54 protein-coding genes and 1 riboswitch (2 of these 55 cut by a window edge) are annotated in these 54,763 nt (G+C 72.8%); of the genes, 32 read left to right on the top strand and 22 right to left on the bottom strand.

Annotated elements, in window-relative coordinates:
* The 3 genes in view from ACFVS9_RS08405 to ACFVS9_RS08415 are tightly spaced (each overlapping or abutting the next) and all read right to left on the bottom strand, a layout consistent with a single transcriptional unit that may run on beyond the window.
* On the bottom strand, window positions 1-89 hold the beginning of the coding sequence (locus ACFVS9_RS08405) for a PLP-dependent cysteine synthase family protein (protein ID WP_389931010.1). 997 nt of this gene lie to the left of the window's left edge; 89 of the gene's 1,086 nt are visible here — the first part of the coding sequence; the start codon lies at window positions 87-89; the stop codon falls past the left edge of the window.
* Window positions 86-925, bottom strand: coding sequence for a Rossmann-like domain-containing protein (locus tag ACFVS9_RS08410; protein WP_389931012.1), 840 nt, complete (start codon window positions 923-925; stop codon window positions 86-88). Before ACFVS9_RS08410 ends, ACFVS9_RS08405 begins: the two co-directional genes overlap by 4 nt.
* Window positions 922-2,178 carry an ATP-grasp domain-containing protein gene (locus tag ACFVS9_RS08415; RefSeq protein WP_389931013.1) on the bottom strand — a complete coding sequence of 419 codons (1,257 nt, stop codon included), beginning with the start codon at window positions 2,176-2,178 and terminating at the stop codon, window positions 922-924. The genes ACFVS9_RS08410 and ACFVS9_RS08415 overlap by 4 nt, the downstream gene beginning before the upstream one ends.
* A gap of 213 nt (window positions 2,179-2,391) precedes the next feature.
* On the opposite strand from ACFVS9_RS08415, the gene ACFVS9_RS08420 reads away from it, so the two are divergent.
* From ACFVS9_RS08420 to ACFVS9_RS08450, 7 genes are all read left to right on the top strand, one after another.
* Window positions 2,392-2,868, top strand: a complete 477-nt coding sequence (locus ACFVS9_RS08420; RefSeq protein ID WP_383113751.1) for a DUF5709 domain-containing protein — start codon at window positions 2,392-2,394, stop codon at window positions 2,866-2,868.
* A gap of 429 nt (window positions 2,869-3,297) precedes the next feature.
* Window positions 3,298-5,127 (top strand): ABC transporter ATP-binding protein, encoded by a 1,830-nt coding sequence (locus ACFVS9_RS08425; RefSeq protein WP_389931015.1) that lies wholly within the window; start codon window positions 3,298-3,300, stop codon window positions 5,125-5,127.
* 508 nt (window positions 5,128-5,635) lie between these two features.
* Entirely contained in the window at window positions 5,636-6,706 is a 1,071-nt protein-coding gene (locus tag ACFVS9_RS08430; RefSeq protein WP_389931016.1) for an LLM class flavin-dependent oxidoreductase, read from the top strand.
* 319 nt (window positions 6,707-7,025) lie between these two features.
* Complete coding sequence (gene gndA, locus ACFVS9_RS08435) at window positions 7,026-8,465, top strand: NADP-dependent phosphogluconate dehydrogenase (protein WP_389931018.1); 1,440 nt, start codon at window positions 7,026-7,028, stop codon at window positions 8,463-8,465.
* A 186-nt stretch (window positions 8,466-8,651) separates the two neighbouring features.
* On the top strand, window positions 8,652-9,719 hold the full coding sequence (locus tag ACFVS9_RS08440; protein WP_389931019.1) for a Dyp-type peroxidase: 1,068 nt from the start codon (window positions 8,652-8,654) through the stop codon (window positions 9,717-9,719).
* Window positions 9,719-10,516: a family 1 encapsulin nanocompartment shell protein gene (locus ACFVS9_RS08445; protein WP_389931021.1), complete on the top strand. Its 798-nt coding sequence runs from the start codon at window positions 9,719-9,721 to the stop codon at window positions 10,514-10,516. The genes ACFVS9_RS08440 and ACFVS9_RS08445 overlap by 1 nt, the downstream gene beginning before the upstream one ends.
* Before the next feature lie 124 nt (window positions 10,517-10,640).
* Complete coding sequence (locus ACFVS9_RS08450) at window positions 10,641-11,927, top strand: diaminopimelate decarboxylase (RefSeq protein WP_389931022.1); 1,287 nt, start codon at window positions 10,641-10,643, stop codon at window positions 11,925-11,927.
* A gap of 375 nt (window positions 11,928-12,302) precedes the next feature.
* Here the strand turns inward: ACFVS9_RS08450 and panD are convergent, their stop codons facing one another.
* The 5 genes from panD to ACFVS9_RS08475 all read right to left on the bottom strand — a co-directional run bounded on the left by panD (window position 12,303) and on the right by ACFVS9_RS08475 (window position 15,803).
* Window positions 12,303-12,728: an aspartate 1-decarboxylase gene (gene panD / locus ACFVS9_RS08455; protein ID WP_383115085.1), complete on the bottom strand. Its 426-nt coding sequence runs from the start codon at window positions 12,726-12,728 to the stop codon at window positions 12,303-12,305.
* A 135-nt stretch (window positions 12,729-12,863) separates the two neighbouring features.
* The gene (locus ACFVS9_RS08460) at window positions 12,864-13,274 is read right to left on the bottom strand and encodes a hypothetical protein (protein WP_383115086.1); all 411 of its coding nucleotides are present in this window, start codon (window positions 13,272-13,274) and stop codon (window positions 12,864-12,866) included.
* Between the two features lie 46 nt (window positions 13,275-13,320).
* Window positions 13,321-13,794, bottom strand: coding sequence for a protease inhibitor I42 family protein (locus tag ACFVS9_RS08465; RefSeq protein ID WP_389931024.1), 474 nt, complete (start codon window positions 13,792-13,794; stop codon window positions 13,321-13,323).
* A gap of 13 nt (window positions 13,795-13,807) precedes the next feature.
* Window positions 13,808-15,391 carry a peptidoglycan-binding protein gene (locus ACFVS9_RS08470; protein ID WP_383115088.1) on the bottom strand — a complete coding sequence of 528 codons (1,584 nt, stop codon included), beginning with the start codon at window positions 15,389-15,391 and terminating at the stop codon, window positions 13,808-13,810.
* 10 nt (window positions 15,392-15,401) lie between these two features.
* A complete protein-coding gene (locus ACFVS9_RS08475) occupies window positions 15,402-15,803 on the bottom strand; it encodes a hypothetical protein (RefSeq protein WP_383115089.1) in 402 nt (133 codons plus the stop codon).
* 329 nt (window positions 15,804-16,132) lie between these two features.
* On the opposite strand from ACFVS9_RS08475, the gene ACFVS9_RS08480 reads away from it, so the two are divergent.
* The 7 genes from ACFVS9_RS08480 to ACFVS9_RS08510 all read left to right on the top strand — a co-directional run bounded on the left by ACFVS9_RS08480 (window position 16,133) and on the right by ACFVS9_RS08510 (window position 22,676).
* The gene (locus tag ACFVS9_RS08480) at window positions 16,133-17,062 is read left to right on the top strand and encodes a universal stress protein (protein ID WP_389931026.1); all 930 of its coding nucleotides are present in this window, start codon (window positions 16,133-16,135) and stop codon (window positions 17,060-17,062) included.
* Between the two features lie 66 nt (window positions 17,063-17,128).
* Window positions 17,129-17,313: riboswitch (cobalamin riboswitch) on the top strand.
* A gap of 29 nt (window positions 17,314-17,342) precedes the next feature.
* The gene (locus ACFVS9_RS08485; protein ID WP_383115091.1) at window positions 17,343-18,059 is read left to right on the top strand and encodes an energy-coupling factor ABC transporter permease; all 717 of its coding nucleotides are present in this window, start codon (window positions 17,343-17,345) and stop codon (window positions 18,057-18,059) included.
* A gap of 8 nt (window positions 18,060-18,067) precedes the next feature.
* Complete coding sequence (locus ACFVS9_RS08490) at window positions 18,068-18,436, top strand: energy-coupling factor ABC transporter substrate-binding protein (protein ID WP_383115092.1); 369 nt, start codon at window positions 18,068-18,070, stop codon at window positions 18,434-18,436.
* A 6-nt stretch (window positions 18,437-18,442) separates the two neighbouring features.
* A complete protein-coding gene (cbiQ, locus tag ACFVS9_RS08495; protein WP_389931028.1) occupies window positions 18,443-19,192 on the top strand; it encodes a cobalt ECF transporter T component CbiQ in 750 nt (249 codons plus the stop codon).
* Window positions 19,189-20,055 carry an energy-coupling factor ABC transporter ATP-binding protein gene (locus ACFVS9_RS08500; RefSeq protein ID WP_389931029.1) on the top strand — a complete coding sequence of 289 codons (867 nt, stop codon included), beginning with the start codon at window positions 19,189-19,191 and terminating at the stop codon, window positions 20,053-20,055. Before cbiQ ends, ACFVS9_RS08500 begins: the two co-directional genes overlap by 4 nt.
* Before the next feature lie 475 nt (window positions 20,056-20,530).
* A complete protein-coding gene (locus tag ACFVS9_RS08505) occupies window positions 20,531-20,926 on the top strand; it encodes a hypothetical protein (RefSeq protein WP_389931030.1) in 396 nt (131 codons plus the stop codon).
* 268 nt (window positions 20,927-21,194) lie between these two features.
* Window positions 21,195-22,676 carry a SulP family inorganic anion transporter gene (locus ACFVS9_RS08510; protein ID WP_389931032.1) on the top strand — a complete coding sequence of 494 codons (1,482 nt, stop codon included), beginning with the start codon at window positions 21,195-21,197 and terminating at the stop codon, window positions 22,674-22,676.
* A gap of 190 nt (window positions 22,677-22,866) precedes the next feature.
* On the opposite strand, the gene ACFVS9_RS08515 is transcribed toward ACFVS9_RS08510, so the two are convergent.
* From ACFVS9_RS08515 to ACFVS9_RS08535, 5 genes are all read right to left on the bottom strand, one after another.
* Window positions 22,867-23,907: an NAD(P)-dependent alcohol dehydrogenase gene (locus tag ACFVS9_RS08515; RefSeq protein ID WP_389931033.1), complete on the bottom strand. Its 1,041-nt coding sequence runs from the start codon at window positions 23,905-23,907 to the stop codon at window positions 22,867-22,869.
* A gap of 63 nt (window positions 23,908-23,970) precedes the next feature.
* Complete coding sequence (locus tag ACFVS9_RS08520; RefSeq protein ID WP_383115098.1) at window positions 23,971-24,747, bottom strand: SDR family NAD(P)-dependent oxidoreductase; 777 nt, start codon at window positions 24,745-24,747, stop codon at window positions 23,971-23,973.
* Window positions 24,744-25,412, bottom strand: coding sequence for a TetR family transcriptional regulator (locus tag ACFVS9_RS08525; protein WP_389931035.1), 669 nt, complete (start codon window positions 25,410-25,412; stop codon window positions 24,744-24,746). The genes ACFVS9_RS08520 and ACFVS9_RS08525 overlap by 4 nt, the downstream gene beginning before the upstream one ends.
* 209 nt (window positions 25,413-25,621) lie before the next feature.
* Window positions 25,622-27,751 (bottom strand): MMPL family transporter, encoded by a 2,130-nt coding sequence (locus ACFVS9_RS08530; RefSeq protein WP_383115100.1) that lies wholly within the window; start codon window positions 27,749-27,751, stop codon window positions 25,622-25,624.
* 94 nt (window positions 27,752-27,845) lie between these two features.
* Window positions 27,846-28,343, bottom strand: a complete 498-nt coding sequence (locus ACFVS9_RS08535) for a MarR family winged helix-turn-helix transcriptional regulator (RefSeq protein ID WP_383115101.1) — start codon at window positions 28,341-28,343, stop codon at window positions 27,846-27,848.
* 160 nt (window positions 28,344-28,503) lie between these two features.
* Here ACFVS9_RS08535 and ACFVS9_RS08540 point away from each other — a divergent pair, with 160 nt between their 5' ends.
* From ACFVS9_RS08540 to ACFVS9_RS08555, 4 genes are all read left to right on the top strand, one after another.
* Window positions 28,504-29,502, top strand: a complete 999-nt coding sequence (locus ACFVS9_RS08540; RefSeq protein ID WP_383115133.1) for a sporulation protein — start codon at window positions 28,504-28,506, stop codon at window positions 29,500-29,502.
* A gap of 127 nt (window positions 29,503-29,629) precedes the next feature.
* Window positions 29,630-29,860 (top strand): twin-arginine translocase TatA/TatE family subunit, encoded by a 231-nt coding sequence (locus tag ACFVS9_RS08545; protein ID WP_389931038.1) that lies wholly within the window; start codon window positions 29,630-29,632, stop codon window positions 29,858-29,860.
* Window positions 29,861-29,991: 131 nt separating this feature from the next.
* Complete coding sequence (locus ACFVS9_RS08550) at window positions 29,992-31,503, top strand: SDR family oxidoreductase (protein WP_383115103.1); 1,512 nt, start codon at window positions 29,992-29,994, stop codon at window positions 31,501-31,503.
* Complete coding sequence (locus ACFVS9_RS08555; protein WP_389931041.1) at window positions 31,500-32,879, top strand: cryptochrome/photolyase family protein; 1,380 nt, start codon at window positions 31,500-31,502, stop codon at window positions 32,877-32,879. The genes ACFVS9_RS08550 and ACFVS9_RS08555 overlap by 4 nt, the downstream gene beginning before the upstream one ends.
* A 20-nt stretch (window positions 32,880-32,899) precedes the next feature.
* Here ACFVS9_RS08555 and ACFVS9_RS08560 read toward each other — a convergent pair whose 3' ends face one another.
* Both ACFVS9_RS08560 and ACFVS9_RS08565 read right to left on the bottom strand, forming a co-directional pair.
* Window positions 32,900-33,742, bottom strand: coding sequence for a DUF1206 domain-containing protein (locus ACFVS9_RS08560; protein ID WP_389931043.1), 843 nt, complete (start codon window positions 33,740-33,742; stop codon window positions 32,900-32,902).
* A 183-nt stretch (window positions 33,743-33,925) separates the two neighbouring features.
* Complete coding sequence (locus ACFVS9_RS08565; RefSeq protein WP_383115106.1) at window positions 33,926-34,474, bottom strand: DoxX family protein; 549 nt, start codon at window positions 34,472-34,474, stop codon at window positions 33,926-33,928.
* A gap of 206 nt (window positions 34,475-34,680) precedes the next feature.
* Between ACFVS9_RS08565 and ACFVS9_RS08570 the strand changes: the two genes are divergently transcribed.
* The gene (locus tag ACFVS9_RS08570) at window positions 34,681-36,696 is read left to right on the top strand and encodes an FAD-dependent oxidoreductase (RefSeq protein WP_389931078.1); all 2,016 of its coding nucleotides are present in this window, start codon (window positions 34,681-34,683) and stop codon (window positions 36,694-36,696) included.
* Between the two features lie 33 nt (window positions 36,697-36,729).
* The gene (locus ACFVS9_RS08575) at window positions 36,730-37,374 is read left to right on the top strand and encodes a PadR family transcriptional regulator (protein WP_389931045.1); all 645 of its coding nucleotides are present in this window, start codon (window positions 36,730-36,732) and stop codon (window positions 37,372-37,374) included.
* Here the strand turns inward: ACFVS9_RS08575 and ACFVS9_RS08580 are convergent.
* Entirely contained in the window at window positions 37,371-38,375 is a 1,005-nt protein-coding gene (locus ACFVS9_RS08580; RefSeq protein ID WP_383115107.1) for a DMT family transporter, read from the bottom strand. The two genes, ACFVS9_RS08575 and ACFVS9_RS08580, sit on opposite strands and share 4 nt — an antisense overlap.
* On the bottom strand, window positions 38,372-39,181 hold the full coding sequence (locus ACFVS9_RS08585; RefSeq protein WP_389931048.1) for a phosphatase PAP2 family protein: 810 nt from the start codon (window positions 39,179-39,181) through the stop codon (window positions 38,372-38,374). The genes ACFVS9_RS08580 and ACFVS9_RS08585 overlap by 4 nt, the downstream gene beginning before the upstream one ends.
* A gap of 166 nt (window positions 39,182-39,347) precedes the next feature.
* Between ACFVS9_RS08585 and ACFVS9_RS08590 the strand changes: the two genes are divergently transcribed.
* The 6 genes from ACFVS9_RS08590 (at window position 39,348) to ACFVS9_RS08615 (ending at window position 43,699) form a co-directional block, all read left to right on the top strand.
* Window positions 39,348-39,995, top strand: coding sequence for a TetR/AcrR family transcriptional regulator (locus ACFVS9_RS08590; protein ID WP_389931050.1), 648 nt, complete (start codon window positions 39,348-39,350; stop codon window positions 39,993-39,995).
* A gap of 203 nt (window positions 39,996-40,198) precedes the next feature.
* Window positions 40,199-41,212: an SPFH domain-containing protein gene (locus tag ACFVS9_RS08595; RefSeq protein WP_389931052.1), complete on the top strand. Its 1,014-nt coding sequence runs from the start codon at window positions 40,199-40,201 to the stop codon at window positions 41,210-41,212.
* Complete coding sequence (locus ACFVS9_RS08600; protein ID WP_383115111.1) at window positions 41,209-42,108, top strand: hypothetical protein; 900 nt, start codon at window positions 41,209-41,211, stop codon at window positions 42,106-42,108. The genes ACFVS9_RS08595 and ACFVS9_RS08600 overlap by 4 nt, the downstream gene beginning before the upstream one ends.
* A gap of 66 nt (window positions 42,109-42,174) precedes the next feature.
* Entirely contained in the window at window positions 42,175-42,675 is a 501-nt protein-coding gene (locus ACFVS9_RS08605) for an NUDIX hydrolase (RefSeq protein ID WP_389931054.1), read from the top strand.
* A gap of 50 nt (window positions 42,676-42,725) precedes the next feature.
* Window positions 42,726-43,220, top strand: coding sequence for an FBP domain-containing protein (locus ACFVS9_RS08610; RefSeq protein WP_383115113.1), 495 nt, complete (start codon window positions 42,726-42,728; stop codon window positions 43,218-43,220).
* Between the two features lie 71 nt (window positions 43,221-43,291).
* On the top strand, window positions 43,292-43,699 hold the full coding sequence (locus ACFVS9_RS08615; protein WP_383115114.1) for an SHOCT domain-containing protein: 408 nt from the start codon (window positions 43,292-43,294) through the stop codon (window positions 43,697-43,699).
* A gap of 134 nt (window positions 43,700-43,833) precedes the next feature.
* Here the strand turns inward: ACFVS9_RS08615 and ACFVS9_RS08620 are convergent, their stop codons facing one another.
* Complete coding sequence (locus tag ACFVS9_RS08620; RefSeq protein ID WP_389931056.1) at window positions 43,834-44,532, bottom strand: GntR family transcriptional regulator; 699 nt, start codon at window positions 44,530-44,532, stop codon at window positions 43,834-43,836.
* A gap of 189 nt (window positions 44,533-44,721) precedes the next feature.
* Here ACFVS9_RS08620 and ACFVS9_RS08625 point away from each other — a divergent pair, with 189 nt between their 5' ends.
* The 4 genes from ACFVS9_RS08625 to ACFVS9_RS08640 all read left to right on the top strand — a co-directional run bounded on the left by ACFVS9_RS08625 (window position 44,722) and on the right by ACFVS9_RS08640 (window position 48,916).
* A complete protein-coding gene (locus tag ACFVS9_RS08625; RefSeq protein WP_383115116.1) occupies window positions 44,722-45,747 on the top strand; it encodes an amidohydrolase family protein in 1,026 nt (341 codons plus the stop codon).
* Between the two features lie 29 nt (window positions 45,748-45,776).
* Window positions 45,777-46,460, top strand: a complete 684-nt coding sequence (ligK, locus tag ACFVS9_RS08630; protein ID WP_383115117.1) for a 4-carboxy-4-hydroxy-2-oxoadipate aldolase/oxaloacetate decarboxylase — start codon at window positions 45,777-45,779, stop codon at window positions 46,458-46,460.
* A 127-nt stretch (window positions 46,461-46,587) separates the two neighbouring features.
* Window positions 46,588-47,508 carry an amidohydrolase family protein gene (locus tag ACFVS9_RS08635; RefSeq protein ID WP_383115118.1) on the top strand — a complete coding sequence of 307 codons (921 nt, stop codon included), beginning with the start codon at window positions 46,588-46,590 and terminating at the stop codon, window positions 47,506-47,508.
* Between the two features lie 49 nt (window positions 47,509-47,557).
* A complete protein-coding gene (locus ACFVS9_RS08640; RefSeq protein ID WP_383115119.1) occupies window positions 47,558-48,916 on the top strand; it encodes an MFS transporter in 1,359 nt (452 codons plus the stop codon).
* Between the two features lie 389 nt (window positions 48,917-49,305).
* On the opposite strand, the gene ACFVS9_RS08645 is transcribed toward ACFVS9_RS08640, so the two are convergent.
* The 4 genes from ACFVS9_RS08645 to ACFVS9_RS08660 are packed head-to-tail and all read right to left on the bottom strand — an operon-like array spanning window position 49,306 to window position 53,287.
* Window positions 49,306-49,932: an alpha-ketoglutarate-dependent dioxygenase AlkB gene (locus ACFVS9_RS08645; protein WP_389931059.1), complete on the bottom strand. Its 627-nt coding sequence runs from the start codon at window positions 49,930-49,932 to the stop codon at window positions 49,306-49,308.
* Window positions 49,933-49,971: 39 nt separating this feature from the next.
* Window positions 49,972-50,754 (bottom strand): phosphatase PAP2 family protein, encoded by a 783-nt coding sequence (locus ACFVS9_RS08650; protein WP_389931061.1) that lies wholly within the window; start codon window positions 50,752-50,754, stop codon window positions 49,972-49,974.
* On the bottom strand, window positions 50,755-51,708 hold the full coding sequence (locus ACFVS9_RS08655) for a YihY/virulence factor BrkB family protein (RefSeq protein ID WP_389931063.1): 954 nt from the start codon (window positions 51,706-51,708) through the stop codon (window positions 50,755-50,757).
* 1 nt (window position 51,709) lies between these two features.
* Window positions 51,710-53,287 (bottom strand): diacylglycerol kinase family protein, encoded by a 1,578-nt coding sequence (locus ACFVS9_RS08660; RefSeq protein ID WP_389931081.1) that lies wholly within the window; start codon window positions 53,285-53,287, stop codon window positions 51,710-51,712.
* Window positions 53,288-54,012: 725 nt separating this feature from the next.
* On the opposite strand from ACFVS9_RS08660, the gene ACFVS9_RS08665 reads away from it, so the two are divergent.
* Together ACFVS9_RS08665 and ACFVS9_RS08670 are read left to right on the top strand one after the other, a co-directional pair.
* On the top strand, window positions 54,013-54,474 hold the full coding sequence (locus ACFVS9_RS08665) for a DUF5709 domain-containing protein (RefSeq protein WP_383115124.1): 462 nt from the start codon (window positions 54,013-54,015) through the stop codon (window positions 54,472-54,474).
* 92 nt (window positions 54,475-54,566) lie between these two features.
* On the top strand, window positions 54,567-54,763 hold the 5' portion of the coding sequence (locus tag ACFVS9_RS08670; protein ID WP_383115125.1) for a type 1 glutamine amidotransferase domain-containing protein. Its footprint extends 370 nt past the window's final position; 197 of the gene's 567 nt are visible here — the first part of the coding sequence; its start codon is at window positions 54,567-54,569; its stop codon lies off the right edge, out of view.

Below are 54,763 nucleotides of genomic sequence, written 5' to 3' on the forward strand. Positions count from 1 at the left end.
GGGGTGGTGATCCTGGCCAGCGGGGTGCGGCCGAGGAGGGCGAGGAGTTCCCGGTTGGGTGCCAGCGCGGGCAGGGATGCCGTGGTCACGAGGTGCCTCCGTCGTCCGCGCGGTAGCGGTGGATGGTGCCGGGTCCGCCGTCGAGCCAGAAGAAGGGGTAGGGCTCGGCGCACACCGCGCTCACCCCTGCGCCCAGGAAGCGGGGCAGGACCGCGCTCCCGGTCTGGGCGAACATGACCAGTGGTGTGCCGTGCTCCTGGGCGCTGCGGCGCAGCGGGTCGAAGGTGCCGTTGCCGAGCGTCATGCCGGACGCCAGCACCGCGTCGCAGCGGCCGGTCTCGGCGAGGGCGTCCGTGAGGATGGGCTCGCCCCACTCGGTGGTGCCGCCCTTCAGGTCGCAGGGGATCGCGCTGAGCCCGCGTGAACGCAGCTCGGCCAGGAGGGAGTTGACGACGCCGACGACCAGGACGGTGCCGCCGCGCGGCACGTCCAGCAGCTCGACGACGGCGGCGGCCCGCGCCTTCGACCGCACCAGCGAGCTTCCGGCGGGGAGGGCGACCGGCCGCGCGCCGTGCGACGGGGTGTGCGGCGTGACGTCCATCAGGTACGCGTCGAGCGCCGCGACCCGGACCGGCAGCAGCGGGTGGGCGAGGAGTGAGGCCACGTCCGCTCCGGCGCACTCCTCGACCGTTCCTTCGGGGAGCGCGCCGGGCTCCACCGCGCACGAGCCGACGGCGCGGCCGAGACGGAGGCTGAGGACCTCGTTGCGGTAGCCACCGCGCCGCCCGTCGTGCCGCACGGCCTGGGACGTGGTGAACGCGACGGCGATGCGGCGCGCCACGGGGTCCGGGCCGAGTTCACCGCGTAAGGCCTGGTCGAGCAGGGCGTCGAGACAGGGTGCGAGCGCACCCCGGGTCGCCGTCATGAGCGCACCAGCACGGGACGCACTCCCGCGAGCAGGCCCTCGACGCGTTCCCGGGCGCCGAGCCCGGCGGCGTCGCCCGCCATGATGTGGCCGAGGTAGGCGTTGTTGCTGTCCGCGGCCTCGACGGTGCGGCCCGCCTCGGCGATCCGGACCTCCAGTACGCCGTCGGCGTCCCGCACGGCGTCGGCGCCCTCCACGGACGCGAGCGTTCCCGCGCCTGCGGGGAGGAGGAATCCGATGGCCGCGCTGCGCAGTCCGGTGTCGCGTCGGCGCAGGTCGGGCTCCCGTCCCAGCGCCACGTCGACGCAGGCGGCGGCGAGGTCGATCCCGGTGACGTGGCGGACCAGCTCGGTGATGCGGTTGCCCGCGGGGCGGGGGTTGACCTCGACGACGCGGGGGCCGTCGTCCGTGAGCTTGATCTCGGTGTGCGCCACGACGTCGTCGAGGCCCAGCGCGGCGCCGGCGCGCAGCGCGGTTCCGGTGGCGGCGGTGAGGTCGCCGGGGGTGAGGGCGGCCGGGAACATGTGGCCGGTCTCGACGAACGCGGGGGCTCCGCCGACGCTCTTGTCCGTCACGCCGACGACGTGCGCGACACCGCCCCGGGTCACGGTCTCGACGCTCACCTCATGGCCCCGGAGGAACTCCTCGACCAGGATGTGCGGCGCGCGCCGCTGCCCCCTGGCGTTGCGCGGGAAGGCGGCCAGGGCGGCGCAGGCGGCGGTCAGCTGTTCCTCGTCGTCGACGCGGCGCACGAGCATGCCCGCGCAGAGGTCCACCGGCTTGACCACCAGCGGATATCCGATGTCCCGGGCGGCGGCTGCGGCCTCCGACCCGTCCGCGCACACCGCGAAGCGGGGGCCGGGGACACCGGCGGCGGCCAGGACGCGCCGGGTGGCGTCCTTGCGGCAGGCGTTCTCCATGGCCTCGGCCGAGGGGCCGGGCAGGCCCAGGAGCGCGGCGATCCGTGCGGCGGTCGGCAGGTAGTAGTCACAGGAGGTGACGACTCCGTCGAAGTGGAGGGCCCGGTGCAGCCGCTCGACCTGCGGAAGCAGCTCTTCGACGTCGTTGGTGGGCGCCGTGACGACGTTACGGGCGGTGAGCAGCGGATGTTCCGTCCCCTCCGGCGCCGCCCGGAGGTAGTGGTGCAGGTCCCGGGTGAGGAAGGTGAAGTGGTGCCCTCCCTCGCGCAGGGCCCGCGGCAGCAGTCTGCTCATCGATCCGACCCAGCTCTCGACCACCAGTAGATGAGCCACGAGCTCCCCCTTCTCACAGTGCCGTTGGGATTGCGGACAGGCGGAGGTCACCCCCGTACGGAGGCTCCCGGCCCGACCGCACACACGCTATCGACAATCGTTTTCATTGTCATCTGAATGGCCGTCACTGCTTCCGGGGGCCGTCTTCCGTTGCGTCCCTCGCCGGACCGGAGTGGAATTGCAGACAGGGGGACCCGGAGGAAGGGGCACGCCATGACCGACAGCGACCGGGGGGACGACGTCTACCAGCCCCAGGAACCTGAGGCCTCGGACCCCGATGACCTGCTGGATCTGGAGGACACCCTGGACACGTCCGGGATCGCCGACGTCCTGGACGAGGGCTACTCGCCGCCCGACCGGCCCTGGGCGGTCGCGGACGAGGGGACGACCGCCTCGGAGCAGCACACGGGCGAATCCCTCGACAGCCGCCTGAACAGGGAGGTTCCGGAGGACACCGACTCCTCCCCCGACGGGATCGGCGACCTGGCGGACGGTGACGGAGAGCTCTACGACACGGAGGTGGGGACGGACCGCGCGGGCAGGCTCACGCAGGAGGGCGACGGCCATGTGCCCTCCGCCCTCACCGCCCAGGACGTCGGCATCGACGGCGCGGCGGCGTCCGCCGAGGAGGCCGCGATGCATCTGATCCCCGAGGAGCAGTACGTGTTCGGGGAGGAGCCGGCCCGCTGACGGACCGCGCCCGCGCCCGCACCCCCTTCCGTCGGCCGTCCGCGCACGCCCGCGCCCGAGGACGCACGTGATCCCGCCGCGGATCCGCCCGGCCGCCCGCGTGCGCACGCGCGTGAGCCCGCGCACCCATGGTCCGGACGAGCCCCCCGCGTACGTACACGTGCCTGGGCTCCCGCGTCGGTACACACGTGTGCGCCCGTACTGCGGGACCACGCGGACGGAGCGGCCGAAACGCGCCGCCGTGCTGCCCGCGCCCCCCGAAAACGCTTGGACGCCGACGGCCCGGCCACGGGAGACTCTTGCCTCCCGGATCTCTCGCCGCCGACGCGCGGCGCGCACTTCTGCCCGGCACGGTGCCATCCCCTCGGGGGAGAACACCCGCCACGGCGAGGTCCGGAGCAACTGCCCGCGAAACGACATGAGGTCGGCATGGGATCGCAGCAGTCCCCCGGCACCGGGCCCGACAAGGGCCCGGTCCGGCTAGCACTCCGCCACTACCTGCGGGAACTCTCCCGCCAGCGCAGACTTTCCGTCCCCGCCCTCGCACTCCCCGCACTCGGCAACATCGGCATCACCTACGTCGCGCCACTGGTCGTCGCCAAGCTCGTCGGCCGGATCGCCGAGGACGGCGCCCTGGGCATCCGCGAGGCGCTCCCCTACGTCGGCGTGTTCGCCGGGGTGCTCCTCCTGGCGGAGGCCATGTGGCGTGCGGGGCTGCACTGCCTCAACCGCGTCGACGCCCGGGGCATCGAGCACCTGTACGTCACCGGCATGGACGAGCTGTTCGCCAAGGACGCCTCCTTCTTCCAGGACAACTTCGCCGGTTCGCTCACCAAGAGGGTGCTGAGTTTCGCCTCGCGCTTCGAGGAGTTCGTCGACACCCTCACCTTCAACATCGTGGGAAGCCTGGCCCCGCTGCTGTTCGGCACGGTGATCCTGTGGAGCTACGACCCCTTGCTGGTGGTCGGCCTGCTGACCATGATCACGGTGACCGCCGTCTGCGCCGCACCGCTCATCCGGCGCCGTCAGAAACTGGTCAACCGGCGCGAGGAGGCCATCGCGCGGGTGTCGGGCCATGTGTCCGACGCGCTGATGAACATGGACACCGTGCGCGCGTTCGCCGCGGAGGAGCGCGAGGCCGCCGAACACCGTTCCCGTGTCGCGGAGTCCAGGCGGCTGACGCTGCGCTCCTGGGACTACGGCAACCTGCGCATCGACACCCTCGTCGCGCCGCTGTCCGTGCTCACCAACGGGCTCGGTCTGCTTCTCGCCGTCGGGATCGGCGCGGGCGGCGGCAGCGTGGAGGCGATCGTGGTCGCCTTCACCTACTACACCGGGTCGACCCGCATCATGTTCGAGTTCAACCAGATCTACCGCCGTCTGGAGAGCTCGATGACCGAGGCGGCCCAGTTCACCGAACTTCTCCTCGTCGCGCCCACCGTCCTGGATCCGGCGGCACCCGAGCCCCTGGGCCCGCCGTCCGGCGACGTCCGCTTCGAGAAGGTCACCTTCGCGCACGACGGGGCCGACCCCCTCTTCGAGGGGCTCGAACTCGACGTGCCGAGCGGGGCGAGGGTCGGCCTCGTCGGCCGGTCCGGAGGCGGCAAGACCACACTCTCCCGGCTGCTGCTGCGGATGGCCGACGTCCAGTCGGGCCGCATCCTGATCGGAGGTCAGGACATCAGCCGTCTCCGCCAGTCCGACCTGCGGAGCCTGATCGCCTACGTACCGCAGGAACCGGCCATGTTCCACCGCACCCTGCGGGAGAACATCCACTTCGCCCGGCCGGACGCCACCGAGGCCGAGATCCGCGCCGCCGCCGACGCGGCCCATGTCACCGAGTTCGCCGACCATCTCCCGGCGGGCTTCGACACGATGGTCGGGGAGCGCGGCGTCAAGCTGTCCGGCGGGCAGCGCCAGCGGGTCGCGCTCGCGCGGGCCATTCTGCGGGACGCGCCGATCCTGCTGCTGGACGAGGCGACCAGCGCGCTCGACTCCGAGAGCGAGATCCTCGTGCAGCAGGCACTGTGGCGGCTGATGGAGGGCCGGACCGCGCTCGTCGTCGCACACCGCCTGAGTACGGTCGCGGCCATGGACAACCTCATCGTGCTCGACCGCGGGCGGATCGCCGAGCAGGGCACGCACCAGGAACTCCTGCTCAACGACGGCGCGTACGCCAAGCTCTGGCACCACCAGTCGGGCGGCTTCCTCGTCGACACCGCCAACGGCGTTCCCGCGACCGCCGAACAGACAGGCTGACGGACCGAGGTCTCCCGGCGCGCGGCGCGCCGGGAGACCTCGGTCCGTTCCCCGGGACGGCACCCTGCCCCGGCCCGCCACCACCGCCCGCCGGACGCCTCCCGGTGGCCACCCCGCGGCGGTACGGCGTCCGGGGCTCATTGACTTTCCCGACGATCACGCTGAGACTCGCTTGCATGTACGAGGTCCAGCCCCTTCCCAGCGAGCGCTGTCCCCGCCTCGTCCGCGCGTCGCGCACCGGGTGTTGACCTTCACTCCACCCCTCTCTCCGCGGCGCCCGCCCATGGGTGTCCGGCCGTCGCACCGCCGTGCGCCGGCCGCTCCCGGCGCATCCCCGATCCGCACGGCCCCGGCGACGACCGCTCGTCCCGGCCCGGGGCAGGCGTAGGCCGCACGGCCCCCGGCGGGCGCCCCGCCGGGGACGGTCCCGTCACGGGCGGCGCCCCTCCCACCACCGCCTGGCCCACCGCACCGCGGTGTGCGGGCCGATCAGTGATCGGAAGACCCCATGAGCCCGAAGTTCCTCTGGTACATCCCCAACACCGTCGAGCCCGGCCACCGGGGCGACGACACCTCGACGGGCTGGGGGTCCGTCGAGTACTCGACCGACCTCGCCCTGACGGCGGAGGCGCACGGCTGGAGCGGGGCGCTGCTCGGCACCGGCTGGGGGCGTCCCGACACCTTCACCGTGGCGACGGCCCTGGCCGCGCGCACCACGACGTTCGAGCCGCTGATCGCGGTGCGTCCCGGATACTGGCAGCCCGCGCACCTCGCCGGCGCGGCGGCCACGCTCGACCAACTGAGCCGCGGAAGGGTGCTGTTCAACATCGTCAGCGGGCCGGACAGCCTCGGGGCGTACGGCGACACCCTGGTGGACCCGGCCCGACGGTACGCCCGTACACGGGAGTTCATGCACCTTCTGCGGCGCCTGTGGACCGAGGAGGACGTGACGTTCGGCGGCGAGTACTTCCAGGTCAGCGGTTCCACGGTCGCACCGCGCCCGTACGGAACCGGCGCACGGGCGCATCCCACGCTCTACTTCGGGGGCGCCTCGCCCGCCGCCGAGCGGGTGTCGGCGGCCGAGGCGGACGTCCAGCTCTTCTGGGGCGAGCCGCTCGACGGGGTCGCCGAACGCATCGACCGGCTGAAGACGTTGAGCGAGCGGACGGACCGCCGGCACGCGCCGCTCGAGTTCGGGCTGCGGATCACCACACTCGTGCGCGACACCGCCGAGGAGGCGTGGCGGGCGGCCGAGGAGAAGGTCGCCGAGCTGGCCGCCGCCGACCCGGCCGCCTGGGCGGCCAACAGCACGACGGCGGTGGGCCAGCAGCGGCTCTCCGGCCTCGCCGCGCGGGGCGAGGTGCTCGACTCCTGCCTCTACACCGCACCGGGCAGGTTCGGGGCCGGAGGAGCGGCGACCACCTGGCTGGTCGGCTCCCCCGCCGACGTCGCCACGGCACTGGAGAACTACCGCAAGCTCGGCGTCACCCACTTCATCCTCTCCGACACCCCCTACAAGCCGGAGATCAGCCGCATCGGCGACCAACTGCTCCCCCTGCTGCGCGACCCGTCCCCCTGAGCGGGGCGGTCACCGCCCGGCAGCGTGCGTCCGGTGGGGCGGGCCACGGGAGAGCCTGGTCCGCTCCGTACGGTCCAGGAACGGCCTGGTGCCCACGGCACCCCGGCCGCCCTCCGTCCGCGCCGGGCCCGGAGGTGCGGTGCCCGGCGCCGCGCACGGCCGCGCGCCGCCGCACCGAGGCCATCCGGGGAACATCGGCGACACCACGGCCGCCTCCCGGTCCGTGATCGTCACCACCTCGTAAGCTCGGTGGCGCCTCCCGTCATGGCGGTCGACCGAACTGCCGAAGAGCACGAACCCGGAAGCAGGCGGATCCACAATGAGCAGCACAGCGCACATCGGTGTCACCGGCCTCGCCGTCATGGGACGCAACCTGGCCCGGAACTTCGCACGCAACGGCTACACCGTCGCCCTGCACAACCGCACCGTCGCCCGGACCCGCGAACTCGTCGAACAGTTCGGCGACGAGGGTGACTTCGTCGCGACCGAGAGTGCCGAGGACTTCGTGGCGGCGCTGGAGAGGCCACGGCGTCTGGTCGTCATGGTGAAGGCCGGGGAGCCCACGGACGCGGTGATCGCGGAGTTCGCGCCGCTCCTGGAGGCGGGCGACGTGATCATCGACGGAGGCAACGCGCATTTCGCCGACACCCGCCGGCGGGAGCGCGAGCTGCGCGAGCAGGGCATCCACTTCGTCGGCACCGGTGTCTCCGGCGGCGAGGAGGGCGCGCTCAACGGGCCGAGCATCATGCCGGGCGGCAGCAAGGAGTCCTACGACTCGCTCGGCCCCATGCTGGAGAAGATCTCCGCGAAGGCCAAGGACGGCGCCCCGTGCGTCACGCACGTCGGCCCCGACGGCGCCGGGCACTTCGTGAAGATGACGCACAACGGCATCGAGTACGCCGACATGCAGCTCATCGGCGAGGCGTACCAGCTGCTCCGCGACGTGGCCGGATACTCCCCCGCGCGGATCGCGGACACCTTCCGTGCCTGGAACACCGGGCGGCTGGACTCGTACCTCATCGAGATCACCGCGGAGGTGCTCTCGCACGTGGACGAGGCGACCGGCAAGCCCTTCGTGGACGTCGTGCTCGACCAGGCCGAGCAGAAGGGCACCGGCCGCTGGACCGTGCAGATCGCCCTCGACCTGGGCGTGCCTGTCTCCGGCATCGCCGAGGCCGTCTTCGCCCGCTCCGTCTCCGGCCACGCCGGCCTCCGTGACGCCTCGCGCCACCTCGCCGGCCCGACGGCGCGCACGCTCGGTGAGGCCGAGGCGGCGGCGTTCGCCGACCAGGTCGAGCAGGCGCTGTACGCCTCGAAGATCGTCGCCTACACCCAGGGGTTCCACGAGATCGCGGCCGGCAGTGAGCAGTACGACTGGAACATCGACCTCGGCAGGGTCGCCGCGATCTGGCGCGGCGGCTGCATCATCCGGGCCGCGTTCCTCGACCGGATCACCAGCGCGTACGAGGCCCAGCCCCGGATGCCGAGTCTCCTCTCCGACCAGAGCTTCGCCGAGGAGATCGCGGCCGCGCAGAGCGACTGGCGCACCGTGATCGCGACGGCCGTCACCCAGGGCGTCCCGACCCCGGCCTTCGCCGCGACGCTCGCCTACTACGACTCCCTGCGCGCGGAACGCCTCCCCGCCGCTCTCACCCAGGGCCAGCGCGACTACTTCGGCGCACACACCTATCACCGCGTCGACCGCGACGGCGTGTTCCACACCCTCTGGGGCGGCGACAGGTCCGAAGTCGAAAGCTGACCACCCGGGCCCGCGCCCCTCCGGCACGGCGACGGGCCCACGGGCGGGCCGGACGCGGCGCACGCCCGTGGGCAACGGGGTCTTCCGAGGGCGCGTTTCGCCCGGCCGGGCCGGTCCGGCGTGCGCCCCGGAGCGTGGTGTGGATAAGTGGCAGGGAGCCCCGTCCACCACCCACGGAGTGCGCGCATGTCCGACGCCGTACCGGAACCCGTCGTGGTCCAGCCCGTCGTAGCGCCGCTGACCAGTGCCGCAGTGGTGCTGGTCGCGACGATCGAGCCGGGCGGGGAGGAGGCCGTGCGCGAGGTGCTGCCCGACCTCGCGGCGTTCGCGCGGTCGATCGGCTTCCGGCTGCCGAGCGCCGGACTCGCGTGTGTGACGGGCTTCGGCTCGGACGCCTGGGACCGGCTGTTCTCGGGTCCCAGACCGGCTTTCCTCCACCCGTTCCAGGAGCTGCGGGGTCCCCTCCACCGTGCCCCGGCCACACCCGGCGATCTCCTCTTCCACGTCCGCGCGGAGCGGATGGACGTCTGCTTCGAGTGGGCCTCGCAGCTCCTCGGGCGGCTCGGCGACGCGGTCCGGATCGTCGACGAGGTCCACGGCTTCCGCTACTTCGACCACCGGGACCTGCTCGGTTTCGTCGACGGTACGGAGAACCCGGTGGGCGAGGAGGCCCGGGCCGCGGCCATGACCGGCCCGGAGGACCCCGGGTTCGAGGGCGGCAGCTACGTCGTCGTCCAGAAGTACCTGCACGACCTGGCCGGGTGGAACGCGCTGAGCACCGAGGAGCAGGAACGGATCATCGGCCGGACGAAGTTCACCGACATGGAGCTGGCCGACGACGTCAAGCCGGCGGACTCGCACGTCGCGCTGAACACCATCACCGAGGACGACGGGACCGAACGCGACATCCTGCGCGCCAACATGCCCTTCGGCAGCTTCGGACAGGGCGAGTTCGGTACGTACTTCATCGGGTACGCGGCCGATCCCGGGGTCACCGAGCAGATGCTCCGCAACATGTTCCTGGGCAGCCCGCCCGGCACCCACGACCGCATTCTCGACTTCTCCACCGCGGTCACCGGCACACTCTTCCACGCCCCCAGCGCCGACTTCCTCGACGCTCCTCCACCGCCGCCCTCCGCCACCGGGACCGCGGCCGCCCCGCAGCCGCAGTCCCCGGAGCGGCCGTCCCCGGGACCGGCGGTGGTCCGCGACGGTTCGCTGCGCATCGGCAGCCTGCAAGAAAGCGCCCCGTGATGAACAACCTGCACCGTGAACTCGCCCCCGTCACCGACGCCGCCTGGGACCAGATCGAGGAAGAGGCCAGACGCACCTTCAGCCGTCACGTGGCCGCCCGCCGCGTCGTGGACGTCAGCGACCCGCAGGGGCCTGAACTGTCCGCGATCGGCGACGGGCACCTGCGGGACATCGACCCGCCCACCCCCAACGTGATCGCCCGGGCCCGCACGGCGACCCCGGTCATCGAGTGGCGGGTGCCGTTCACGGTGACGAGAGCGGCCGTCGACGACGTGGAACGCGGCTCGGACGACAGCGACTGGCAGCCGGTCAAGGACGCGGCCCGCACCTGTGCGTTCGCGGAGGACATGGCCGTCATCGACGGGTACGCGGCGGCCGGCATCACGGGCCTGCGGGACGGTTCCTCGCACCCGCCGCTGCCGCTGCCCTCCGACGCGCGGGACTATCCGACGGCGGTGAGCCAGGCCCTGACCCGGCTGCGGCTCGCGGGGGTGGACGGGCCGTACCGGCTGCTGCTCGGCGCCGACGCCTACACGGAGGCCACCGAGACCTCCGACCACGGCTATCCGGTCGCCACCCATCTCGCGCGGCAGCTCGACGAGCCCATCCTGTGGGCACCGGCCGTCGCGGGCGGGGTGCTGCTGTCCACCCGGGGCGGCGACTTCGAGCTGTGCCTGGGCCAGGACCTGTCGATCGGCTACCTGGACCACGACGCGACGAGCATCCGGCTGTACTTCCACCAGGCGTTCACCTTCCGGATGCTGACCCCCGAGGCCGTCGTCCCTCTCATCGCCTGAAGCTCCGACCTGCGAGGCTCCCATCGACGACGACCGCCGTACACCGGCCCCGGCCTCCGCGGAGACCGGGGACCCCCCGCGCACACCGCGCTCGGCGAGATTCGCCGAGGCGCTCCGCCTCGCGGTGGCACAGGGGATGCTGGGCGAGCAGCGTCCGCTGGCGGGCTTCCTGGACGCGGACGGCATCCGCGACTCCGTCGACGCGCTGCGGGACGCCTTCGCCGCCGAACCGGGCGTCCGGGTGCTGCACACCTTCGCCGCCAAGGCCGCCTCGCTGGTCCCGGTGCTGCGGCTGCTCGCCGACTGCGGCATGGGCTGCGAGGTGGCCGGTCCGGGCGAGCTGAGGCTCGCGGTCGAGGCCGGGTTCGCACCGGCGCAGATCGTGCTGGACTCGCCCGCCAAGACCCGCGACGAGCTGAGGCTGGCCCTGGCGCTGGGTGTCGCGGTGAACGCGGACGGTTTCGGTGAGCTCCGCCGTATCGAGGAGCTCCGCTCCCCCGGCTCTCCCTCCGTCCTCGGGCTGCGGGTGAACCCGCAGGTGGGCGGCGGCTCCATCGGCGCCATGAGCACGGCCACGGCCATGTCGAAGTTCGGTGTGGCCCTGCGTGATCCCGGTGCCAGGGAGCGGGTCGTCCGCGCCTTCGCGGAGCGCCCGTGGCTGACCCGGCTGCACGCCCACGTCGGCTCGCAGGGCTGCCCTCTGGAGCTCATGGCCGAGGGGATCGCGGAGACGTACCGGCTCGCCGAGGAGATCAACGGGGTGCTGGGCGCGCGCCGTGTCACCGGGATCGACATCGGGGGCGGGCTGCCCGTCAACTTCACCGACGACGAGGTCCGCCCCGCTTTCGCGGACTACGTGGCCGCGCTCCGTGCGGCGGCGCCGGGCCTCTTCGACGGGCGCTACGAGCTGGTCACCGAGTTCGGCAGGTCCCTGCTGGCCAAGAACGGCTTCATCGGAGCACGCGTCGAGTACACGAAGGACGCCGGGGGCCGCCGCATCGCGCTCACCCACGCGGGGGCCCAGGTCGCCACCCGCACCGTCCTCATGCCCGACGCCTGGCCGCTCCGGGTCGGTGCCTTCGACGGCGAGGGCCGCCCCCGGAGCGGCCCGCCGATGGTCCAGGACATCGCGGGACCGTGCTGTTTCGCCGGGGACGTCGTGGCCCACGCCCGTGAGCTGCCCGAACTGCGGGAGGGCGACCTCGTGGCCCTGTACGACACGGGGGCGTACTACTTCTCCACCCCCTGGGCCTACAACAGCCTGCCCCGGCCCGCGGTGTACGGCTTCGCCGGGGCGACGGACGGCCTGCGCTTCGCCCTGGTGCGGGAGGCGCAGTCGCTGGACTCCGTGGCGGCGGAGAGCGGGCTGCGCCACGCGGACGCGCTCAGGGCACTGCGCGCGGAGCCGTAGGACCCCGTGCTCAGCCCGCGGGCTGGGGCGAGGGCTCCGGCTCGGGCACGGGCTCCGGGTTCGGGCCGGGCGGCTGCGGGATGGGGTCGGGCGCGGGGCCGGGCGGCACGGGGCCCGGCGGTACGGGCGGCGGGGAGGGCACGGGGGTCGGGCCCGGCATGGGCGGGGGCCCGGGCACGGGCGGTACGGGGTCGGGATTCGGATGGGTCATCTCGGTCCTCCAACTGCGACGAGCACGACGAGTGGGTCGGATCCGGACGAGTGGATCTCATCTCCACCGTCTCCCCGTGCGGCTGCCCTCGCCTGCCGAGTCCATACGTACCCTCGGTCACTCCCGCCCCGGGAAGCGCTCCCACCACGGGTTCCCGGAGCGGATCAGCTCCGCGCGGGGACGGCGTGCGGGCTGCGTTCGGTGCGCGAACCGGGCACGGGCGCGGAGGCGTCGGCACCCAGGGCGACGATGCGGTTCTCGGCGTCGACATGCACCACACGCGGTACGAGGGCACGCGCCTCGGCGTCGTCGACCTGCGCGTAGCTGATGAGGATGACCAGGTCACCGGGGTGTACGAGGTGGGCGGCGGCGCCGTTGATCCCGATGACCCCGGATCCGCGCTCCCCCTCGATGACGTAGGTCTCGAGGCGGGCACCGTTGTCGATGTCCACGATGTGCACGAGTTCGCCCGGCAGCAGATCCGCGGCGTCCATCAGGTCCGCGTCGATCGTCACGGAGCCCACGTAGTGCAGGTCGGCCTGGGTCACGGTGGCCCGGTGGATCTTGGACTTGTGCATGGTGCGCAGCATTCAGCACTCCTAGAAGACGGCTCCCTGCCTGCTTCTTGCAGGTCAAGGGCGTTCTTCACTGTACATCGGGCGCGTGGCGGGCGGCCGTGGCGCGGTCCCGCCCCGGCCGCCCGCGATCCGGACCGGGTGTCCGGATCAGGTGCTCCGGCCCCGTGCCCGGGTCAGCTGCTTCAGTTCGATGACGGTCGCGACGGCGCGCAGCCAGGTGGCCGCGGTGTCGTCGGCGGCGATCCCGCCCACGATCTCGGCGCCGGACCTCAGCCATTCCCGTACGAGCACGGCCGCCTCGCGGCCGGGCACGGGCTCGGGCAGCTCGGCGGCGCGGGCGAGTCCGCCGGCGCGCACGGTGTCGGCGAGGAAGGCGACCGAGCGCGGCTCGGTACCGAGGCGGTCGAGGACGACGGCCGCGGCGACGGCGCCGTCGCCGAACAGGGCGGTGCGCCGGCTGCCGGGCCCGGCGGTGAGGCCGTAGCGCAGCAGGACGGTGATGTCGAGCCGGGCCAGCTCGTCGTCCGTGCGGTCCGGCGGGTGCGGGGCGTCGTTCATGGCGGGGCCTCGGGTATCTGGTCTGGGCCGACCGGTCCGCTGCGGTTCAGCCGACCGTGACGGTGTAGGTGATGCGCTCGGGAGCCGGGGAGGGGGAGGGAGCCCCCGTGTCCGGGGTTGCGGAGGGACCGGTCGTCCCGGGCGGGAGCGTGGAGGTGTTGCCCTGGCAGGTGGTGAAGGTGCAGTGCAGCAGCGTGAACCGGGTGGTCCCTTCGCCCTTGGCCTCGAAGGTGAAGGTGAGCCGGCTGCCCGCACCGGCCATCGGGTCGTCCCCGGAGTCCGACGTGTCGTCCTGGCCGCGGCTGACCAGGACCGAGCTGTCGGGCTGGGGGTCAACCAGGTACCAGTACTCGCGGGTGGAGACGTTCTGGTCGACGGTGAGCGTGAAACGCTCGCCCGGCTCGGCGCTGATGGTGGTGTCCTTCACCGGGCGGCTCGTGGTGCCGGCGGAGCCGGCCGGCTCGTCGGCGCCGGGGCCGCAGCCCGTGGCGAGAGCGAGGAGCGCGGCCGCCGCGAGCACGGCACCGCCCCTGCTACCGGGGGAGATAGACACTGTACGCGTTGGGGAGTTCACTGTGGGAAGCCTTGCCCATGTGGCCGTTGATGAAGTCGTCCTCGCTGACCCAGGTGGTCGAGCCCCAGGGGTTGTACACCTGGAGCATGTCACCCTCCTGGGCGATGATGGTCATCGCGTGGGCACCCTTCTCGCCCGAGACGTCGACCGGCACCGGGTGCCCCTGCGCCACCGACCTCTCGACCTCGGTGAGGACCGCCCTTCGGTCAGCGGCGCTGTTCAGGTCCTGGCGCTGGTAGTCGGTGCCGGTGGCGCTGCCGACGGCGGTGTCGTTGATCCGTTCCTGCCCCTCCGGCCCCATGCCGCCCCAGTTCTCGCCGCCGTCCCCTTCGGTGTGCAGCCGGTGCTGTTCGGCCACCAGGCGCTGCTTGAAGGCTTCGGGGTCCTCCTCCTGGCCGTCGGGGCCGCCGGTGAGTTCGAGGGCGTACATGGGGTCGACCATGGCGCGGGACGTGACGGTGGACGAGGCCACGCAGGTGCCCTCGGAGCCGTCGCCGCCCTGGACCCACCGCTGCCCGTTGAAGGTGGCGTGGTCGGTGTTGTTGTTCGAACCGTTCGGTGCCAGGCCCTCGTCGTCCATGCTGTCCGAGGCGGTGACCACCGGCGTGAGGTGGCGGCGCATCCAGTCGGCGTCCTTGCCGTGGATCTTGTCCTGGAACTCCCCGATGTCGGCGACGCTGTGTCCGGCGGCCAGGGCCTTCATCAGATAGGCCCGCTCCTGCGGGTTGTCCGATCGGGCCAGCATCCGCTCCATGGCCATCTCGTCGTCGAGGTCCAGCTCGTCCATGCGCTTCGACGCGCGTTCCAGTTCGGCGGGCTTCAGGATCTCGTTCAGCTCGGGGTCGGCACCCGCTACGCCGGTGTCGGCGAGCATCAGCTTGTCGACGGCGGTGAGTTCGCTGGTCCCCATCTTCCCGGCCCGTGCCTCGGCGGCCCACTTGTTCAGGTCCCGGGCCGCGACACGGGTGGCCTCCTGCGCCTCGGAGACGGCTTCGTGCATCAGGTCGACCGCGTAGGAACCGAAGTGGGCGGCGTTCTTGCGGTCCCACTCCTCCTCGTCGTTCTCGTGCAGGTCGTCGAAGAAGCCGTCCCTGCCGCCGAGCATCTTCTTCTGCTCCAGCAGCTGTCCGCGGCCCTGCTCGTCCTTGCGCTGGGCGGCGCCTATCGCGTCGCCGAGCGTCAGCAGCACCTTCGCGGCGCCGTGGAACGCCTCGCTCATCTGCGTCGCCGAACGCCCGGCGGCGTTCACCGCGTCGGCGGCGAGGACGCTCGTGTCGCCGGCCCAGACCTCGGGAAGGCCTTTGCGGCCCACCCGGTCGACCTGGTCGAACACGCTGCCGACGCTGCCGACCTGGCCGAGGTAGAGCCTCGCCAGGCCCTCCAGCACGCCCTGGTCGCCCCCTGGCCGGGGCACCGAGAGGGCGTCGTCGATCAGGTCGAGGACCTCGTTCTTGCTCCCGGCGCCGAGCAGCTTCTTGGACAGGCCGGCGAGCCAGCCGAGGCGCAGGGCGGGGGAATCGAAAGGGGAGGTGAAGATCGACACCGGCCCGGCCTCAGTAACTGGAGAGGGCCGAGGTCAGCCCGCTCCGTGCGGGCGGGACGGCGCGAGCGTTCTCGTCGCCGACGGAGACGCTGTCCACGCCCATCCTCACCAGGCCGTCGGAGCCCCGGTATTCCTTCTTGGCCAACTGGACCTTGCCGCCGAGCTCGTGCAACGCCGCGGCGAGGGTCTTGGCCTCCGCCTCCCACGCCTTGACGAACGCGTTGATCGCCGACGCGGCGTCACTGCCCCCCGCCTCGGCGTACGAGTAGGTCGTGCGGGACTTGACGGCCGAGCTGACGCGGTCCATCTCCGTGCCGGCGTCGTCGAGTTGCAGGGCCTGGCCTGTCATGCCGGCCTTGATCCGGTAGTCGTCGTAACCCACCGCGCGCCTCCCCCGTATGCGTTCGATCATGACCGCAGGGAGGCTAGCACCCACCGCATATACGAAGTTCACACTTTCATCCGCCGCACACAACTCTCCGACATTACCCACCCCGCGGCACGGCACGGCACGGCCCGCGCCGGCCGGTCGCCCGGCCTCCCCACGGCTCCGTGCGCTGTGCGCTGCGCGTCACGAGACGGGTCAGGACGGGAACGCGCGCCGCCGTGCCGGGTGGTCCGTGACGCGCGTCCCGGGCCGCGCGCCGCATACGCGCTGGTCGGCGCCCCTGCGCTGGCCGCGTTCCCTCCGGCGGTGTCAGCATGGAACGTGCGGACACCGAAGCAGCGTGAGGAGCGGCGATGCGTACACGCCCGTCCGAGGCCCCGCACGATTCGAGGACGGTCGTGGGGGTCGACGGGTCGCAGCACGCCCGGGCCGCCGCGCTCTGGGGTGCGGCCGACGCGATGCGGCACGGGCGTGGTCTGGTGCTCGTGCACGCCCTGGATCTGGACCGCCTGGACCGGTTCGCCTCGTACGAGACGTCCGAGCACGTACGGGCCGCCGGGAGCGACCTGTTGGCGGAGGCGGCGGCGGAGGTCCGGCAGGGGTTCCCCGAGCTCGATGTCACGGTCAAGCTCAGCCGCCGGAAGCCGGTTGCGGCGCTTCACGCGTCCGTCCGGCCGAGCGGCACGATCGTCGTCGGGAGCAGGGGCGCCGGCGGGTTCGGCCCCCTCGTGCTGGGTTCGGTGGGCCTGGGTGTCGTCGTCGGCAGTCCCGCGCCCGTCGTCGTGGTGCGCGGGGAGACCGCGCGGGCGCACGGCGCGCCGGTCACCGCTGCCGTGCGCGACGAGCACGACGCCCGGTGGCTGGTACGCGCCGGACAGGAGGCGCTGGCCTGGGACAGCCCTCTGCGGTTGGTGAGCGTCCGGAACCTGCTGGCCCGGTTCGGGGCCCGGCAGCTCCCGCACGACGAGGCAGGGCGGGACGCGGACCCCGGTGAGCGGCCCGTGGAGGCGCTGGCCTCCCGGATCCGCGAAGGCCGTCCCGGCCTCACCGTGCGGACCGAGGTGGTCGAGGCCCGGTCGACCGCCTCCGCGCTCGTGGAGGCGAGCCGGCACGCCCAGCTCCTGGTGATGGGGAGCCATGAGCGGCGCGGGGTGTCCGTCCTGGGACTCGGCCACGTCGTGCACGCGCTGCTGCACCACTCCCACTGCCCGGTCCAGATCGTGCCCTACCTCCGTGACGCGGGAGGAGTGGCCGGGGAGGGGCTCGCGGAGGGCGAGGACTGAGGTGGGAGCCACGCGGCCCCGCACGGACCTGGGACGGTGCCGCTTGTCTTCGCCCCCCGCCCGGCACTACTGTCACCTCGCCTTGGTGAACGGGAAATCCGGTGTGATGCCGGTGCGGCCCTCGCCACTGTGATCGGGAAGTCCGGCTCCGGCCCTCGCGGGCAGCCACTGGGTCCTTGTGACCCGGGAAGGCGGAGTTCGGGCGGTGTCACCCGTAAGCCAGGAGACCGGCCAAGGCGCTTCAACCATCCACGAGGTGCTGGAGAGGGTCTGCCGAGTCATGCACATAGCCGAGGGTTTTCTGCCTCCGGCGCACGCGATCGCCTGGGGTGTCGCGTCCGCGCCGTTCGTCGTCCACGGAGTCCGGTCACTCACGCGTGAGGTCAGGGAGAACCCTGAGAGCACGCTCCTCCTGGGGGCCTCCGGGGCCTTCACGTTCGTACTCTCCGCGCTGAAGATCCCCTCAGTGACAGGGAGTTGCTCGCACCCCACGGGTACGGGGCTGGGAGCCATCCTGTTCCGCCCGCCGATCATGGCGGTCCTGGGGACCATCACCCTGCTGTTCCAGGCACTGCTGCTCGCGCACGGCGGCCTGACCACGCTCGGCGCCAACGTCTTCTCGATGGCGATCGTCGGGCCCTGGGCGGGGTACGCCGTCTACAGACTGCTGCGCAGGTACGGCGTTCCGCTGATGGTGGCGGTCTTCTTCGGGGCGTTCGTCGCGGACCTGTCCACCTACTGCGTCACCAGCGTGCAGCTGGCGCTCGCCTTCCCGGACCCGAGCAGTGGATTCCTGGGCGCGCTCGGCAAGTTCGGCTCCATCTTCGCGGTCACGCAGATCCCGCTGGCGGTGAGCGAGGGGCTGCTGACGGTGCTGGTGATGCGTCTCCTCGTGCAGTCCAGCAAGGGAGACCTGACCCGGCTCGGCGTGTTCCTCTCGGGCCGGCGCGACCGGTCCGCGAAGTCCGCGGCGGAGACCGAGGCGGTGGCCCGATGAACACGAGGATGACCCGGAACACGAAGATCAACGCGCTTCTGCTGCTCGTCGTGGCCGCGCTGGCCGTCCTGCCTCTGGCCCTCGGCCTCGGCGACGGGGAGAAGGAGCCGTTCAGCGGCTCCGACGCGCAGGCCGAGACGGCGATCACCGAGATCGATCCCGGTTACGAACCCTGGTTCTCCCCGCTGTACGAACCGCCGTCCGGTGAGATCGAGTCCGCCCTGTTCGCCCTGCAGGCGGCACTCGGCGCGGGTGTCCTCGCCTACTACTTCGGACTGCGGCGCGGGCGCCGTCAGGGGGAGCTGCGCGCCATCGCGCGACAGGACGGCGGCGGCGCCGGCAGTGATGCCGGCGGGGCGACGGCCCGAAGGACCTGAGCGCACGTGCTGCCGATCGACGCGGCGGCGCACAGCAGTCGCTGGCGCCGCCGCCATCCCCTGGACAAGGCCGTCCTCGGTCTGGGGCTCACGGTCCTCGCCCTCTCGCTGCCGCCCTGGCCCGGGGCGGCCCTGATCCTCACCGCCGCCCTGGCGGTGCTGCTCGGGCCGGCCGGTGTGAGCGCCCGCCACCTGTGGCGGGCGTACAAGGTGCCCCTGGGTTTCTGTGTCACCGGGGCCGCCACCCTGCTCGTGCAGGTCGGCGGGCCCGGCGGGCTCGTCACCCTTGCGGACGGGGGGCCGGTACGGGCCGCTGAACTGCTGCTGCGCACCTCGGCCGGGTCGCTCGGGGTCCTGCTGTTCGCGTTCACCACCCCGATGTCCGACCTGTTGCCGCGCCTGGTCAAGGCGGGGGTGCCCGCGCCCGTCGTGGATGTCGCCCTGGTGACGTACCGCATGAGCTTCCTGCTCCTCGACTCGATGCGCCGGATCAGGGAGGCGCAGGCGGCCCGGCTCGGGCACACCACCCGGGCCGCCGCCTGGCGGTCCCTGGCGGGCCTCGGGGCCACCGCGTTCATCAGGGCCTTCGACCGCGCGGCGCGCCTCCAGTCGGGGCTGGCCGGGCGCGGCTACGACGGCACCCTGCGTGTCCTGGTGCCCGAGGCCCGTGTCTCCGTCCGGTTCGTGGCGGTGAGCCTCACGCTGCTCGTGGCGCTCACCGCCCTGACCTTCGCCCTGGAAAGGCCGCTGTCATGAGCGAATCCGTGCTGCTCGCCCTGCGGGACGCGTCCTTCGCGTACGAGGAGGGTCCCGCCGTGCTCAGCGGGCTCGACTTCGAGGCGCACGAGGGGCGCGCGCTCGCCCTCCTCGGCCGGAACGGCAGCGGGAAGACCACGCTGATGCGTCTGCTCAGCGGCGGACTGCGCCCGCGCACCGGGCAGTTGACGGTCGAGGGCAGCCCCGTCACGTACGACCGCAAGGGGCTCACCCGGCTGCGCACCACCGTCCAGCTGGTGGTGCAGGACCCGGACGACCAGCTGTTCGCGGCGTCCGTCTCGCAGGACGTCTCGTTCGGGCCGCTGAATCTCGGCCTGCCCGACGCCGAGGTCCGCGCCCGGGTGGACGAGGCGCTGACCGCCCTCGACATCACCGCCCTGGCCGACCGCCCCACCCATCTGCTCTCCTACGGACAGCGCAAACGGACCGCCATCGCGGGTGCGGTCGCGATGCGGCCCCGTGTGCTGATCCTCGACGAGCCGACCGCGGGGCTCGATCCGGACGGGCAGGAACGCCTGCTCGACACGCTCGGCGCCCTCCGCGACGCCGGCACCACCGTCATGATGGCCACCCACGACGTCGATCTCGCCCTGCGCTGGGCGGACGACGCCGCGCTCCTCACCCCGGCCGGGGTCCGCGCAGGTCCCGCGCCCTCGGTGCTGTCCCGCACCGAGCTCCTGCGGGAGGCAGGGCTGCGCCTGCCGTGGGGCGTCGCGACGACGCGGCTGCTGCGCGCGCACGGCCTGCTGGCCGATGCGGAACCCGGGCCGCGTACCCCGGAGCAGCTCGCGGCGGGCTTCGCCGCGCCGGCCCGCGCCGAGGGATCACCGGCCGACGGCTGACGCCCCGGGGGCAGGGAGAACCCCCTCAGGGGACGCCGTCCGTTCCCGCACGGAACGAAGGGACGACACCACTCCAGGCCCCCGGGGCGACCCGCGCCACTCACTCACCGAATATCGCCGTGTTCACCTCAGGTGGCGAAGTCCACGCGCGGGCGCGGGGCGGAGCCCGTACGGCGCACGGCAATGGTCCGGCATTTCCCGGCCATCTTTACCTGGTGTTAACACGCCCCCTTAAGCCGAACCATTGTACGAATATGCATGACGCCTCCCGAAGGGCATATGCATATGCCACACGATCGCCGGCAGTCTCGAATACTGAGAACAGATCGTGAGCACATGCGCAGGCCACAGGGTGCGCAGCGAACGATTCAACTCCTTCGGCATCTACTTTCGGACTCTTCACAAAGGGTTAACTCCATAAGCCCTCAAGCCTGTTAGCGTCCGGAAGGAAGGATGGATCCAGCGGGAGGTGAAGGTGCGCGCAGCGGCAGTCCGGTTCGTGCTCGCGTTCCTGATGGGCTTCCTATTGGCCCCGTACTCCGGCACCTCGTCGGCACACGCGCACACCGCCGCTCCGGGAATGCGTGCGGACGGACTTCCGCGTGCGACCGGCGCGGAGAACCACCACCCGGCGTACGTCACGTGCGGCACCCACGACCGCGGGGCGGAGCCCAACGGCCTCCTGCGCCAGCGCGACCGGCATCGGTCCGCGACCGTTCCGCCCCTCGACGCGCCGCCGCGTTCCGCCGTGACGGGTGAGGCCGACGGGATGCTCCCGCCGGCGGCCGTCGCCGCGCGAGGCGACGCGCTCCACACCTCCAGATCCTCGGCCGCCCATTCGGTCCCCGTGCTCCAGGTGTTCCGCTGCTGAGCTGACCCGAGGCACTGCGCACATCCACCCCCTGCCCGCGGTCCCACCGGACCCGTCGACGGGGGGTCATGCCGACGTGCCCTCAAGGCCCCAGTTCTCGTACGCGTACCGACGCGCCGCACTCCGGCGCGCCAGGAGGAACCACTGGCATGCGATCCCACGTCGATCACCCTGCGGTAGAAGTACTGCACACCAGCGACACGGCCGTCTGGGCACCCCCGCCCGGCGACGTGCGCTCCGCCCCCTTCCGCACGGGATGAGGGCCCCCATGGATCTTCTCGGCAAGTACCCCCACCTGCGGCAGGACTTCGCCGCGTCTCTCGTCGTCTTCCTGGTCGCCCTGCCCCTGTGCGTAGGCGTCGCCGTCGCCTCGGGCGTCCCGGCCGAGCTGGGTCTGATCACCGGCATCGTGGGCGGTCTCGTCACCGGTCTGATGCGCGGCAGCAGTCTCCAGGTGTCGGGGCCGGCCGCCGGCCTCACCGTGCTCGTCTTCGAGGCGGTCCAGACGTTCGGTCTGCCCGCGCTCGGGGTGATCGTGCTGTCGGCGGGCCTGCTCCAACTGGGCATGGGCGCCCTGCGGCTGGGCCGCTGGTTCCGGGCCATCTCCCTCTCGGTCGTCGAGGGCATGCTCGCCGGAATCGGCCTCGTCCTCATCGCGGGGCAGCTCTACGCCGCCGCGGGCGTCGAGGCTCCGCTCTCCGGCACCGGCAAGATGACCGGCATCCCCGGGCTGCTGGCCGACGCCGTGTCCAGCCCCGCCGCTCTCGCCTCACTCGCGCTCGCCGCCTCGACCATAGCCGTGGTGGTGGGCTGGAACAGGATGCCGAAGCGGGTGCGGGCCGTTCCGGGCGCACTCGCGGCGGTCGTGCTGGCCGTCCTGGCCTCGCTGGCGTTCGACATGCCGGTCGAGACGGTCCAGGTGCAGGGGCTGCTCGACGCCGTCCAGGTCCCCGCGCTCTCCGAGTTCGGGGGCCTCGCGAGCCTGAGCCTGCTCGGAACCATCGCCGCCTTCACCCTGATCGCCTCCGCGGAGAGCCTGTTCAGCGCGGCCGCGGTGGACCGGCTGCACGACGGACCGCGTACCCAGTACGACAAGGAGCTGATGGCCCAGGGCGCGGGCAACACGGTGTGCGGGATCCTCGGCGCGCTGCCGATGACCGCGGTCATCGTGCGCAGCTCGGCCAACGTGCGGGCGGGCGCGCGGACCCGGGCGTCCCGGGTGATGCACGGTGTGTGGCTGCTGCTGTTCGCGGCGCTGCTTCCGTCGGCGCTGGCGCTCATCCCGCTGCCCGCCCTCGCGGGCATCCTCATCCACGCCGGATGGAAGCTGATCCCGCTGCGACCGCTCGTGGCGCTGTGGCGTGAGCACCGCGGCGAGGCGCTGATCCTGGTGGTCACGGCCGTGGCCATCGTGACCGTGAACATGTTCGAGGGGGTCCTCGCCGGCCTGGCCCTGTCCGTGGCCAAGGCGGCCTGGGACGCCTCGCACATCAAGGTGGAGGTCGTCGACAGCAGGGGCGACCGTGTCAAGGCCCGGCTCTCGGGCAACGCGACCTTCCTGCGGCTGCCGAAGATACTCGACAGCCTGGAGGCCCTGCCCAAGGACCGGCCCATCGACCTGGACCTCTCCGGGATGCACCACCTGGACCACGCCTGCCGCACGGCCCTGGAGAACTGGGCGGAACGGCACAGCTCGTCCGGTACCGAGCCCGTGCGGCTGACCCGCGACGTGGCGGCGGCTGCTTCCTGAGGCCCACCGGGGCCGTGAGGGCCCCGGTGGGGGGATCCGGGGCTCCGGGGCGCTGACGCCGCCCCGGGGCCGGGTGACCCCGTCGGGGCTCCGGGACCCTGAACGCGGACGACTCGCCGGGGCGCCTTCCGCGGGCGTCCCGGCGAGTCGGTTCCGGCACTCGGCCGCCCGGACAGGCGGCCGCGGGCGGTCAGCCGTTGGGCAGGATGACCGCGCGGCCGTTGATCTTGCCGTCGTGCAGCCGCTCGTAGGCGAGCGGGGCCTCGTCGATGGAGTACGTCTCGACGTGGACGTCGACCGCACCGGCGTGGGCCAGCTCGATGACCTCCGCGAGCTCCTTGCGCGAGCCCCAGTACGGTGCGGTGACCGACGTCGAGAACGGCAGCACTCCGAAGCCCACGGGCAGCAGCCCGCCGCCGATGCCGACGATGGTGACGTCGCTGTCGACGGAGGCCATCGCTCCGGCCGTCTTCACGGTCGGTTCGGCGCCGACGAAGTCGAGGACGACCTTGGCGCCCACACCGCCGGTGAGTTCGCGGACCTTGGCCGCCGCGTTCTCGTCGGACAGGACGGCCTCGTGGGCGCCGACGGTCCGGGCCAGTGCCAGCTTCTCCTCGGTGACGTCGAGGGCGATGACCCGTACGGCGGTCATGGCGCGCAGGAGCTGGATGGCGACGTGGCCGAGACCGCCCGTGCCGATCACCACGGCGGTGGCGCCGGGCAGCAGCTTCGGCAGCGAGCGCTTGATCGCGTGGTACGGGGTGAGCCCCGCGTCGGTCAGCGAGACCGTCTTGACCGGGTCGAGGTCGCCGATCGGCGTCAGGTGGCGGGCGTCGTCGACGATCATGTACTCGGCCATGGCGCCCGGGTTGCCGAGGCCGGGCGGGTTGATGCCGAGGTCGGCGGCGCGCAGGCAGTAGTTCTCCCGGCCCTCCGCGCAGTTCACGCAGGTGCCGCATCCCCACGGGCCGTAGACGGCGACCGAGTCGCCCACGGAGACGCCCACCGCGCCCTCACCGAGCGCGGCGACCGTACCGACACCCTCGTGGCCGAGCGTGAGCGGCAGTTCGTAGGGGAAGCCCTCGGCGGGCCAGCTCATCACGGCGATGTCCGAGTGGCAGACACCCGCGGCGGTGACCTTCAGCAGGATCTGGCCGGGCCCCGCGACGGGCTCGGGTATCTCGACGACCTCGGGCGCGGCGCCGATGGTGCGGTACTGGACGGCTTTCATGACTCTCCTTCGTTCTCCGTACTTCCTTTGTCACTCCCGTGGTGGCGGCGCGCCACTCGGGGGTCAGGAAGCGGAGTAGCCGCCGTCCACCAGGTGGTAGCTGCCGTGGATGAAGGAGGCACGGTCGGAGAGCAGGAAGGCGGCGAGCTCGGCGACCTCCTCCGACGTCCCGAGGCGTCCCGCCGGGTGCAGGGAGATCAGGTGGTCGCGGGCCGGGCCGTCGGTGTTGCGGAGCAGCGGGGTGTCGATGAAGCCCGGGCCGACCGCGTTGACGCGCACGTTCTGCGCGGCGTACTCGAGTGCGGCGGTCTTGGTGAGGCCGACGACGCCGTGCTTGGCGGCGACGTACGCCGGGGAGTTCGCGAAACCGTTGGTGCCGAGGATCGAGGAGATGTTGACGACGGCGCCGCCTCCGGCCGCCAGGATGGCGGGGAGCTCGTAGCGCATCGAGTAGAAGACGCCGCTGAGGTTGGTGGCGACGACCCTGTTCCAGTCCTCGATCCCGTACTCGCCGGTGGTCTGCGCGGGGCCGCCGATGCCGGCGTTGTTCACGGCGAGGTGCAGGGCGCCGAAGGTGTCGACGGCGAAGCGCACGCCGGCCTCCACGGAGGCGGGGTCGGTGACGTCCAGGGCGACGGCGGCGGCGCGGGCGCCGGTGGCCTTCAGTTCGTCGGCGGCCTTGTCGGCGCTCTCGGCGTTGTGGTCGGCGATGACGACGGCGGCGCCGCTCGCGGCGAGGCGCCGGGAGAGGGCGAGGCCGATGCCGGACGCTCCGCCGGTGACGAGGGCGACCTTGCCGGCGAACTCCGCCTCGTAGGCGGTGGGGAGGTTGGTGCTCATGATGTGCTTCCTTGCGTGGTGCTGTGGGGCGCCGGCCCGTCCTGCCGGGATTCCAGCAGGTCGACGGAGAGGGCGTCGAAGGCGTGTACGACGAGCTCGGGCAGGGCGGCCGGCCGGCCGCCCCGTACCCATGCCGCCTGGGCCGCGAGGAGCGCTCCGGCTCCCGCGGCTACGGTCACGGCGGGACGCAGGTCCTGCCGCGGGTCCGTCCCGAGCCGTTCCGCGAGAATGACGACCGACTCCTCCTGGGCGTCCACCCGGATGTGGTGGTACGCCGCGTACAGGGTCGGTTCCTCCTCGGCCATGACCAGCAGGTCGAAGATCCGCGGCCTCAGGTGCCAGGGCTCCGCCTCCGTGTCGTCGAGCCAGTCGAGGACGGCACGGCGGTAGGCGGTGAGCGGTGGCTCCGCCGGAGGGCGCTCGCGGAGCGCTCGGTTGATCCGGTCGCCGTCGCCCCGCACTGCGTCGAGGACGGCGGCCTCCTTGTTCGGGAAGTACCGGCTGAAGGTGCGCCGGTCGACGTCGGCCGCCTGCGCGATCTCCTCGACCGTCACGTTCCGCAGACCGTGGTCGAGTACGAGATCGAACGCGCTCCGCGCCAGTGCGTCCCGGGTCCTGCGCGCCTTGCGGCTGCGCCGTTCCGGGACGTTCCCTGTCTCCTGCATGACTGCACCGTACACCTTTAAATGTCCCAGTGGGACTTCTGTCCCGATGGGACATGGAAGTGCCCCGCTCCCCCGTTCTCCTTCCCTGCCGGAGGGACGCCGAGGCCGCCGGGCGGGAAAGGAAGAGGCCCGGGTGAACGACGTGTTCGCCCCGGACCTCTCCCGCGCCCCGGACGGCCGTTGGGCCGTCCGGGTGACACCGGCTTCCGCTACGCCGGGGAGCCCGTCCCCTCCGGCGCCTTCTCACGGCCCCGGCTCAGCACGCCCGGCCACCAGGCCGTGGGGCCGATGTCCCTGACGAGGGCGGGCACCAGGAGCGACCGGACGACGAGGGTGTCCAGCAGGACCCCGAAGGCGACGATGAACGCGATCTGGAGGAGGAAGGCGAGCGGGATGACCCCCAGGGCCGCGAAGGTGGCCGCCAGGACGACGCCCGCGGAGGTGATGACCCCGCCCGTGGTGGTCAGTCCGCGCAGCACGCCCTGCCGGGTGCCGTGGATCAGGGACTCCTCACGGACCCGGGACATCAGGAAGATGTTGTAGTCGACGCCGAGGGCGACCAGGAAGACGAATCCGTACAGCGGGACGGAGGAGTCGGTGCCGCTGAACCCGAGGACGTGCTCGAAGACCAGGGACGAGATGCCGAGTGTGGCGAGGAAGTTGAGCGCCACGGTGGCCACGAGGAGGAGCGGCATCAGCAGCGAGCGGAGCAGGCCGATCAGGATGACGAGGATGATGACCAGCACCACCGGCACGATGATGTTGCGGTCGTGCTCGGCGGTCCTCTGCGTGTCGTACTGCTGCGCGGTGTAGCCGCCGACGAGCGCCTGCGCACCGGACACCCCGTGGACCGCGTCGCGCAGCCGCGTGACCGTCTCCTTGGCCGCGTCGCTGTCCGCGGCGGCCTCCAGCGTCGCGTCGATGCGGACCCGGCCGTCCACGACGAGCGGCTCCCCGCCGCCCGGGCGCCCGTCGGCCGTCATCACCGAGACGCTCGACACGCCGGGGACCTTCCCGGCGGCCTCGACGACCTCCTGCGAACGGTCGGCTCCGGCGATCACGACGGCGGGGTTGCCCGAACCGCCGGGGAAGTGGCGGCCCAGCGTCGCCTGGGCGGTGACGGACGGCGCGTCGTTGACGAAGGTCTCCTCCAGGGGCACCCCCTTGGAGTTCAGCGTCGGCACGAAGGCGGCGCAGGCCACGAGGCCGACCAGGGTGACGGCCCAGACCTTGCGCGGGGAGCGGTCGACCAGTGCCGCGACCCGCGACCAGATCCCGGTGGAACCGGACTCGGGCTCGGCACGGCCCTTCTTCGGGCCGGACGGCCAGTACGCGGCCCTGCCGAGCAGGACCAGGACGGCGGGCAGGAAGGTGAGCGCGCTCAGGACGGAGCACACGATGCCGATGGCGCCCACGGGGCCGAGCGCGCGGTTGTTGGTCAGGTCGCTGAGCAGGAGGGCGAGCAGTCCCAGGGCCACGGTGGCGGCGCTGGCCGCGATCGGCCCGGCCGACTCGCGCAGCGCGGCACGCATCGCGGTCCACCGGTCGGGCTTCCGCCCCAGTTCCTCACGGAAGCGGGCGGTGAGCAGGAGCGCGTAGTCGGTGGCGGCTCCGATGACGAGGATCGACAGGATGCCCTGGACCTGGCCGTCGACGCGGACGACGTCGTGGTCCGCCAGTACGTAGACGATCGCGCAGGACACGGCGAGGGCGAAGACCGCGCCGATGATGATGATCAGGGGCAGCAGGACGCTCCGGTAGACCAGGAGCAGGATGACGAGCACGGTCACCAGGGCGACACCGAGCAGCAGTCCGTCGATGCCGGCGAAGGCGTCCGACAGGTCGGCCTGGGAGGCGGCCGGACCCGCCAGTCCGACCACGGTTCCCGGGACGCCTTCCGCGGTGGCCCGCACGTGTGCGAGGGCGTCGGGGAGCCCGTCCCCCAGATCCGGCCTCAACTGGACGACGCCCTCCAGCGCCTGGCCGTCCTCGGAGGGCAGGGCGGGGCTCACCCGGCCGGTGACACCGGGCCCGCCCTCCAGGGAGGCGAGGGCCGCCGTCGCCGCCTCCCGCTGCTCCGGGCCGAGTTCCCGGCCGTCCTTCTCCGAGGTCCAGACCACGATGGCGGGCACGGTGGCCTGGCTGCTGAACGCCTTCTGGGCTTCGACGACCCGGGTGGACTCGGCACTCCGGGGCAGGAACGACGCCTGGTCGTTGGTGGAGACCTCCCCGAGCTTGCCGGCGTACGAGCCGAAGGCTCCGCCCACGACGAGCCAGGCGAGGACGAGGAACACGGGGACAAGAATCAGCCGGGGACCCGGCTTCGGTGCGGTGGGCATGACACTCCTGGGTCGGCCACTATCTCTCAATCATGATGTATCTCAATGATTGAGATTACATGCCCCGAAGGGTGCCTCCGCACCGGCCCGGGGTTCAGCGCCGGGGGACCTGCATGCCGGCGAGTTCGCCGTTCATCCGGGCGAGGAACCGCAGGGCCGCTTCGAGCTCCTGGGGCCCGGACGCGGCACGCGCGCCGGCCGCGGCCTCGGCGAGGGGCATGAAGAACGAGCGCGCGACCGCCTTGGCCCCGGACTCGTAGTACAGGTGCACGACACGGCGGTCGGAGCTCTCCCGTGCGCGCCGGATGTGCCCCGCGCGCTCCAGCCGGTCCAGGCACGCGGTGACCGCGCCGGACGTCAGACCGAGGTGCTCGCGCAGCCGACCGGGGGTCAGCGGCACCTGCGCGTCGAGGATCGCGCCGAGCGCCTGGACATCCGTCGCGTGCAGGCCCTGCGCATGGGCGAAGGCGTGAACCAGCCGGTTGATCTCGCCGTTCATCCGGCGCAGCTCCACGGCGAGAGCCTGGAGCTCCGACATCCCGGCCGCCGCGTCCACGCCCGATCCGTCGCGAGGCTCGTCTGCACTGTTCACGGCCCCATGATAGATCCGCGGCGCGACAGCGCTCCGACTCTCCTGGAGCGACCCGCGCGAAGACCTCTTCCGCGGCCCATCTCCCCTCTATACTTCTACAGTTGTGTAGAAACGCGGCTGAAAGCGTTCTCCGCGTACGGAAGAAGGAGTGAACGCCACGATGGTGTTCAAGAAGCTGCTCGGCTCACTCGGCGTGGGCGGTCCCACCGTGGACACGGTGCTGCAGCACGACGCGGCCGTTCCCGGTGGCGGGCTGAGCGGTGAGGTGCGGCTCAAGGGCGGCAACGCCGATTCCACGATCGAGCACATCACGCTGGAGCTCGTCGCACACGTCGAGGCGGAGCACGAGGACGGCGAGAGCGAGGGCTCCGTGGTCTTCGAACGCTTCACCGTCGGCGGCGGTTTCGTGCTGGCCGAGGGCGAGGAGCGCGCCATCCCCTTCGGCGTGACGCTCCCGTGGGAGACCCCGGTCACCGAGCTCTACGGCCAGGACCTGGGGATCGTCCTCGGCGTGCGCACCGAGCTCTCGCTCGCCGGAGCCAGGGACAAGGGCGACCTCGACCGCCTCACGGTGCGCCCCCTGCCCGCCCAGGAGGCGGTGCTGGAGGCGCTCGGGCAGCTCGGGTTCGGCTTCAGGTCCGCCGATCTGGAGCTCGGACACATCAGCGGCAGCGGTCAGCGGCTGCCCTTCTACCAGGAGATCGAGCTCGCGCCCGCGCCGCAGTACGCGGACCGGATCAACGAGCTCGAGGTGACGTTCCTGGCCGGCCCCGGCGCCCTGGAGGTCGTCCTGGAGGCCGACAAGCGCGGAGGCCACTTCTCCGGGGGCGGTGACGCGCTCACCCGCTTCACCATCGGCCACCACGAGGTCCACGGCCGCGACTGGGCCGCCGAGGTGGACGGCTGGGTCCGGTCGCTGGCCGAGGCCCGCGCGTCGTACGGGGCCCCCGGGTACGGGGCTCCCGAGTACGGGCACCACGGCGGGTACGGCGGGCACCCGCAGCAGCAGTCCGGCCCGGGAATGGGCACCGTGATCGCGGCGGGTGCGGCGGGCGTCGCCGTGGGCGTCGTCGGCGGACTGGTCGCCGCCGAAGTCATCGACGAGGTGGGCGACTTCTTCGAGGGCGACGAGGAGGAAGAGGGCGGCGACGAGGACTGAGCCCGGGCCGGAAGACGCCCTGCCGCGTCCTTCTACAGTGCTGTAGATTTGGCGCGCCGCCGCGGCACCGGTTCACCCGGGGCCGCGCGGGGAGCGCCTCACACCCACCAGGGAGAAGACTGCCGTCATGTTCGGAATCAGCGAGATCGCGATCTTCCTCATCATCGTCGTCCTGATATTCGGTGCCAGGAAGCTCCCCGAACTCGCCCGCTCCCTGGGCAAGTCGGCCCGGATCCTGAAGAGCGAGGCGAAGGCCCTGAAGTCCGACGGCACACCGCACGCCGCGCCCACGGAACCGTACGCGGGCGGAGCGGACGACCCGCGCGTCATCAGGGGCTCCGCCACCGAGAAGCCCTGACCCCGCACAGCCCCTGGCCCGCCCCGCCACCCGGAGGGGTGGGCTTCGGCGTGTCCCGGGCCCGCCGGCAAGCGGAATCCCCCGAACGGGCCCACGGTGGACGAAGGAGACACGAGCCGGAACGAGGGGTCATGGAGAGCAAGGACAACGGCGACGGACTGCGGTGCCTGGTGACGGGCGCGACGGGATACATCGGGGGCCGCCTCGTACCCGAGCTCCTGGACGCCGGTCACGAGGTGCGCTGTCTGGCGCGGACCCCGGAGAAGCTGCGGGACTACCCGTGGGCGGGCGAGGCCGAGGTGGTCAGGGGGGACGTCACCGACGCGGAGTCCGTGGCCGCCGCGATGCGCGGCATCGACGTCGCCTACTACCTGGTGCACGCGCTGGCCGCCGGGCCGGGCTTCGAGAAGACCGACCGCGAGGCGGCCCGGATCTTCGGCGAGCAGGCGCGCGCGGCCGGCGTCCGCCGGATCGTCTACCTGGGCGGCCTCACCCCCGCCGACGTCCCGGAACGGGAACTGTCCCCGCACCTGCGGTCGCGCGCCGAGGTCGGACACCTCCTGCTCGGTTCGGGCGTGCCGACGACGGTGCTGCGCGCCGCGGTCATCATCGGTTCGGGCTCGGCCTCCTTCGAGATGCTGCGCTACCTGACCGAACGGCTGCCCGTCATGGTCACCCCCAGCTGGGTCTCGACCCGGATCCAGCCGATCGCCGTGCGCGACGTCCTGCGGTACCTCGTGGGCAGCGCGCACATGCCCGCCGAGGTCAACCGCGCCTTCGACATCGGGGGGCCCGACGTGATGACGTACCGCGACATGATGCAGAAGTACGCACGCGTCGCGGGGCTCCCCCACCGGCTGATCCTCCCGGTGCCCATGCTGTCCCCGGGTCTCTCCAGCCACTGGGTCGGACTGGTCACCCCCGTTCCCGCGTCGATCGCCCGCCCGCTCGCGGAGTCCCTGCGCTACGAGGTCGTGTGCCACGAACACGACATCGCCGCCCACGTCCCCGACGGCCCCGGGCAGCCCTTCTCCTTCGCCACCTCCCTCTCGCTCGCGCTCCAGCGGGTGCGAGAGGCGAGGGTCAGCACGCGGTGGTCCTCCGCGTCCACCCCGGGCATCCCCAGCGATCCGCTCCCCACCGACCCGGACTGGGCGGGCGGGAGCCTCTACACCGATGTGCGCGAACTCGACGTGGACGCCTCGCGCGACGCCCTGTGGCGGGTCGTCGAGGGGATCGGCGGCGACAACGGCTGGTACTCCTTCCCGCTGGCCTGGGCGGTCCGGGGATGGATGGACCGGCTGACCGGCGGGGTGGGCCTGCGCCGCGGGCGCCGGGACGCCGAACACCTGCGGGTCGGGGACTCGCTGGACTTCTGGCGGGTCGAGGAGATCGAGCCCGGCCGGCTCCTCCGGCTCCGGGCGGAGATGCGGCTGCCCGGCCTGGCCTGGCTGGAGATGTACGCGGAGAACGGCGAGAACGGCGGTTCGCACTACCGGCAGCGGGCCGTCTTCCATCCGTTCGGGCTGCTGGGCCACGCCTACTGGTGGAGCGTGTCGCCCTTCCACGCGGTGGTCTTCGGCGGGATGGCGCGCAACATCGCGCGGGCGGCGGGCCAGCTGAAGGCGGGTGTCCGGGGATGAGCGTGGCGATCGTCCTGTTCACCTCGGACCTGCGGCTGCACGACCATCCACCGCTGCACGCGGCGCTCGCCTCGGCCGACGAGGTGGTGCCCCTCTTCGTCCTGGACGACGGTGTGCGGGCCGCCGGGTTCGCGTCCCCGAACCGGCGCGCGTTCCTGGCCGACTGCCTCCGTGACCTGGACGCGGGCCTGCGCGAGCGCGGCGGGCGCCTGGTCGTACGGGAGGGGGACGTGGCCGGCGAGACCTGCGCGCTCGTGAACGAGACGGGTGCGGGGGTGGTGCACATGGCGGCGGGCGTCAGCGACTACGCGCAGCGCCGCGAGGAGCGGCTGCGCGAGGCCCTGTCGTCGGTGGGCTGCCGGCTGAGCGTGCACGACGCGGTGGTCACCGCGGTCGCGCCGGGCGCGGTGGTCCCCTCCGGAGCGGACAGGGACCACTTCGCCGTCTTCACCCCGTACTTCCGCCGCTGGTCGGCGGAAGGGCTCCGCTCCCCCTTCCGGGCACCCCGCGCCGTGCGCGTGCCGGAGGGCCCGGCGTCCGCGGGGCTGCCGTCGCGGTCCGGCGTCCGGGGACTGTCCCCCGGTCTGGCCCGGGGCGGGGAGACCGAGGGCCGCAGGCTGCTCACCGCGTGGCGCCGCGACGGGCTCGCGTCGTACGAGGACCGCCACGACGACATGGCGGGCGACGCCACCTCACGGCTCTCGCCGCACCTGCACTTCGGCACGCTCTCCCCCACCGAGGTCGTCCACCGTGCCCGCGACAAGGGCGGACCGGGTGCGGACGCCTTCGTACGGCAGGTGTGCTGGCGGGACTTCCACCACCAGGTCCTGGCCGCCCGCCCGCAGGCCTCCCGCTCCGACTACCGTTCGCGGCACGACCGCTGGCGCACCGGGCGGGCGGCGGAGGCCGAGACGGCCGCCTGGAAGGAGGGCCGTACCGGCTATCCCGTGGTCGACGCCGCGATGCGCCAGCTGCTCCACGAGGGCTGGATGCACAACCGGGGGCGGCTGCTGACCGCAAGCTTCCTCGCCAAGACGCTGTACGTGGACTGGCGGGCCGGGGCGCACCACTTCCTGGAGCTGCTGGTCGACGGGGACATCGCCAACAACCAGCTGAACTGGCAGTGGGTGGCCGGGACGGGCACGGACAGCCGGCCCAACCGGGTGCTCAACCCGGTCACCCAGGCCAGGCGCTACGACCCGGACGGCGCGTACGTGCGCCGCTGGGTTCCGGAGCTCGCGGGGGTCTCCGGGTCCGCCGTGCACGAGCCGTGGAAACTGCCGGAGAAGGAGCGTGCCCGCCACGACTACCCGGAGCCGGTGGTCCGGCTGTCCGAGGGCCTGGCCAGGTTCAAGGAGGCGAGAGGCCTCGACTGACGTCCGGTGCCGGCTTCCCGTCAGACCTTGCGGTAGCGGGCGTTGGCCCAGGAGAAGAGGCCGAAGGCGGCCAGGCCGAGCGCGACGAGCACGAGCAGCCAGGGCCCGGCGGGGGTCTCGGTGAAGGAACGCAGGGTGTCGTCCATGCCCTTGGCACGGCCCGGTTCGTGCTGGACGGCGGCGGCGATGGCGAAGCCTCCCGCCGTCGCGAAGACCGTGCCCCGGACGGCACCGCCGAAGACGCCGACGACGTCGACGGCCTGACGGGTGTGCTTCGTCATCTCGCCCGTCTTCAGGTGCTTGTGGTACTTGCGCGCGAGGGCGCGGAAGGCGATCCAGAGGCCCGCGCCGGTCACCACGGCCCCTGCGGCCCCCACGATCCACTGGCCGCCGGTCCATTCGAGGGCGCGGGCCGTGACGTCGCCGGTCCGGCGGTCGCTGGAGCCGCTGCCGCTTCCCTTGTCTCCGGCGGCGTAGGACAGCACGGAGTAGGAGACGAAGGCGTAGAAGACGAAGCGCGCGGCGGCCATGGCACGCTTGCCGGCCTTGTCCCCGTCCGGGCCGGCCTGGCCGAAGAGCGCCTCGGACAGCCGCCACAGGGCCATGCCGGCCAGGGCGATCCCGAGTGCCCACAGCAGGATGTTCCCGAAGGGCTTCTCGGCTATCTCGGCGATGGCGCCGCCCCGGTCGGCCTGTTTGCCGCCCCCGTCGGAGAAGGCGATGCGCAGGGCCAGGGTGCCCACCAGGAGGTAGATCACCCCGCGTGCCACGAACCCGGCGCGGGCCCCCACGTCCACCGCCCGGCTCCGCGCGGCTCGTCTCGCCTGGCCCCGTGCGTTCATCGACAGCGCGTTCGTATTCATGCACTGCCGGGTGCCCCTGAAAGGCCGATCAATGCGGAAGGACCGCGCGCCTGCGGCAGGACGGCCGGTGGGGCGGAGTCGCACGCCCCGGAAGAACCCTTCGGCACCGGAGGGTCACGCGCCCCGGAGGGCCCTTGGCGCCTCGGGGTCACGCGCCCCGGCGGGGTGGCCGGTGCCGGACCGTCACGCGCCCTCGCCCCCGGGCTCGTTCCGCGCCTCCGCCTCGGCCGCCTGCCCCTTGGCCCGGCGGCCGACGACGGCGGCCGCCGCCAGGGCGCTGCCCGTGAACGCGAGGGCCACGGCCCAGGGCTTGTCGAGGACGTGCCCGGTGGCGTGGTCCAGGGAGTAGCGGCCGGCGCCCGTGAGCCCGATCGCGGCGGCGGCGAAGCCGAGGAACGCCGGGTACTCGTAGCCGCCGCCCATCGCGAAGAAGCCCGCGGGCGCGTGCACGGCGACGGCGCCGGCCATCGTGCCGGCCGCGGCGGCACCGGCCGCGGGGGTCGCGAGGCCGAGGGCCAGCAGGATCCCGCCGCCCGCCTCGCCGAGTCCGGCCGCCAGGGCGCTGTGCTTGGGCGGGTGGAAGCCCATGGCCTCCATCGCGGCGGTGGTCCCCTCGACGCCCCCGCCCCCGAACCACCCGCCCAGCTTCTGGCTTCCATGGACCGCCAGGACGGCTCCCGTACCGGCCCTGAGTACGAGAAGCCCGAGGTCACGTCGGTTGATGCAGGTCATGGGGTGCTCCCGTCGGCAAGGAGGGGCCGCGGCGGACGGCCGTACCAGATCCACTCTCGTCCGGGCCGGGTGCGGGGGCCGGTGCTGTTAGGCCATTCGTGCGCCGGGGCTTGCGGGGACTGCGACGTACGCCATTGTGCAACTTGTTGCATAACAGGGCCGGGGTGGTCTACAACTGGCTCGACGACACCTGCGAGGAGACCCGGATGAGCCCGTACCCCCACCTGCTGAGCCCGCTCGACCTCGGATTCACCACGCTCGCGAACCGGGTGCTGATGGGGTCGATGCACGTCGGCCTCGAAGAGGTGGAGCGCGGCTTCGAGCGGATGGCCGCGTTCTACGCGGCCCGCGCGCGCGGCGGGGTCGGCCTCATCGTCACCGGGGGGATAGCGCCCAGCGCGCGCGGGTGCTCCTTCCCGGGCGGCGCCATGATGACGACGGAGGCGGAGGCCGAGCAGCACACCGTGATCACGGAGGCGGTCCACGCGGCGGGCGGGCGGATCGCGATGCAGATCCTGCACTTCGGGCGTTACGCCCACCACCCGGACCTGGTGGCGCCGAGCGCGCTCAAGGCGCCGATCAGCGGGTTCACCCCCCACGCGCTCACGGACGACGAGGTCGAGCAGACCGTCGAGGACTTCGTCAGGGCCGCGGAACTCGCGCGCCGCGCGGGCTACGACGGTGTCGAGATCATGGGCTCCGAGGGCTATCTCGTCAACGAGTTCGTCGTGGCGGCGACCAACCACCGCGAGGACCGCTGGGGCGGCTCGTACGAGAACCGCATCCGCTTCCCCGTCGAGATCGTGCGCCGCGTGCGTGAGCGGGTCGGCCCCGACTTCATCCTGATCTACCGGCTGTCCATGCTGGACCTGGTGCCCGGTGGCTCCACGCTGGAGGAGGTGGTCCGCCTCGCCCGGGAGGTGGAGGCGGCCGGGGCGACGCTCATCAACACCGGTATCGGATGGCACGAGGCCCGCATCCCGACCATCGCGGCCTCCGTACCGCGCGGTGCCTTCACCTGGGTGACGGAGAAGGTGCGGGGCGCGGTCTCCGTGCCGCTGGTGACCAGCAACCGGGTCAACACCCCCGAACTGGCGGAGGAGCTCCTCGCCTCGGGCCGGGCGGACATGGTGTCGATGGCGCGGCCCTTCCTCGCCGACCCGGACTTCGTCGCCAAGGCGGCGCAGGGCCGCGCCGACGCGATCAACACCTGCATCGGCTGCAACCAGGCCTGCCTCGACCACATCTTCAGCCTGCGCGTCACCTCCTGCCTGGTGAATCCGCGGGCCTGCCACGAGACGGAGCTGGTGCTCTCCCCGACCCGCGTCCGCAAGCGGGTGGCCGTGGTCGGCGCGGGGCCCGCGGGGCTGGCGTGCGCGGTCACGGCAGCCGAGCGAGGTCACACGGTGACGCTGTTCGACGCGGCCGACCAAATCGGCGGCCAGCTGAACGTCGCGCGCCGGGTCCCCGGCAAGGAGGAGTTCGACGAGACGCTGCGCTACTTCCGCACCCGGCTCGCCGAGGAGGGAATCGGGCTCAGGCTCGGCACCCGGGCCACCCCCGCCCTGCTCGACGGCTTCGACGAGGTGGTCCTGGCCACCGGCGTCGAGCCCCGCACCCCCGCGATCCCCGGTGTCGGGCATCCCAGCGTGGTCAGCTACCTGGACGTCCTGCGGGACGGCGTGGAGGTCGGTGACCGGGTGGCGGTCGTCGGCGCGGGCGGGATCGGCTTCGACGTCGCCGAGTTCCTGACCGACGGGGGCGACGGGGCGAGCCGGGACCCGGAGGTCTTCTTCCGGCAGTGGGGTGTGGACACCGGCTACGCGGACCGGGGCGGGCTGCGGGCCCCGGAGCGTCCACGGCGGGGACGCACCGTGCATCTGGTCCAGCGCAAGGCCACCAAGGTCGGGGCGGGGCTCGGGAAGACCACCGGGTGGATCCACCGCACCGAACTGCGCCGCCGCGGCGTGACGATGATCGCGGGCGCGACGTACGAGCTCATCGACGACGACGGCCTGCACCTGACCGTGGACGGCGAGCGGCGTCTGCTGCCGGTCGACACCGTGGTGCTGTGCGCGGGCCAGGAACCGCGCCGTGAGCTGTACGAGGCGCTGCGCGCCGGGGGCCGTCCCGTCCATCTGATCGGCGGCGCCGACGTGGCGGCGGAACTGGACGCCAAGCGTGCGATCCGCCAGGGCACGGAGCTCGCCGCCGAGCTGTGAGGGCCCGCGTCCGCCGTCTCTAGGATGCGGTCCATGTCACTCCCGCACGCCATCCTCACCGCCCTGCTGGAGAAGCCGTCGTCCGGCCTCGAACTGACCCGCAGGTTCGACCGGTCGATCGGCTACTTCTGGCCGTCCACGCACCAGCAGATCTACCGCGAGCTGGGAAAGCTGGAACGGTCCGGCCGGATCCGGGCCCTGCCCGCGGCGCGGACGGCGCGCGGGCGGAGGAAGGAGTACGAGGTCCTGCCTGCGGGCCGCGAGGAGCTGACGGCCTGGGTGTCGCTCGCCGAGGACCCGCGCCCGGTCCGCGATCCGCTGCTGCTGAGGATGCGGGCGGCCGCCGTGGTCGGTGCCCCCGGTCTCACCCGGGAGCTGCGCAGGCACCTGGCGCTGCACCAGGAGCAGCTGGCGGAGTACCTGGCGATCGAGGAGCGGGACTTCCCCCCGGAGCGGACCACGGACGAGGACCGGCTCCGGCGTCTGGTGCTGCGCGGGGGCATCGACCTGGAGACGTTCTGGACGGGCTGGCTGACGACGGCGATCGCCGGCCTGGACGGTTCCGCGGCGGAGGACGGGGCCGGCTCGCCGGACGTGACGAGCACCGGCGGCGGCACCGCGCCGCCCGGTTCCGGGGAGCACGGGCCCGGCACGGTCCGGACGGAGGACAACCCCTAGGAGCCGCCGGGGGTCCCGACCGGTTCCGGGCGCAGGGTGAGCTGCTCGGCGGCCCGGGGGAGGGTGAAGGACGGGCCGGTGGCGACGGCCCTCGACGGTGGTGCGACGGCCGGGACAAGGGGGTCCTCGACGGCGGGGGAAGGGGCCTCGGCGGGCGCCGGACCGGCTCCCGCCGTGCCGCCGGCCTGCGCCCGGCTGAGCAGGATCACCCCCTGCACGGCCGCCGCCGCCCCGATGAGCGCGGGCACCAGCCCCAGCGCCCCGCCCTGGAGGCGTTCGCCGAGCAGGACCAGGCCGATCACGGCGGCGGCGACCGGGTTGGCGAGGGTGACCACGGCGAGCGGTGCGCCGAGGCCGCCGCGGTACGCGGTCTGGGCGAGCAGCAGGCCGCCGAGCGCGAAGAAGGAGACGAGCACCGCCACGGTCACCAGCCGCCAGCTCAGCAGCGGGCCCGCGTGGTCCGTCGCGGCGACGGTGAGGGTCTGGGTGAGGGCGGAGGCCACCCCGGACGTGATGCCCGACGCGGCCGCGTGCCGGAGGCCCGGCCGGGCGCCCGGCCGGCTGAGCACGGCGACCAGCCCCATGGTGACGGCACCGACGCCGAGCGCCTCGGAGAGGCTCAGGGTGTCGTGCGGCGAGGCGCCGCCCGCGGCCAGGAGCAGCGCGCCGAGCCCGACGAGGGTGAGGAGGGTGCCGCGCCATTCCGTACGGCTGACCCGGCGGCCCGCCGAACGGGCGCCGAGCGGGACGGCGGCGACGAGCGTGAGCGCCCCGAGCGGCTGGACCAGGGTGAGCGGTCCGTACTTCAGCGCGGCCACGTGCAGCAGTGCGCCGCCCGCGTTCAGGCCGACCGCCGACCACCAGGCGCCACGCGTCAGCAGGCGCAGCGCTCCGGCGGAGGGGTCGGTCCGGCCCGCCAGCCTGGCCTGCGCGACCGCGGCGGCGGCGTAGGCGGCGGCGGAGACGAGGGAGAGCGCGACGGCTATGAGTGTGGCGGTCATCGCCGCGCTCCGGATCGCGCGTACGCGGGCGAGGGGTAGCGCTGGGCGGGGACGGCCGCCCACGGCAGGTGCGTACGGGCCGGTGTGCGCGGCAGCCGGATCGCCGCGTAGGTGACAGCGAGCAGGGCGGAGACCACGATCGCGTCGAGCCAGTAGTGGTTGGCGGTGCCCACGACGACGAGCAGGGTCAGCAAGGGGTGCAGCAGCCACAGCGGGCGCCAGCGGGAGCGGGTCGCGACGATGAGTCCGACGGCGACCGCCAGGGCCCAGCCGAAGTGGAGCGAGGGCATGGCGGCGAACTGGTTGGCCATCGAGTCGGTGGCGGGGGTGTCCCCGTACACGCTGGGGCCGTAGACCTGGCCGGTGTCGACGAGGCCGGCGGCGTGCAGCATCCGGGGCGGGGCGAGCGGGAAGAGCAGGTGCAGGGCGAGCGCGGCGCCGGTGAGGGCGGCCAGGACGCGGCGGGACCAGACGTAGTGGCGTGGCCTGCGCCAGTACAGCCAGACCAGGAAGGCCAGCGTGGCCGGGAAGTGCACGGTCGCGTAGTAGGTGTTCGCCGCCTGGACGAGCGTATGGCTGTGCAGGAGGACGCCCTGGACACCGCCTTCGCCGGGGAGGCCGACGGCCCGCTCCAGGCTCCAGACGTGTCCGGCGTTGCGGAAGGCCTCCTCGACGTGGCCGTTCGCGGCCTGCCGGCCGATCTTGTAGACGAGGAAGAGTCCGGCTACCAGAAGCAGCTCACGGACGAGGGGCGGTCGGGCAGAGGTGTCCGGCTCCCGCTCCGCAGGCTCGCTGCGGGTGTGCATCACCCGTGCCCCTTTGCTGACGGTGCGCTGTCGCGTCGCAGGCGTGGCCGCTCCACGCCGTATCGATACGCCAGTGTACCGATACGCAGGCGTATCGGTACACGCGCGTATCGGTACACTGGCGTATCGAGGGTCCCCAGCCGCAGAGCCGCAAAGAGGGAAGCAGATGCAGTCGCCCGGTACAGCACAGGAGTCGGCACCCGCGTCACGCCGGTCGAAGATCACACCCGAGCGGGCACAGGAGCTCTACACCGCCGTGCTGGACCTGCTGCGGGAGAGCGGATACGAATCCCTGACCATGGAGGGCGTCGCCTCCCGCACCCGGTGCGGGAAGTCCACCCTCTACCGCCAGTGGGGATCCAAGCCGGAACTGGTCGTCGCCGCCCTGCACGGCACCCGCAGGAACCTGCTCTCCGACATCGACACCGGCAGCCTGAGCGGCGATCTGCACGAGGCCGCACGGGCGGTGGACGCGGCGTCCGGCAAGGACACCGCGCTGATGCACGCGCTCAGCCACGCGGCGCTCCAGAACCCCGACCTGCTGTGCGCACTGCGCTCCACGCTGATCGCCCCGGCCATCGCCGCGATCGACGCGATGGTCGAGCGCGCCGTCCGGCGCGGCGAGATCGAGGCCGGCAACCCGGCGGCGGACTACGTGTCCGCCCAGGTGCTCGGCATCATGCGTGCCCGGCCCCTCCTGGCGGAGCGGTACGCCGACGACGCCTTCCTGACCCGCTTCATCGAGTGCGCCGTGCTCCCGGCACTCGGCCTCCCCCCGTCCCCGCCCGCTCCCCCGGGAAGCGGGACCCTATGAACGTGGGCCGTCGCCCGAGCGGATGACGACGGCCCACCTACGCGCCGCACCGTGGGGACGGGGTCGGCGCACCACCGGCCGGTGGTCTCCCAGGAGACCGCCGGCCGGCCGTTTTCTCGCGCCCGCCACCCCCTTCTCGTCCTCTTGACGAGATCTCGGGCGACCCTTTATCGTCTCCATGACGAGAAAGAGGGGGTCCTGACATGGCCGACATCACCCGGCGCTTCGGCTGGCGGCACCTGCGCTCCGCACCCACCGCCCACATCCGCCACCACAAGCGCGGCCGGCTCGCCCACGACGGCCCCGGCCTGAGCTTCTGGTACCGCTCGCTCTCCGCCGCGCTCTCCGAGGTCCCCGTCGACGACCGCGAGCTGGCCATGGCCTTCCACGCCCGCACGGCCGACTTCCAGGACGTCACCGTGCAGGCCACGGTCACCTACCGGATCAGCGATCCGGCCGAGGCCGCCGCCCGGCTCGACTTCTCGGTGGACCCCGACACCGGGGTCTGGCGGGGAGCGCCCCTGGAGCAGATCGCCACCCTGCTCACCGAGACCGCGCAGCAGCATGCCCTGGACGTGCTGGCCCGCACCCCGCTGGCCGCCGCCCTCGTGGACGGGGTGGCCGCCGTGCGGGAGCGGGTGGCCACCGGGCTCGCGGCCGAGCCCCGGTTGCCCGCCACCGGCATCGACGTGGTCGCCGTACGCGTCGTGGCCATCCGCCCCGAGGCGGAGGTCGAGCGCGCCCTGCGCACCCCGGCCAGGGAGCAGATCCAGCAGGAGGCGGACCGGTCGGTGTACGAGCGCCGGGCGGTGGCGGTGGAGCGTGAGCGCACCATCGCCGAGAACGAGCTCTCCAGCAAGATCGAGCTCGCGCGCCGCGAGGAGCAACTGGTCGACCAGCGCGGCACCAACGCCCGCCGGGAGGCCGAGGAGAAGTCGGCGGCCGACGGCGTGCGCGCGGACGCGGAGGCCGCCCGCACCGTGCGGCTGGCGCGGGCGGAGGCGGAGGCGGCGCGCGAGGTGGGAGCGGCACGCGCCGAGGCGCAGGCCGCCTGGCTGAGGGCGCACGCGGAGGCCGGGCCCGGCACGCTGCACGCCTTGGCCGCGACGCGGCTGGCCGAGAACCTGCCCCGCATCGACAGCCTCATCCTCTCCCCCGACGTCCTGACGGGACTGCTCTCCCGGCTCGGCAGGCCGGAGCCGGAGGAGCGGGCGTGAGCCTGGCCCCGAGGGCGGTGCTGGTGCACCGCACGACCGAGTACGAGGAACTGCTGGCACGGCACGGGACCCACGGGCAGGCGGCGTTCGTCCTCGCCGGACGCGGCCGGTCCATCGACGAGGTGGCGGAGCGCCACCGGCGCACCGGGCAGGCGCTCACCGAGGTGGCCGCCGCCGTGCCGCTGCGGTGGCGCCGCACCCGGGTGGAGCGGGCCGGCCTCGACCGCTTCCTGTTCGGACCCGAGGACGTGGTCGTCGTGGTCGGGCAGGACGGGCTGGTCGCCAACGTCGCGAAGTACCTGTCCGGCCAGCCGGTGGTGGGCATCGACACCGACCCCGGGCGCAACCCCGGGGTCCTCGTACGCCACCGGGCCCGTGACACGGCGGCACTGTGCCGGTCGGCCCTGTCCCCCGGCGGACGGGTGGACGCCCTGACGATGACCGAGGCCGTCGCCGACGACACCCAGCGGCTGCTCGCGCTCAACGAGATCTACCTGGGGCCGCCCGGCCACCAGACCGCCCGCTACCGGATCGGTCCCGACGGCTCCCCCTCCGCCGGGGAGCCCCAGGCGTCCTCCGGTGTCCTGGTGGGCACGGGCACGGGCTCCACCGGCTGGCTGCGCTCCCTGTGGCTGGAGCGCGGCGGCACGCTGCGGCTGCCTGCCCCCTCCGATCCGCGCCTGGTCTGGTTCGTGCGCGAGGCCTGGCCGTCACCGGCCACCGGAACCTCGCTGGTCGCGGGCGAGCTGGGCCGCCGGGACGGCCTCCGGCTCACCGTCGAGTCGGACCGGATGGTGGTGTTCGGGGACGGGATGGAGTCCGACGCACTGGAGCTGACGTGGGGTCAGTCCATCCGCCTGGGGGTATCGGAGACCACCCTCAATCTGGTGGCGTGAGGACCGTGTGAGGATGGCGGGGTCCGTTGGAGACCCGTATCCGACCAGCCGGGAGCAGCGCAGCCCATGACCACCGATCCCGTGAACACCTCCTCCAGGAACAGCCGTCCGCCGCTCGCCCAGGCCTCCCTCGGTGTGGGTGTCGTCGTCCAGGACGGGGAGGGCAGGATCCTGCTCGGGCGGCACCGCAGCGGCACCTGGGAGCTGCCCGGCGGCAAGGTGGACCCCGTGCACGAGTCGGTGGCGGCGGCCGCCGCGCGGGAGCTGCGCGAGGAGACGGGGCTCGTGGTGCCGGCCGGGGCGGTGAGCGTCTTCGCGATGGTGCACGACGTGGTGGGCGGCATCAACCGGATCAGCATGGGCGCGCTGGTGAGCGTGGGGTCCGCGACGGCCCGGGCCACCGAGCCGCATCTCGTCAGCGTGTGGCGGTGGACGGTCCCCGAGGAGCTGCCGGGCCCCCTGTTCGATCCCTCGGCCCAGATCCTGGCCGTCTGGCGCCCGGATCTCGGCATCGGGCATCCACCGGCCCACCATCTGCGGATCGCCGGGCCCCAGGATCCTGCCTAGAGCTGTTATTCATTTGCCTAGGGCTCATAGGCAGAGTTAGCGTCGACGCCATGAGAGCCGTCAGTGAGAAGGACATCCGGGCGTCGTTCGTCAACTGTTCCAAGGGCGAGGCGAAGCGCCTGCCACTCCCCCGGGACCTGGAGGAGCGCCGCTGGGACGACCTGGACTTCCTCGGCTGGCGGGACCTCTCGGCACCTGACCGGAGCTACCTCGTCACCGAGCTGCGCGGCGAGCTCACCGGCATCACGCTGCGCTTCCCGTCCCAGCAGCGCGGCTTCCTGCACCGCAGCATGTGCTCGGTCTGCCTGACCACGCATCCGGGCAGCGGGGTGTCGCTGATGACCGCCCGGAAGCGGGGGCAGGCGGGCAGGGACGGGAATTCGGTGGGCATCTACCTCTGCACCGACCTCGACTGCTCGCTGTACGTGCGCGGCAGGAAGAACCCCGCTCCCGGCGGGCGCTTCGAGGAGTCGCTGACCCTCGAGCAGCAGATCGAGCGGACCCGGGGGAAGCTCACCGCGTTCCTCGACCTGCTCGCGGCCTGAGCCGCCGGACATGCGGCAGGGCGGGGGCGGACGTATGAAGGAGGGACCATCCGCGCGATCGGAGTAGGCCCATGGACGACTATCCGCTCCTGAACCTCTTCCTCACCATGATGTACGTGTTCCTCTGGGTGCTGTGGTTCTTCCTGCTCTTCAAGGTGGTCTCGGACATCTTCCAGGACCACTCGCTGGGCGGCTGGGCCAAGGCGGCGTGGGTCATCTTCGTCATCGTGCTGCCCTACGTGGGCGTCCTGGTCTACCTGATCGCCCGCGGCCGGGGCATGGGGCGGCGCGAGGCCGAACACGCGAAGGACCGCGAGGCGGCCTTCCGGCAGTACGTGCGGCAGGCGGCCCGTGACGACGGGGACGCGGGGACCGGTGGCGGTCACGTGTCCGACCTCGCGCGGCTCGCCGAGCTCAAGGACAGGGGCCACCTCAGCCAGGAGGAGTACCAGAAGGCCAAGGAGAAGCTGCTCGCCTGACCGGCGCCGCTCCCCTGTCTCCCGCCCGGGTCCGCGACCCGGGCGGGAGACCTGTGCCGGGGCCCGGGCGGGAGACCTGTGCCGGGGCCCGGGGCGCCGGGCGGCACCCTCCCGGGGGCCCCGGCCGCCGCCCGTCAGCCCGCCCGGACCGGTGCGGGGGTCTCCCTCAGCGCGTCGACGACGCTCTCGACGTGGGCCCGCGCCGCCGCCTCCGCCGCGTCGGGGTCACCCGTGACGACCGCGTCGATGATGGCGAGATGCTGCGGCAGCGACCGGGCCGGACGGCCGGGGCGCAGGGCGAGACGGAACTGGTAGCGCACCATCTGGCCGTTCATCCGTTCCAGCAGCGCCTGCGCCACCTTCTGCCCTCCGGCCTCGCCGATGCGTTCGTGCAGCCGGCGGTTGAGCACCGAGTAGGCGTCCGGGTCACCGTCGCCGACGGCCCGGTTCATCGCCTCTCCGATGCCCCGGAGCTCCTGGCGCACCTCGTCGGTCGCGTACTCGGCCGCCCGGCGGGCGCACAGCCCCTCCAGCAGGGCCCGGCACTCGGTGATCTGGACCGCCTCCTCGATGGAGATCACCCGCACCCGCGCCCCGCGCCGGGGGATCAGCTCGACCAGGCCCTCGGCGGCCAGGTCCTGGAGCGCCTCGCGCACCGAGCTCCGTGTCGCCCGGAAGACCTCGGACAGCTCCTGTTCGACCAGCCGCTGTCCGGGCACCATGTCGCCCGCCGCGAGCGCCTCCCTGATGCCGCTGGAGACCGCGCTGCGGCCCTCCCGGCCGGTGGCCTGATTCGACGTCACCCCTCCGCCTTCCGTACGTCGTCGGGACATCCTCGTCGCCGCGCACACCCTGCCGCGACATCAGCGATGATGCCTGAAACTTTCTCGTCAGGCATATTGTCAACAATTTCATCGACGGTTACGGTGGCGTGGCGGCCGGCCGGAGAAGGCGGGCCGGGACGCGGCCCTGCGGCCGGGTATCCGCAGGCGGACACGCACGCACTTCGGACAGGAACAGCGATGATCATCGACTGCCACGGCCACTACACGACGGCCCCTCCCGCGCTGGAGGCCTGGCGGAACAAGCAGATCGCCGGGCTCGGGGACCCGTCCGCCACCCCCCGCGGCGCGGATCTGAGGATCAGCGACGACGAGCTGCGCGAGAGCGTCGAGCCGAACCAGCTGCGGCTGATGGACGAGCGCGGCATCGACCTGACGGTCTTCTCGCCGAGGGCGTCCTTCATGGCCCATCACGTGGGCGACTTCAGCACCTCCGCGGCGTGGGCGGCCCTCTGCAACGAGCTGTGCTTCCGGGTCAGCCGGCTGTACCCGGAACGCTTCGTCCCGGCCGCCATGCTCCCGCAGTCACCGGGCGTCGACCCGGCGACCTGCGTACCGGAGCTCACCAGGTGCGTCGAGGAGTACGGCGCCGTCGCGCTGAACCTGAACCCGGACCCCTCCGGGGGCCACTGGACGGCTCCGCCGCTCACCGACCGCTCCTGGTACCCCGTGTACGAGAAGATGACCGAGTACGACATCCCGGCGATGGTCCACGTCAGCACCAGTGTGAATCCCGCGTTCCACACGACGGGCGCGCACTACCTGAACGCGGACACCACCGCGTTCATGCAGCTCGTCCAGGGCGACCTGTTCAGGGACTTCCCCACGCTCAGGCTGGTCATTCCGCACGGCGGCGGCGCCGTCCCCTACCACTGGGGCAGGTTCCAGGGTCTGGCGATGGCGCTCGGGAAGCCGCCGCTGGAGGAGCACGTACTGAACAACGTCTACTTCGACACGTGTGTCTACCACCAGCCGGGGTCGGACCTCCTCTACGACGTCGTGCCCACCCGGAACATCCTCTTCGCCTCGGAGATGATCGGCGCCGTCCGCGACATCGACCCGCGGACCGGCCATCACTTCGACGACACGCGCCGCTACGCCGAGGCGGCGGCCCTGTCCCCGGAGGGGCTGGCCGCCGTCCAGGAGCACAACGCGCGCTCCGTGTACCCGCGCCTGGACGCCCTGCTGAAGCGCCAGGGCCGCTGAGAACCCCGCCGAAGGAAGTGAGCACAGCCATGTACGAACTCGGAGTGGTCCACCGCTCGGTCCGACGCCCCGACCCCTCGGACGTCGAGGCCCTGAGGCCCTACGGCGTCAGCACCGTCCACGAGGCCATCGGCCGCAGCGGACTGATGCGCCCCTACATCCGCCCCGTCTACCCGGGGGCGGCCCTGTGCGGCACCGCGGTCACCGTGCTGCTCCAGCCGGGCGACAACTGGATGCTGCACGTGGCCGTGGAGCAGTTGCAGCCCGGCGACGTCCTCGTCGCGGCCTGCACCACCGAGTGCGAGGACGGGTTCTTCGGCGAGCTGCTCGCGACCTCGGTGCGCGCCCGGGGCGGCGTGGGCCTGGTCATCGACGGGGGATGCCGTGACGTCGCGGAGCTGCGGGAGATGGACTTCCCGGTCTTCAGCCGTGCCGTCAACTCCAAGGGGACCGTCAAGGCGACCCTCGGCTCGGTGAACGTGCCCGTCGTCTGCGCCAACGCACTGGTGCACCCGGGAGACGTCGTGGTCGCCGACGCCGACGGCGTGGTCGTCGTACCCGCCGGCCGGGTCGCCGAGGCCGCCGGTGCCTCACGCCGCCGGGAGGACAACGAGGAGGGCAAGCGCCGCCGCCTCGCCGCGGGCGAACTCGGCCTCGACATGTACGGCATGCGCGGCCCGCTCGAGGCCGCGGGACTGCGCTACGTCGACTGACCGCCGGCGCGGGGCCGGCGGGCCCGCGCCGTCCCCGTCGGCCCCGGCGCGTCCGGTGCGCCCGCCGCACACCGCGACCTGGCGCACACGCCCCCGCGCCCTGCCCCATGAACCCACAGGAGACCCCATGAGCGTGCCTTCCCCCAAGACCCCGGGCTGGCTGGACTGGTACCAGGATCCGTCCGTACCGGAGTTCCGGCTTCCGGCGGGCACCGTGGACACCCACTGCCACGTGTTCGGACCGCAGGCCGCGTTCCCCTTCGCCCCCGAGCGCACGTACACGCCGTGCGACGCGGGGAAGGACGACCTCGCCACGCTGCACGGCCGGCTGGGCGTCAGCCGTGCCGTCGTCGTCCAGGCCACCTGCCACGGCGCGGACAACCGCGCCATGACCGACGCGGTCCGCGCGGCCGGTGACCGGGCCCGCGGCATCGCGACCGTCCGCCCCGACGTCACGGACGCCGAACTGCGCGCCCTGGACGCGGCGGGGGTGCGTGGCGTGCGCTTCAACTTCCTCCGCCGGCTGGTCACCACCTCCCCGAAGGAGGACCTGACCAGGATCGCGGAGAAGATCGCCCCGCTGGGCTGGCACATCGTGCTCTACTTCGAGAGCGCCGATCTTCCCGAGCTGGAGGGCTTCTTCGCCTCCCTGCCCGCCCCGCTCGTGGTGGACCACATGGGCCGGCCGGACGTGCGCCTGCCGGCGGGCGGTCCGGAGTTCAGCCGCTTCCTCCGCTTCGTCGGCTCCAACGACGTCTGGGTGAAGGTCACCTGCCCCGAGCGCCTCAGCGTGACCGGCCCCCCGGCCCTGGACGGCGAGCGGCACGCGTACGACGACGTCGTGCCCTTCGGCCGCCGCGTGGTCGAGGAGTTCGGCGACCGCGTCCTGTGGGGCACGGACTGGCCGCACCCCAACCTCACCGGTCACATGCCCGACGACGGGCTCCTGGTCGATCACGTACCGCGGATCGCGGTCACCCCCGAGCAGCGGCAGCGGCTCCTCGTCGACAACCCGATGCGCCTGTACTGGCCCGGCGAAGGCGTCTGACCCCCTCCTCACCCGCACCCGCACCCGCACTCCGACAGGGACCGTCCCCATGCAGCACGCCAACGCGGCGAACCGGCTGGACCGGCTGCCGATCTCCCGCTTCCACAAGACCACCCTGCTCGCCGTCGCGTTCGCCTACTTCTTCGAGTTCGCGGACATCAACAGCTTCGCGACGACGGCCCCGAAGCTCATCGACCTCTGGGGAGTGACGGTCAACCAGGTCGCCTACGTGACCTCGCTGTCGTTCGTCGGCATGTTCCTCGGCTCCATCGCGGCGGGAGCCGTCGCCGACCGGTGGGGCCGCAAGAAGACCCTGCTGCGCACCACACTGTTCTTCGGGTTCTTCTCCTTCGTCTCGGTGTTCTCGTGGGACGTCTTCTCACTGGGCGTCTTCCGGGTGCTCACCTCGGCGGGCCTGTCCGCGATGACCGTGGTGGCGGTCATCTACGTCAACGAGATGTACCCGGCCGCCGTCCGGGGCAAGTACCAGGCGTACGCCATGGTCATCGGCATCTGCGGCACACCGGCCACCAACCTCGTCGCCAGCCTCGTCGTCCCGCTCAGCGACTGGTCCTGGCGGCTGGTCTACCTCTGGGGTGCGCTGGGCGTCCTGCTCGTGTTCTTCTCCAAGCACCTGAAGGAGTCGCCCCGCTGGTACGAGAGCAGGGGCGACCACGCCTCCGCCGACGCGGTGCTGCGGGAGATCGAGGCCTCGGTGAGCGCCGAGAAGGGACCGCTGGCCGAGCCGGCGGAACCCGTCGAGGAGCCCCCGGCCGTCAAGGCCCCGCTGCGCCTGCTGCTGCGCAAGAAGTACCTCGCCCCGACGCTCCTGCTGACGGTCCTGTGGGTGACCCAGACCATCGGGTTCTTCGGCTACTCCAGCTGGGCGCCCACCCTGCTGGCCAAGGAGGGCTTCAGCGTCGAGAAGTCCGTCTTCTACATCGCGCTCACCACGGTCGGTGCCCCGCTCGGCTCGTTCCTGGCGTCGCTGGTCACCGACCGGTTCGAGCGCAAGTGGTGCCTCGTGGCGTTCGGTACGGTCATCGCCGCGTGCGGCCTGCTGTACGGGCTGACGTTCGACCCGATCCTCATCGTGATCTTCGGCTTCCTGGTGAACCTCTTCGAGCGCGGCTACACCGCCCTCGCGTACGCCTACTCCCCCGAGCTCTACGACACCCGCAGCCGCTCCCTGGGGACGGGCATCACCTACGGGATCGGCCGGCTGTCGAACGCCGCGGGCCCGCTGATCATCGCGGCGCTCTACAACCGGACCGGATACCAGAGCGTCTTCTACTTCATCGCGGGTGTCTGGATGGTGGGCGCCGTCGCCCTGGCGGTGTTCGGTCCCCGGTCGCGGCCGGTGCGCGCCGCGGTGCGGGAACCGAAGCGCGTCTCGTCGGCGACCTGAGCCGGCGGGACCTCGGCACCACGCCCGGCACCGTCACCCGGCGCGCGGACTGTGCCGGCACCCCTTCCGCGGAGGCCGGACGGGACACGGTGGCAGCCGTGTCCCGTCCCCCTTCACCCGTCCCCCTTGCTTGCCCCCTGTTTGCCCCCCGCGCGCCGACGCCCGGCGCACGGACCGGCCCGTACGGCGGAGCGTTCGCCCGAGTGGAAGACCCCGGGTGAACTCGCCGGGGTCCCCGAAGGCCGCCGGGTCCACCGCGATGAGCAGGGCGTTCTGCCGGTGCCCGCGTCCGCGAGGGTCGGCGGAGCGGAACGACGAGAAGACGGGCGCGCCGACGAGCACACCGGTGAGCAGCTCGAAGGCCGGTGCCGTCCCCGAGACCCTCCGTGTCAGCGCACTCCGCGAGGGCGGTACTGGACGCTGATCCGCGGCCCCCGGGCGTGCGCGGTCTTGGGGACGGCGTGCTGCCAGGTGCGCTGGCACGAGCCGCCCATCACGATCAGGTCGCCGTGGCCGAGCGGACGGCGCACGGTCTCACCGCCGCGGCACGGGCGCAGGAGGAGGTCGCGGGGTGCTCCGAGGGAGAGGATCGCCACCATCGTGTCCTGGTGCGAGCCGCGTCCGCTCAGGTCGCCGTGCCAGGCGACGCTGTCGCGCCCGTCGCGGTAGTAGCAGAGCCCGGCGGTGGTGAAGGGCTCTCCGAGTTCGTCGCCGTAGTGGTCCGACAGCGCGTCGCGCGCCTCGTCGAGCAGGGGGCTCGGCAGCGTGTCCCCGGCGCGGTAGAAGGCGAGCAGCCGGGGCACGTCGACGGTGCGGTCGTACATCTGGCGGCGTTCGGCCTTCCAGGGCACCTCCTCGGCCAGCTCGGAGAAGAGCTCGTCGGCGCCGCTCAGCCAGCCCGGCAGGAGATCGATCCACGCCCCGTCACCGAGGACGGTCCTGCGCAGTCCGGTGAGAGGGCCGAGGCGCGGGCGGTCGGCCTGGTCGAACAGCGAACCCTGGAGATGAACGGACATGGTGACAAGTCTACCCACTCAATAGAACACACGTTCCCTTCAGGAGGGTGTCCCGGTCGCCTCGGGGTCGTCGTCGCCCAGTTCCGGCTCCAGTCCCCCGGCCACGTCCGCACGCCCGAGACCGGCGTCGGCGCGCCACGCCTCGAAGGACCAGCCGGTCAGTGCCACCACGGCCAGACCCAGGGTCCAGCCCCCGGCCACGTCGCTGAACCAGTGGACGCCGAGCGCGACCCGGGTGAACCCCACGCCCAGCACCGAGACCGTGGCCACGGCCCAGAACAGCGGGCGCAGGGCCGGGCGCACCAGGGGAAGGAGGACGAGCAGCAGGATCGCGAAGGAGGTGGTGGCCGTCATCGCGTGACCGGAGGGGAAGGAGAAGCCGGGGGCGTGCGCGACGGGATCCGGGAGGGCGGGCCGCGCCCGCTCCACGACGGTCTTCGCGAGCAGTCCGATCAGTCCGCCGGCCACGGCGGTGACGGCCGACCAGGCGGCGAGGCGCCAGGCGCGGCGGTGGACCAGCCACAGCGTGAGCACGGCGACCGCCGCCCGCAGGGTCACGGGGTCCCAGACCACGTCGGAGAAGAAGCGCAGGGTGCCGGTCCAGGCCGGGTGGTCGAGGGCGGCCCGGTTCAGCCACCCGGCCGCGCCCGCGTCGAGGCGCCGCAGCGGGTGCCATCCGCTCTCCACCAGGACCAGCAGCAGACCGAAGAGCACGGCGGCCACGGCCGCGACGGCCACGGAACCGAACAGCCGGATCCCGAATCTGCGGTCGGCGTCCCGGCGGTCCCGTCGTTCGGCCGGGTGGGCGGGTCGTGCGGTCATTCAGGCTCCCGGGTCGGGTTGTACGGGGCCGGGCCGCCTGGCCCGGACGGCCTCCAGCTGCGCTGCGAAGGAGAGGCCGAGGAAGAGGGCGATGGAGGTGAGGTAGGCCCAGAGCAGCAGCGACATGAAGGCGGTGAGCGGGCCGTACACGGTGTCGAACGAACCGCTGATCTCCAGATAGAGGCTGAGCAGCCAGGTCAGCGTGGTCCAGAGCACGAGGTACACGGCGGCGCCGAAGGCCAGCCAGGTGTAGCCCGGCTGACGGCGGCGCGGGGAGCGGCGGAAGATGGCGCTCGCCGACAGGATGACGAGCAGCACCCCCACGGGGCGGCGCAGCACGTCCCAGGCGGACCGGGGGCCCGAGCCGAGGCCGTACACGTCCGCCACGGCGGCCACCAGGTCGCCGCCCGCCACCATCGCGACGAAGCCGAGGCCGAGCGGGACACCGGCGGTCAGGGACATCACCAGGCCGCGCAGGTACTTCCGGTGGAAGACGCGGTCGCGCTCGACCCCGTAGATCCGGTTGGCGCCGCGCTCCACCTGGCACATGGCCGTCGTGGTGTTGGCCAGGGAGAAGAGCAGCCCGAACCAGAGGGCGACCTGGGCCCCGTCGTCGGCCCTGCGCCGGCTGCGGTCCAGCGCGTCGTCGACCACCTCGGCGCTCGGCCCCGCCGTGATGCGGTGGATCGTCAGTTCCGCCACCCTGCCCAGGTCCTCGGTGTGCAGGGCCGTCGACAGCCCGACGAAGGCGATGACCAGCGGTACGACGGCCAGCACGGTCTGGAGGGCGAGCGCCCGGGAGTGGCTGAAGCCGTCGGCGTAGCGGAAGCGGACGAACGAGTCGCGCAGCAGCGGCCAGCGGCCGTAACGGCGCAGGGTGGCCAGCGCCTCGTCGCCGGAGAGTTCGCTGCCGGCCATGTCGCGGGTCTGCGGGACCCTGGTGGCGGTGCCCATCTCACGCTCCTGCCACGGGCATGAGCACCGTCAGCGCACCGGGCCTGACCTCGGCGACGAGCCGCCGGCCCGGGGGCACGGGGTCCCCGTCCAGCTCTCGCCGCTGCGGTGTCGCGAAGCGGATCTCGGCCCGGCGGAAGGTGAAGTACTCCACGGAACCGCGGGGTCCCGCGTGCCGGTGTTCCCCCTCGGGCCGGCGGCGCAGCACCGACACCAGGGCGCTCAGCCAGCCGGCCGGTCCGTGCGGGTCGAGGATCATGAGGTCGAGCAGGCCGTCGTCGGGCCTGGCGGCGGGGACGACCGCGGCGCCGCCCTGCACCTTGCCGGTGTTGGCGACGAGCACCATCCGGGCGGTACGCCGCAGGGGCCGCGCCCCGTCGATGCGGACGGTCAGGCGCATCCGGGGGGCGCGCAGTTCCCTCAGGCCGGCCAGGACGTAGGCGGGCCAGCCGAGCACCGCCTTGGCGCGGTCGCCGGTGCTCTCCAGCATCGCCGCGTCGAGCCCGGCCCCGGACATCACCGTGAAGTGCGCCGCTTCCATGCCGTCGCCCTCGATCCGTCCCAGGTCGACGCGGTGCGGGACGCCGCCGAGGGCGCCCGCCAGGGCCTTGGCCGGTCTCACCGGCAGGCCGAGGTTGCGCGCGAGGAGGTTTCCGGTGCCGCAGGGGACCACCGCGAGCGGGATGCCCGTACCGGCCAGCGCGTCCGCGACGGCGCGGACCGTCCCGTCGCCGCCGCAGACCACGACGAGTGACGCCCCTTCGCGTACCGCCCGCGCCGTCGGCCCCTTCCCCGGGTCGTCCGCCGTGGTCGGCACGAAGTCCGCACCGTGGTGGCCGTGGTCCTCCAGAACCCGCCTCAGCCGTGCGCGGGCGGCCTCGTCGGTGAGCGTGGGGTTGAAGACCACGACGGTACGGCCGGGGGCCGGACCGGTCACCGGGCCGGGGAGCGGCTCCTCACCGGCGGCCGGGCGGGCGGGCCGGGCGGCCGGCACGTGCGGTCCGGCCAGCAGGGCCCTCCCGACGATCAGCAGGGACAGTCCGCCGTTGAGCAGGCCTCCGGCGACGTCCGTCGGATGGTGCATGCCCCGGTAGGCCCGGGCGAGGCCCACGAGCAGCGGCAGGAGGAGGAGCAGCGCCGCCACGGGTCTGCGCCACGGCCCCCTGGCCCGGCGCAGGACGAGGACCGCGAGTCCGGCGTAGAGGGCGGTCGCCGCACCGGTGTGTCCGGAGGTGTAGCTGGAGGTGGGGGGCGAGGCGTCGAGGCGGTCCACGTCGGGGCGGGTACGGTCCACCGCCTCGGTGATGACGAGGAAGACCAGGGACTGGAGGGAGACGGCGACGGCGAGGAAGAGCGCGTCACGCCACCGGGGAAGCCTCGGGACCAGGAGTACGAGGACGCACGCGAGGAGGGTGCCGGCGACCACGGTGGCGGTGTTCCCCGCCTCGGACACGACGAGGGACACCGTGTCGAGGATGCCGGTACGGGCCCGCTCCAGCCCGTCGGTCACCTCGTCCTCGGCGGTCAGCGGCCATACCCGGGCCCCGGGACCGGTGACCAGGAGTCCGAGCCCCACCATCAGGGCGGCCTGGCAGACCGTCGCCGAGGCGATGACACCGACGGCCCTCCCCGTGCCCCGGGCGGTCCGCGCGCCACGGGGGCGCTCCCCGCTCCCGGCCACGCCTTCCCGCCCGCTGTCGGACCGCTCCCGATCTCCGTACGGGCGCTCCTCACCACCGCGCACGCCGTCCTCGGCCCTGAGCGGGCGCTCCTCGCCGCCGTGCGGACCCTCCTCACCCCTGTTACGGCGTTCCTCGCCGTCGTGCGGGTCCACCGGCCCGGTGCCGGGCCGCGGGGGCCAGGGCCCGCCGGCGAGCGCTGCGGGTCTGTCCGGTATGTCGGTCGGCATGGGCGTTCCCGTCGCTGCGGTGTGTCCCCCCGGGCCGCGGGGGGACCGGGGCTCACCCCGGCGTTTCGCCGTGTTCCCTCTCCCCGCCCGTCCAGACCTGGCGGGCGGGCCGGGCGCCTGCCCCCGCCGGCGCGGGCACCCGGCCGTTCCCGGTCGCAGTGCCCCGGGAACGGCCATAAGCTGCCGAGGCCGACACGGTGTGACCACCACAGGCCTGACCAGGGCATCCGCCTCGCGGGCAGCCGGGCCGTGCACCCCCGGGAAGGGCACACGGCCGACCGGGGGAACCGCATCGATGAGACACCCGCGCGTGGGCAGAAGAGCGGTGACGCCGCACGGACCCCGAGCGGGCGACTGCGGACACGGCACACCCCCCAGGGAAGGAGCGAAGCCCGATGCAGGACGAAGGACGCGGTGACGACGTCTACCAGCCGGACGGATCCGACACCGACAACGGGCCCACCGACGAACTCGACCCCGAGAACGTGATCGACGAACCCGACCTCGACGACATCCTGGACACCGGATACTCCCCGCCCGAGAAGCCGCTGGGCGTCTCGAAGTACGGCACCACCGGCGAGGAGCAGCGCGAAGGTGAATCCCTGGACCGCCGCCTCGCGCAGGAGGTACCCGAGGACGACCCGCTGCTGACCGGCGAGGCCCACGAGGGGCCGGAGGACAACGGCCCCGAGGAGGACGACGCCGGGAACGAACGCGCCGGACGCGTCACCACCACCGACGAGGAACCCGGCGCCGCACAGAACAACAGGGTCCTGGGCCGCGATGTCGGCATCGACGGAGGCGCGGCGTCGGCCGAGGAGGCCGCGGTCCACATCCAGGACGACGACGGGACCTGATCCCGGCCGGGACACGTGCCCACGGCGATCAGGAGAACAGCACGATCACGGCCCGCGACCCGGTGGGCCGTCCGGAGGAAGGGTGACAGCCGATGACCGGTGATGGAGCGGGGCAGCGGAAGGTACTGGCCGTGGTCACGAACTACGGCGTGGAGCAGGACGAACTCCTGGTGCCCCTCGAACACCTGCGCGGTGCGGGAGCGCGGGTCGACGTGGCGGCGGTGTCGATGGACGACATCGTGACGCTGGTCGGCGACAAGGATCCCGGCAGGACCGTACGTCCCGATCT

This window comes from Streptomyces sp. NPDC058008, from assembly GCF_042886395.1.
Lineage (GTDB): Bacteria > Actinomycetota > Actinomycetes > Streptomycetales > Streptomycetaceae > Streptomyces.

Excerpts from the sequence above, each read along its gene's own strand:
- ACFVS9_RS08590 (WP_389931050.1), top strand. The coding sequence starts at position 39,348 with ATGCAGTCGCCCGGTACAGCACAGGAGTCGGCACCCGCGTCACGCCGG.
- ACFVS9_RS08420 (WP_383113751.1), top strand. The coding sequence starts at position 2,392 with ATGACCGACAGCGACCGGGGGGACGACGTCTACCAGCCCCAGGAACCT.
- ACFVS9_RS08530 (WP_383115100.1), bottom strand. The coding sequence starts at position 27,751 with ATGCCCACCGCACCGAAGCCGGGTCCCCGGCTGATTCTTGTCCCCGTG.
- panD (WP_383115085.1), bottom strand. The coding sequence starts at position 12,728 with ATGCTGCGCACCATGCACAAGTCCAAGATCCACCGGGCCACCGTGACC.
- ACFVS9_RS08445 (WP_389931021.1), top strand. The coding sequence starts at position 9,719 with ATGAACAACCTGCACCGTGAACTCGCCCCCGTCACCGACGCCGCCTGG.
- ACFVS9_RS08525 (WP_389931035.1), bottom strand. The coding sequence starts at position 25,412 with ATGCAGGAGACAGGGAACGTCCCGGAACGGCGCAGCCGCAAGGCGCGC.
- ACFVS9_RS08660 (WP_389931081.1), bottom strand. The coding sequence starts at position 53,287 with ATGGTGGGGCTCGGACTCCTGGTCACCGGTCCCGGGGCCCGGGTATGG.
- ACFVS9_RS08575 (WP_389931045.1), top strand. The coding sequence starts at position 36,730 with ATGTCACTCCCGCACGCCATCCTCACCGCCCTGCTGGAGAAGCCGTCG.
- ACFVS9_RS08580 (WP_383115107.1), bottom strand. The coding sequence starts at position 38,375 with ATGACCGCCACACTCATAGCCGTCGCGCTCTCCCTCGTCTCCGCCGCC.
- ACFVS9_RS08500 (WP_389931029.1), top strand. The coding sequence starts at position 19,189 with ATGAGCGAATCCGTGCTGCTCGCCCTGCGGGACGCGTCCTTCGCGTAC.
- ACFVS9_RS08635 (WP_383115118.1), top strand. The coding sequence starts at position 46,588 with ATGAGCGTGCCTTCCCCCAAGACCCCGGGCTGGCTGGACTGGTACCAG.
- ACFVS9_RS08620 (WP_389931056.1), bottom strand. The coding sequence starts at position 44,532 with ATGTCCCGACGACGTACGGAAGGCGGAGGGGTGACGTCGAATCAGGCC.
- ACFVS9_RS08640 (WP_383115119.1), top strand. The coding sequence starts at position 47,558 with ATGCAGCACGCCAACGCGGCGAACCGGCTGGACCGGCTGCCGATCTCC.
- ACFVS9_RS08610 (WP_383115113.1), top strand. The coding sequence starts at position 42,726 with ATGAGAGCCGTCAGTGAGAAGGACATCCGGGCGTCGTTCGTCAACTGT.
- ACFVS9_RS08625 (WP_383115116.1), top strand. The coding sequence starts at position 44,722 with ATGATCATCGACTGCCACGGCCACTACACGACGGCCCCTCCCGCGCTG.
- ACFVS9_RS08565 (WP_383115106.1), bottom strand. The coding sequence starts at position 34,474 with ATGACCTGCATCAACCGACGTGACCTCGGGCTTCTCGTACTCAGGGCC.
- gndA (WP_389931018.1), top strand. The coding sequence starts at position 7,026 with ATGAGCAGCACAGCGCACATCGGTGTCACCGGCCTCGCCGTCATGGGA.
- ACFVS9_RS08485 (WP_383115091.1), top strand. The coding sequence starts at position 17,343 with ATGCACATAGCCGAGGGTTTTCTGCCTCCGGCGCACGCGATCGCCTGG.
- ACFVS9_RS08510 (WP_389931032.1), top strand. The coding sequence starts at position 21,195 with ATGGATCTTCTCGGCAAGTACCCCCACCTGCGGCAGGACTTCGCCGCG.
- ACFVS9_RS08560 (WP_389931043.1), bottom strand. The coding sequence starts at position 33,742 with ATGAATACGAACGCGCTGTCGATGAACGCACGGGGCCAGGCGAGACGA.
- ACFVS9_RS08440 (WP_389931019.1), top strand. The coding sequence starts at position 8,652 with ATGTCCGACGCCGTACCGGAACCCGTCGTGGTCCAGCCCGTCGTAGCG.
- ACFVS9_RS08615 (WP_383115114.1), top strand. The coding sequence starts at position 43,292 with ATGGACGACTATCCGCTCCTGAACCTCTTCCTCACCATGATGTACGTG.
- ACFVS9_RS08555 (WP_389931041.1), top strand. The coding sequence starts at position 31,500 with ATGAGCGTGGCGATCGTCCTGTTCACCTCGGACCTGCGGCTGCACGAC.
- ACFVS9_RS08515 (WP_389931033.1), bottom strand. The coding sequence starts at position 23,907 with ATGAAAGCCGTCCAGTACCGCACCATCGGCGCCGCGCCCGAGGTCGTC.
- ACFVS9_RS08645 (WP_389931059.1), bottom strand. The coding sequence starts at position 49,932 with ATGTCCGTTCATCTCCAGGGTTCGCTGTTCGACCAGGCCGACCGCCCG.
- ACFVS9_RS08595 (WP_389931052.1), top strand. The coding sequence starts at position 40,199 with ATGGCCGACATCACCCGGCGCTTCGGCTGGCGGCACCTGCGCTCCGCA.
- ACFVS9_RS08520 (WP_383115098.1), bottom strand. The coding sequence starts at position 24,747 with ATGAGCACCAACCTCCCCACCGCCTACGAGGCGGAGTTCGCCGGCAAG.
- ACFVS9_RS08490 (WP_383115092.1), top strand. The coding sequence starts at position 18,068 with ATGACCCGGAACACGAAGATCAACGCGCTTCTGCTGCTCGTCGTGGCC.
- ACFVS9_RS08650 (WP_389931061.1), bottom strand. The coding sequence starts at position 50,754 with ATGACCGCACGACCCGCCCACCCGGCCGAACGACGGGACCGCCGGGAC.
- ACFVS9_RS08570 (WP_389931078.1), top strand. The coding sequence starts at position 34,681 with ATGAGCCCGTACCCCCACCTGCTGAGCCCGCTCGACCTCGGATTCACC.
- ACFVS9_RS08425 (WP_389931015.1), top strand. The coding sequence starts at position 3,298 with ATGGGATCGCAGCAGTCCCCCGGCACCGGGCCCGACAAGGGCCCGGTC.
- ACFVS9_RS08545 (WP_389931038.1), top strand. The coding sequence starts at position 29,630 with ATGTTCGGAATCAGCGAGATCGCGATCTTCCTCATCATCGTCGTCCTG.
- ACFVS9_RS08655 (WP_389931063.1), bottom strand. The coding sequence starts at position 51,708 with ATGGGCACCGCCACCAGGGTCCCGCAGACCCGCGACATGGCCGGCAGC.
- ACFVS9_RS08585 (WP_389931048.1), bottom strand. The coding sequence starts at position 39,181 with ATGCACACCCGCAGCGAGCCTGCGGAGCGGGAGCCGGACACCTCTGCC.
- ACFVS9_RS08410 (WP_389931012.1), bottom strand. The coding sequence starts at position 925 with ATGACGGCGACCCGGGGTGCGCTCGCACCCTGTCTCGACGCCCTGCTC.
- ACFVS9_RS08665 (WP_383115124.1), top strand. The coding sequence starts at position 54,013 with ATGCAGGACGAAGGACGCGGTGACGACGTCTACCAGCCGGACGGATCC.
- ACFVS9_RS08475 (WP_383115089.1), bottom strand. The coding sequence starts at position 15,803 with ATGATCGAACGCATACGGGGGAGGCGCGCGGTGGGTTACGACGACTAC.
- ACFVS9_RS08460 (WP_383115086.1), bottom strand. The coding sequence starts at position 13,274 with ATGAACGACGCCCCGCACCCGCCGGACCGCACGGACGACGAGCTGGCC.
- ACFVS9_RS08480 (WP_389931026.1), top strand. The coding sequence starts at position 16,133 with ATGCGTACACGCCCGTCCGAGGCCCCGCACGATTCGAGGACGGTCGTG.
- ACFVS9_RS08430 (WP_389931016.1), top strand. The coding sequence starts at position 5,636 with ATGAGCCCGAAGTTCCTCTGGTACATCCCCAACACCGTCGAGCCCGGC.
- ligK (WP_383115117.1), top strand. The coding sequence starts at position 45,777 with ATGTACGAACTCGGAGTGGTCCACCGCTCGGTCCGACGCCCCGACCCC.
- ACFVS9_RS08550 (WP_383115103.1), top strand. The coding sequence starts at position 29,992 with ATGGAGAGCAAGGACAACGGCGACGGACTGCGGTGCCTGGTGACGGGC.
- ACFVS9_RS08540 (WP_383115133.1), top strand. The coding sequence starts at position 28,504 with ATGGTGTTCAAGAAGCTGCTCGGCTCACTCGGCGTGGGCGGTCCCACC.
- ACFVS9_RS08605 (WP_389931054.1), top strand. The coding sequence starts at position 42,175 with ATGACCACCGATCCCGTGAACACCTCCTCCAGGAACAGCCGTCCGCCG.